Origin of the sequence: Bradyrhizobium sp. JYMT SZCCT0428, assembly GCF_018131075.1 — a bacterium.
Classification (GTDB): domain Bacteria; phylum Pseudomonadota; class Alphaproteobacteria; order Rhizobiales; family Xanthobacteraceae; genus Bradyrhizobium.
In genome coordinates this window covers 1-56,286 of the sequence record NZ_JAFCLS010000022.1, presented here as the reverse complement: position 1 = coordinate 56,286, position 56,286 = coordinate 1, and the positions used below count along the sequence as shown (strand labels likewise).

Annotated in this window: 50 protein-coding genes; 24 read left to right on the top strand and 26 right to left on the bottom strand. The window is 62.9% G+C overall.

What is annotated here, in order from left to right:
* Positions 1-669: 669 nt before the first annotated feature.
* Positions 670-1,659 carry a hydroxymethylbilane synthase gene (hemC, locus tag JQ575_RS22725; protein ID WP_312015994.1) on the top strand — a complete coding sequence of 330 codons (990 nt, stop codon included), beginning with the start codon at positions 670-672 and terminating at the stop codon, positions 1,657-1,659.
* Here the strand turns inward: hemC and JQ575_RS22720 are convergent.
* The 5 genes from JQ575_RS22720 to JQ575_RS22700 all read right to left on the bottom strand — a co-directional run bounded on the left by JQ575_RS22720 (position 1,656) and on the right by JQ575_RS22700 (position 8,551).
* Complete coding sequence (locus JQ575_RS22720; protein ID WP_212035388.1) at positions 1,656-2,633, bottom strand: sugar ABC transporter substrate-binding protein; 978 nt, start codon at positions 2,631-2,633, stop codon at positions 1,656-1,658. The genes hemC and JQ575_RS22720 overlap by 4 nt on opposite strands.
* A gap of 120 nt (positions 2,634-2,753) precedes the next feature.
* Positions 2,754-5,291, bottom strand: a complete 2,538-nt coding sequence (locus JQ575_RS22715; RefSeq protein ID WP_212035387.1) for a branched-chain amino acid ABC transporter ATP-binding protein/permease — start codon at positions 5,289-5,291, stop codon at positions 2,754-2,756.
* The gene (locus tag JQ575_RS22710) at positions 5,288-6,163 is read right to left on the bottom strand and encodes a branched-chain amino acid ABC transporter permease (RefSeq protein ID WP_212035386.1); all 876 of its coding nucleotides are present in this window, start codon (positions 6,161-6,163) and stop codon (positions 5,288-5,290) included. Before JQ575_RS22710 ends, JQ575_RS22715 begins: the two co-directional genes overlap by 4 nt.
* Before the next feature lie 84 nt (positions 6,164-6,247).
* The gene (locus JQ575_RS22705; protein ID WP_212035385.1) at positions 6,248-7,492 is read right to left on the bottom strand and encodes an ABC transporter substrate-binding protein; all 1,245 of its coding nucleotides are present in this window, start codon (positions 7,490-7,492) and stop codon (positions 6,248-6,250) included.
* A gap of 165 nt (positions 7,493-7,657) precedes the next feature.
* Positions 7,658-8,551 carry an IclR family transcriptional regulator gene (locus tag JQ575_RS22700; RefSeq protein ID WP_212035384.1) on the bottom strand — a complete coding sequence of 298 codons (894 nt, stop codon included), beginning with the start codon at positions 8,549-8,551 and terminating at the stop codon, positions 7,658-7,660.
* A gap of 203 nt (positions 8,552-8,754) precedes the next feature.
* On the opposite strand from JQ575_RS22700, the gene JQ575_RS22695 reads away from it, so the two are divergent.
* Genes JQ575_RS22695 through JQ575_RS22685 form a run of 3 tightly spaced genes read left to right on the top strand, consistent with a single transcriptional unit; the run spans position 8,755 to position 11,688 of the window.
* Positions 8,755-10,554 carry a thiamine pyrophosphate-binding protein gene (locus JQ575_RS22695; RefSeq protein WP_212035383.1) on the top strand — a complete coding sequence of 600 codons (1,800 nt, stop codon included), beginning with the start codon at positions 8,755-8,757 and terminating at the stop codon, positions 10,552-10,554.
* Positions 10,555-10,573: 19 nt separating this feature from the next.
* Positions 10,574-11,278: an SDR family oxidoreductase gene (locus tag JQ575_RS22690; RefSeq protein WP_212035382.1), complete on the top strand. Its 705-nt coding sequence runs from the start codon at positions 10,574-10,576 to the stop codon at positions 11,276-11,278.
* 26 nt (positions 11,279-11,304) lie between these two features.
* Positions 11,305-11,688, top strand: coding sequence for a cupin domain-containing protein (locus JQ575_RS22685; protein WP_212035381.1), 384 nt, complete (start codon positions 11,305-11,307; stop codon positions 11,686-11,688).
* A 13-nt stretch (positions 11,689-11,701) separates the two neighbouring features.
* Here JQ575_RS22685 and JQ575_RS22680 read toward each other — a convergent pair whose 3' ends face one another.
* The 4 genes from JQ575_RS22680 to JQ575_RS22665 form a co-directional block, all read right to left on the bottom strand.
* Complete coding sequence (locus JQ575_RS22680; RefSeq protein WP_212035380.1) at positions 11,702-11,926, bottom strand: hypothetical protein; 225 nt, start codon at positions 11,924-11,926, stop codon at positions 11,702-11,704.
* Between the two features lie 180 nt (positions 11,927-12,106).
* A complete protein-coding gene (locus tag JQ575_RS22675) occupies positions 12,107-12,907 on the bottom strand; it encodes an SDR family NAD(P)-dependent oxidoreductase (RefSeq protein WP_212035379.1) in 801 nt (266 codons plus the stop codon).
* A gap of 1 nt (position 12,908) precedes the next feature.
* Entirely contained in the window at positions 12,909-13,463 is a 555-nt protein-coding gene (locus JQ575_RS22670; protein ID WP_212035378.1) for a carboxymuconolactone decarboxylase family protein, read from the bottom strand.
* 62 nt (positions 13,464-13,525) lie between these two features.
* Complete coding sequence (locus JQ575_RS22665; RefSeq protein WP_212035377.1) at positions 13,526-14,470, bottom strand: hypothetical protein; 945 nt, start codon at positions 14,468-14,470, stop codon at positions 13,526-13,528.
* Between the two features lie 225 nt (positions 14,471-14,695).
* Between JQ575_RS22665 and JQ575_RS22660 the strand changes: the two genes are divergently transcribed.
* Together JQ575_RS22660 and JQ575_RS22655 are read left to right on the top strand one after the other, a co-directional pair.
* On the top strand, positions 14,696-18,187 hold the full coding sequence (locus JQ575_RS22660) for an indolepyruvate ferredoxin oxidoreductase family protein (RefSeq protein ID WP_212035376.1): 3,492 nt from the start codon (positions 14,696-14,698) through the stop codon (positions 18,185-18,187).
* A 144-nt stretch (positions 18,188-18,331) separates the two neighbouring features.
* Positions 18,332-18,745: a hypothetical protein gene (locus tag JQ575_RS22655; protein ID WP_212035375.1), complete on the top strand. Its 414-nt coding sequence runs from the start codon at positions 18,332-18,334 to the stop codon at positions 18,743-18,745.
* Between the two features lies 1 nt (position 18,746).
* Here the strand turns inward: JQ575_RS22655 and JQ575_RS45765 are convergent, their stop codons facing one another.
* Positions 18,747-18,875 carry a hypothetical protein gene (locus tag JQ575_RS45765; RefSeq protein WP_283813476.1) on the bottom strand — a complete coding sequence of 43 codons (129 nt, stop codon included), beginning with the start codon at positions 18,873-18,875 and terminating at the stop codon, positions 18,747-18,749.
* Between the two features lie 136 nt (positions 18,876-19,011).
* On the opposite strand from JQ575_RS45765, the gene JQ575_RS22650 reads away from it, so the two are divergent.
* Both JQ575_RS22650 and JQ575_RS22645 read left to right on the top strand, forming a co-directional pair.
* Entirely contained in the window at positions 19,012-19,830 is an 819-nt protein-coding gene (locus JQ575_RS22650; RefSeq protein WP_212035374.1) for an aldo/keto reductase, read from the top strand.
* 101 nt (positions 19,831-19,931) lie between these two features.
* Positions 19,932-21,104 (top strand): acetyl-CoA C-acyltransferase, encoded by a 1,173-nt coding sequence (locus JQ575_RS22645; RefSeq protein ID WP_212035373.1) that lies wholly within the window; start codon positions 19,932-19,934, stop codon positions 21,102-21,104.
* 108 nt (positions 21,105-21,212) lie between these two features.
* Here JQ575_RS22645 and JQ575_RS22640 read toward each other — a convergent pair whose 3' ends face one another.
* A complete protein-coding gene (locus JQ575_RS22640) occupies positions 21,213-21,443 on the bottom strand; it encodes a hypothetical protein (RefSeq protein WP_212035372.1) in 231 nt (76 codons plus the stop codon).
* A 335-nt stretch (positions 21,444-21,778) separates the two neighbouring features.
* Here JQ575_RS22640 and JQ575_RS22635 point away from each other — a divergent pair, with 335 nt between their 5' ends.
* A complete protein-coding gene (locus tag JQ575_RS22635) occupies positions 21,779-23,059 on the top strand; it encodes an amidohydrolase family protein (protein ID WP_212035371.1) in 1,281 nt (426 codons plus the stop codon).
* A gap of 162 nt (positions 23,060-23,221) precedes the next feature.
* On the opposite strand, the gene JQ575_RS22630 is transcribed toward JQ575_RS22635, so the two are convergent.
* Positions 23,222-24,466 carry a PLP-dependent aminotransferase family protein gene (locus tag JQ575_RS22630; protein ID WP_212035370.1) on the bottom strand — a complete coding sequence of 415 codons (1,245 nt, stop codon included), beginning with the start codon at positions 24,464-24,466 and terminating at the stop codon, positions 23,222-23,224.
* A gap of 352 nt (positions 24,467-24,818) precedes the next feature.
* Here JQ575_RS22630 and JQ575_RS22625 point away from each other — a divergent pair, with 352 nt between their 5' ends.
* Complete coding sequence (locus JQ575_RS22625; RefSeq protein ID WP_212035369.1) at positions 24,819-26,540, top strand: cation:proton antiporter; 1,722 nt, start codon at positions 24,819-24,821, stop codon at positions 26,538-26,540.
* A 153-nt stretch (positions 26,541-26,693) separates the two neighbouring features.
* Positions 26,694-27,518, top strand: a complete 825-nt coding sequence (locus JQ575_RS22620) for a hypothetical protein (RefSeq protein WP_212035368.1) — start codon at positions 26,694-26,696, stop codon at positions 27,516-27,518.
* 1 nt (position 27,519) lies between these two features.
* On the opposite strand, the gene JQ575_RS22615 is transcribed toward JQ575_RS22620, so the two are convergent.
* Genes JQ575_RS22615 through JQ575_RS22605 form a run of 3 tightly spaced genes read right to left on the bottom strand, consistent with a single transcriptional unit; the run spans position 27,520 to position 30,546 of the window.
* Positions 27,520-29,037, bottom strand: coding sequence for a tripartite tricarboxylate transporter permease (locus JQ575_RS22615; protein WP_212035367.1), 1,518 nt, complete (start codon positions 29,035-29,037; stop codon positions 27,520-27,522).
* A 13-nt stretch (positions 29,038-29,050) separates the two neighbouring features.
* The gene (locus tag JQ575_RS22610) at positions 29,051-29,557 is read right to left on the bottom strand and encodes a tripartite tricarboxylate transporter TctB family protein (protein WP_212035366.1); all 507 of its coding nucleotides are present in this window, start codon (positions 29,555-29,557) and stop codon (positions 29,051-29,053) included.
* On the bottom strand, positions 29,554-30,546 hold the full coding sequence (locus JQ575_RS22605) for a tripartite tricarboxylate transporter substrate binding protein (RefSeq protein ID WP_212035365.1): 993 nt from the start codon (positions 30,544-30,546) through the stop codon (positions 29,554-29,556). Before JQ575_RS22605 ends, JQ575_RS22610 begins: the two co-directional genes overlap by 4 nt.
* Positions 30,547-30,745: 199 nt before the next feature.
* Between JQ575_RS22605 and ribB the strand changes: the two genes are divergently transcribed.
* The 3 genes from ribB (at position 30,746) to JQ575_RS22590 (ending at position 34,322) form a co-directional block, all read left to right on the top strand.
* A complete protein-coding gene (gene ribB / locus JQ575_RS22600; RefSeq protein WP_212035364.1) occupies positions 30,746-31,822 on the top strand; it encodes a 3,4-dihydroxy-2-butanone-4-phosphate synthase in 1,077 nt (358 codons plus the stop codon).
* Positions 31,823-32,017: 195 nt separating this feature from the next.
* Positions 32,018-33,232 carry an acyl-CoA dehydrogenase gene (locus tag JQ575_RS22595; protein WP_212035363.1) on the top strand — a complete coding sequence of 405 codons (1,215 nt, stop codon included), beginning with the start codon at positions 32,018-32,020 and terminating at the stop codon, positions 33,230-33,232.
* A gap of 166 nt (positions 33,233-33,398) precedes the next feature.
* Positions 33,399-34,322, top strand: a complete 924-nt coding sequence (locus JQ575_RS22590; protein ID WP_212035362.1) for an MBL fold metallo-hydrolase — start codon at positions 33,399-33,401, stop codon at positions 34,320-34,322.
* Between the two features lie 236 nt (positions 34,323-34,558).
* On the opposite strand, the gene JQ575_RS22585 is transcribed toward JQ575_RS22590, so the two are convergent.
* Positions 34,559-35,716 carry an acyl-CoA dehydrogenase family protein gene (locus JQ575_RS22585; RefSeq protein WP_212035361.1) on the bottom strand — a complete coding sequence of 386 codons (1,158 nt, stop codon included), beginning with the start codon at positions 35,714-35,716 and terminating at the stop codon, positions 34,559-34,561.
* Positions 35,717-36,005: 289 nt separating this feature from the next.
* On the opposite strand from JQ575_RS22585, the gene JQ575_RS22580 reads away from it, so the two are divergent.
* The gene (locus JQ575_RS22580) at positions 36,006-36,659 is read left to right on the top strand and encodes a helix-turn-helix domain-containing protein (protein ID WP_212035451.1); all 654 of its coding nucleotides are present in this window, start codon (positions 36,006-36,008) and stop codon (positions 36,657-36,659) included.
* 125 nt (positions 36,660-36,784) lie between these two features.
* On the opposite strand, the gene JQ575_RS22575 is transcribed toward JQ575_RS22580, so the two are convergent.
* The 3 genes from JQ575_RS22575 to JQ575_RS22565 form a co-directional block, all read right to left on the bottom strand.
* Positions 36,785-37,630, bottom strand: a complete 846-nt coding sequence (locus tag JQ575_RS22575) for a DUF1499 domain-containing protein (protein WP_212035360.1) — start codon at positions 37,628-37,630, stop codon at positions 36,785-36,787.
* Between the two features lie 140 nt (positions 37,631-37,770).
* Positions 37,771-38,631 (bottom strand): LysR substrate-binding domain-containing protein, encoded by an 861-nt coding sequence (locus JQ575_RS22570; protein ID WP_312015993.1) that lies wholly within the window; start codon positions 38,629-38,631, stop codon positions 37,771-37,773.
* 499 nt (positions 38,632-39,130) lie between these two features.
* Positions 39,131-40,759 (bottom strand): fatty-acid--CoA ligase, encoded by a 1,629-nt coding sequence (locus tag JQ575_RS22565; protein ID WP_212035359.1) that lies wholly within the window; start codon positions 40,757-40,759, stop codon positions 39,131-39,133.
* 82 nt (positions 40,760-40,841) lie between these two features.
* Between JQ575_RS22565 and JQ575_RS22560 the strand changes: the two genes are divergently transcribed.
* On the top strand, positions 40,842-42,023 hold the full coding sequence (locus tag JQ575_RS22560; protein ID WP_212035358.1) for an extensin family protein: 1,182 nt from the start codon (positions 40,842-40,844) through the stop codon (positions 42,021-42,023).
* Positions 42,024-42,292: 269 nt separating this feature from the next.
* On the opposite strand, the gene JQ575_RS22555 is transcribed toward JQ575_RS22560, so the two are convergent.
* A complete protein-coding gene (locus JQ575_RS22555) occupies positions 42,293-42,976 on the bottom strand; it encodes a L,D-transpeptidase (protein WP_212035357.1) in 684 nt (227 codons plus the stop codon).
* 399 nt (positions 42,977-43,375) lie between these two features.
* Between JQ575_RS22555 and JQ575_RS22550 the strand changes: the two genes are divergently transcribed.
* Both JQ575_RS22550 and JQ575_RS22545 read left to right on the top strand, forming a co-directional pair.
* Entirely contained in the window at positions 43,376-44,353 is a 978-nt protein-coding gene (locus tag JQ575_RS22550) for a magnesium transporter CorA family protein (RefSeq protein WP_212035356.1), read from the top strand.
* Positions 44,354-44,564: 211 nt separating this feature from the next.
* Positions 44,565-44,795, top strand: a complete 231-nt coding sequence (locus JQ575_RS22545) for a hypothetical protein (RefSeq protein ID WP_212035355.1) — start codon at positions 44,565-44,567, stop codon at positions 44,793-44,795.
* A 130-nt stretch (positions 44,796-44,925) separates the two neighbouring features.
* On the opposite strand, the gene JQ575_RS22540 is transcribed toward JQ575_RS22545, so the two are convergent.
* A complete protein-coding gene (locus tag JQ575_RS22540) occupies positions 44,926-45,678 on the bottom strand; it encodes an SDR family NAD(P)-dependent oxidoreductase (protein WP_212035354.1) in 753 nt (250 codons plus the stop codon).
* Positions 45,679-45,694: 16 nt separating this feature from the next.
* Entirely contained in the window at positions 45,695-46,336 is a 642-nt protein-coding gene (gene pdxH, locus JQ575_RS22535; RefSeq protein ID WP_212035353.1) for a pyridoxamine 5'-phosphate oxidase, read from the bottom strand.
* Between the two features lie 122 nt (positions 46,337-46,458).
* Here pdxH and JQ575_RS22530 point away from each other — a divergent pair, with 122 nt between their 5' ends.
* On the top strand, positions 46,459-46,863 hold the full coding sequence (locus JQ575_RS22530) for an RT0821/Lpp0805 family surface protein (RefSeq protein ID WP_212035352.1): 405 nt from the start codon (positions 46,459-46,461) through the stop codon (positions 46,861-46,863).
* Positions 46,864-47,001: 138 nt separating this feature from the next.
* Positions 47,002-47,958 (top strand): DnaJ C-terminal domain-containing protein, encoded by a 957-nt coding sequence (locus tag JQ575_RS22525; RefSeq protein WP_212035351.1) that lies wholly within the window; start codon positions 47,002-47,004, stop codon positions 47,956-47,958.
* 371 nt (positions 47,959-48,329) lie between these two features.
* On the opposite strand, the gene JQ575_RS22520 is transcribed toward JQ575_RS22525, so the two are convergent.
* Together JQ575_RS22520 and JQ575_RS22515 are read right to left on the bottom strand one after the other, a co-directional pair.
* Entirely contained in the window at positions 48,330-49,103 is a 774-nt protein-coding gene (locus JQ575_RS22520; protein WP_212035350.1) for an anti-sigma factor, read from the bottom strand.
* Positions 49,104-49,185: 82 nt separating this feature from the next.
* Complete coding sequence (locus JQ575_RS22515; protein ID WP_209846728.1) at positions 49,186-49,674, bottom strand: RNA polymerase sigma factor; 489 nt, start codon at positions 49,672-49,674, stop codon at positions 49,186-49,188.
* 255 nt (positions 49,675-49,929) lie between these two features.
* On the opposite strand from JQ575_RS22515, the gene JQ575_RS22510 reads away from it, so the two are divergent.
* The gene (locus JQ575_RS22510) at positions 49,930-50,529 is read left to right on the top strand and encodes a histidine phosphatase family protein (RefSeq protein ID WP_212035449.1); all 600 of its coding nucleotides are present in this window, start codon (positions 49,930-49,932) and stop codon (positions 50,527-50,529) included.
* A 169-nt stretch (positions 50,530-50,698) separates the two neighbouring features.
* Entirely contained in the window at positions 50,699-51,784 is a 1,086-nt protein-coding gene (gene aroC / locus JQ575_RS22505; protein ID WP_212035349.1) for a chorismate synthase, read from the top strand.
* 103 nt (positions 51,785-51,887) lie between these two features.
* Here aroC and JQ575_RS22500 read toward each other — a convergent pair whose 3' ends face one another.
* Both JQ575_RS22500 and JQ575_RS22495 read right to left on the bottom strand, forming a co-directional pair.
* Complete coding sequence (locus tag JQ575_RS22500; protein WP_212035348.1) at positions 51,888-52,088, bottom strand: hypothetical protein; 201 nt, start codon at positions 52,086-52,088, stop codon at positions 51,888-51,890.
* Between the two features lie 539 nt (positions 52,089-52,627).
* Positions 52,628-53,185 carry an NYN domain-containing protein gene (locus JQ575_RS22495; RefSeq protein WP_212035347.1) on the bottom strand — a complete coding sequence of 186 codons (558 nt, stop codon included), beginning with the start codon at positions 53,183-53,185 and terminating at the stop codon, positions 52,628-52,630.
* 411 nt (positions 53,186-53,596) lie between these two features.
* On the opposite strand from JQ575_RS22495, the gene JQ575_RS22490 reads away from it, so the two are divergent.
* A complete protein-coding gene (locus JQ575_RS22490; protein WP_212035346.1) occupies positions 53,597-54,076 on the top strand; it encodes a GNAT family N-acetyltransferase in 480 nt (159 codons plus the stop codon).
* A 246-nt stretch (positions 54,077-54,322) separates the two neighbouring features.
* Positions 54,323-56,080 carry an adenylate/guanylate cyclase domain-containing protein gene (locus JQ575_RS22485; protein WP_249166823.1) on the top strand — a complete coding sequence of 586 codons (1,758 nt, stop codon included), beginning with the start codon at positions 54,323-54,325 and terminating at the stop codon, positions 56,078-56,080.
* The last annotated feature ends 206 nt before the right edge of the window (positions 56,081-56,286 follow it).

Below are 56,286 nucleotides of genomic sequence, written 5' to 3'. Positions count from 1 at the left end.
TGCATATCTTTGGCCATCCCGTCCCACTCAGAGGGCGTCGGCCGTCGTCACGGACGTTGGACGGGTTGCGATGGACGCTGATGTCGCGGAGACGTAACGCGACAGAGGCGTACGGCGAAGACGCGTGGTCCTGGCGCCCGTTGCCGGCGTCAAGTTCCTGAGAGGCCAAAAGCTGATCAGGGGCGACGGAGTCAATCAAGAACTCGTCTCCGGGGAGAGCGCGATATAAGCCGTAAAGCCATTGCGCAGGGAATGTCGGATGTTCTCCGCTGCCCTGTATGCTCGTGTGCACTTTGTTTTGTGCAAACCGCACGCGAGACCGCGGGTGCAGCGCGCATCCGGCATTCCCTGCGCCCTCTCTATTTGGGGGCGGAACGAATTTGCAAACCTCGGGCGCATTGCGCCGCGGGAAGGCGAAGGCGTGTTTACGATGACCTATCCACGTCGTCCCGGCCTTGAGCCGGGACCCATACGCCGCGGCCCATCGATTAGAGCGCCGGCGTTAGAGACTTTCTGCAAACAACAGCCGCCGCGGCGTATGGGTCCCGGCGTTCGCCGGGACGACGAAAGCGGACCCGTCCCGCCGTAGCCCAAGGGCGAAGGCGGATTGTTTTACCCGTCCCTTTGCTTTAATCCCCCACCCATCGACCGCCCCGAAACGGAGACCCCGTGCCAGACCAACCCCTACGTATCGGCACGCGCAAGAGCGTGATGGCACTGGAGCAGACCGATGAGGTCGCGCGGCGGCTGCGTGCGGCCAATCCGGGGCTGAACGTCGAGATCGTAAAATTCGAAACCCGCGGCGATCAGGACCAGACCAGCAAGCTGCTGCGTCATGGCGGCAAGGGCGGCGCGTTCGTTGCCGAAATCCGCCAGGCCATGCGCGCCGGCGAATTGCAGGCCGCGATGCATTCGCTGAAGGACGTGCCCGGCAATGAGGAGACGCCCGGCCTCGTCATCGCGGCGACGCTGCCCCGCGATGCCGCCAACGATTCACTGGTGCTGCGTCCGGGCCTGTCGCTGGAAACCTTCAGGGCCTCGCGCGGCAAGGGCTTCAAGATCGGCACCAACGCGGTGCGCCGCGCGGCCTATCTGCGCCGGCTGTTTCCGGAAGTCACCGTGATCCATTACCGCGGCGCCGCCGACACGCGGATCGCAAAACTCGACCGCGGCGACATGCAGCGCCTTCCCGACGGCGGCGAGGTCGGGCCGGCGGATGCGCTTGTCATGGCACGCTCCGGCCTCGAGCGCATCGGCATGACGTCGCGCATTGCCTATGATTTCTCCGTCACCGAGATGCTGCCGTCGGTGGGCCAGGGCATCGTCGCGGTCGAATGCGTCGAGAAAGACTGGGTCACGCGCGGGTATCTGGCCGGCATCGAGAACGCCTCGTCGCGGCTCTGCGCCGAGGCCGAGCGTGAGGTGCTGTGGGTGCTGAACGGCCATTGCAATTCGCCGATCGCGGGTCACGCGACCATTTCCGGCAACGACATGACGCTCACGGCTGCTGTGCTGGATGAGACCGGTCAGCGCTTCATCGAAGCGTCGCGAACGGCGGCGGCGGACCGACCCCGCGAACTCGGCCGCGCGGTTGGTCTGGAATTGCTCGACAAGGGTGCCGCCGAAATCATCGCGCGCAACCGGCCGGACGAGCATTAGAAACGATCCGCTATTAACGCGCGACCTCGCTCCATTCCGGGCAGGCGCGCTGATCGACCGGCACCAGCCAGGCCTTGTAGTTGGTCTTGTCGATCACCTCGGCCGGCAGCATCACCTTCTCCGGCAGCGGTTCGCGCTTGAGATGACGCACCGCCGCCCGCGTCGCGGTGCAGCCGATCTTGAACATGTTGAAGTCGACGCTCGCGAGCATCCCGCCGGCTTCGATCTGCTTCACCGCCGGGAGGATGCCGTTGATGCCGATCACAACAGCCGTCCGGTTGGCGGTCTTGACGCGCGTCGAGCACGCCGAGCGCCATGCTGTCATTGGCTGAAAGCACCGCGTCGATCTGCTTGTGCTCGGCCAGCAGCTTCTCCATTCCGCGCCTGGCGTCGGGGGTCTGGTAATTGCCGACCGCCGAGCCCAGCACCTCGATGCCCGGGAATTCGCCGAAGGCGCGCTGGTAACCGCGCAGCCGCTCGCGGTTGGTGGGTGCGGCCGGCGTGCCCTCGATGACGACGATCTTGCCCTTAGCCCCGAGGTGCTCGAACAGATAGCGCGCCTCGCGATAGCCGATCTCGAAATCGTCGGCGCCGACATAGGTCACAAAACTGCCCGGCAGCGGGTTGGAGACCAGTATCACCGGAATCTTGGCCTCGTTGAGCAGCTTCACCGAAGGGACCATCGCGACATCGTCGACTGGAATGAAGATGATCGCATCCGGCCGGTTCTTGATGACCTGTTCCACCATCGCCTTCTGCTCGTCGACATTGTCGGGCTGCTTCGGCACGAAGTGCACGACCATTGCGCCGGTGGTCCGCGCGATCTGGTCGGCGGCAATGCGGAAGGCCTCATAGGCCGGGTTGGTCGAATTTTTGGTGAATACGGCGATCGTCATCTTGTCGTCAGCGGCGGTGGCATGGTGCGCGAGCAGGGCCGCTACAACGGCTATCGCGGTCGTCATCAAACGTTGCATCGTCGCCTCCCTCAATGTGATCCGAGATATCAACCGCGTCATTGCGAGCGCAGCGAAGCAATCCATAGCCAAGGCAAAAGTAGGAGTGGATTGCTTCGCTTCGCTCGCAATGACGAACACTCACAGCCAAAGAATCTTCTTCCGGTACTCAAGATCGGTCAGCAGCGGCGCGGCCGGTCCCTGATGGAACACCGCGCCGCGCTCCAGCGCGAAGACGCGGTCGGCCAGCGCCAGCACCAGATCGAGATTGTGCTCGACGATCACAATGGACGTGTGCCGGCGCAACTGGTCGAACACCCTGAACAATTCGAGGATCACGGTCGGCGCCAGTCCCTCAAAGGGCTCGTCGAGCAGCAGCAGCTTGACATTGCCCGACATCGCGCGCGCGACCGCGACCATTTGCTGCTCGCCGCCGGAGAGGTAGTCGGCCGCGACGTCCATGCGCTCGGCCAGCCGGGGAAAATATTGCAGGATCTGCGCTTCATCCCACACCACGCCGTTGCTGCCGTCGGTCTTGCGGGCCAGGCGTCCGAGCGAGAGATTTTCCCGCACCGTCATGCCGGCGAACAGGCCGCGGCCCTGCGGCACATAACCGATGCCCATGCGCGCGATATCGGGCGCCGGCAGGCGGGCGATGTCCGTGCCGGCGTATTCGATTTTGCCGGACGACAGCGGCGTCAGTCCGGCGAGCGTCTTCAACAGCGTCGATTTGCCGGCGCCGTTGCGGCCGAGCAGTGCGACGATCTCGCCTTCGCGCACGTCGAGCGAGGCGTCGTGCAGGATATGGCTCTTGCCGTAGAAGGTGTTGACGCCTTCGAAACGCAGAACCTGCGCCGCGCTCTCCCTGGCTTCGTCGGTGCGGCTGTGCTCCACCTCGGGGACGCCGGTGCCGGTATAGATTTCCTGCACCCGGCGGTCGGCACGCACCGCACTGGGCGGGCCGGTCATCAGCACTTCGCCCTGGTTCATCACGGTGACGGAGTGCGAGAAGCCGAGCACGCGGTCGATATCGTGTTCCACGATCAGCACGGGGATATTGGCGGCGACGTTCTTGACGAGGTTCGAGACGCGCTCGCGTTCGGCGGCCGCGAGGCCGGCCAGCGGCTCGTCGAGCAACAGCACCTGCGGCTTGGAGCCGAGCGCGATGCCGAGATCGACCAACCGCTGCCCGCCGTAAGAGAGTTCGCCGCCTTCGATCGTCTCGATGCCTTCGAGGCCGAGGAACTTGATCAGCTCCGCGGTCTCGGCATGAATGCTCTCGTAGCTGTCGATGTCGCGCCAGAAATTGAAGCGCATGTCGCTCTGCGCCTGCAGCGACAGCCGCAAATTCTCGTAGATCGACAGGCCCTTGAACAGGTTGGTGATCTGGAACGAGCGCGCCAGCCCCTGATGGCAGATCAGGTCGGACGGCACGCCCTGAATCTCGCGGCCGTTGAGCTTGATGGTGCCCTTGTCGGTCGGAAACAGACCCGAGACCAGATTGAACAGCGTGGTCTTGCCGGCGCCGTTCGGGCCGATCAGCGCGTGGATTTCACCGGCGCCGACCGCAAGACTCGCATTGTGGACGGCGCGGATCCCGCCAAAGCTCCTGGAGACGCCGTTCACTTCCAGCACGGTGCCGGTGAGCCCCTTCGGCATCAGGAAGGCCGGCAGCGGCAGGCCCTCGTAGATCTTGCGCCGGCTCATGGCCGCGGATTCCTCCGGCGCCGGCCACCAGCGTTTGCTGAGCCGGGCCCAGATGCCGACCAGCCCGTCCGGCGAGAACAGCACGAAGGCCACAAAGATCAGTCCGAACCACAGCAGCCAGTCCGAGGTCCAGATCGAAAACAATTCGCGGAACAGGATGAAGAACAGCGCGCCGAGCGCCGGCCCCAGCATGCTGCGCATGCCGCCGATCACGACGATCGCCAGCAGTTCGCCGGAGAACGGCACCGAGACCGCCTCGGCCGAGACGAGGTAATTCTGGAATCCGATCAGCCCGCCGGCAAAGCCCGTGACCACTGCCGAGATCACGAAGACGCCGAGCTTGTAGCGCTCGACCGGATAGCCCTGGAAGGTGGCGCGCAACTGGTTCTCGCGGATCGCCACCAGCACGTGGCCGAACGGCGAACGCACCAGCCGCAGCAACAGATAGAGCACGCCGAGGCTGAGCACGGCGACGACGATGTAATAGTTGAGCGCGTTGTCGAGATCGAAGGCACCGATGCTGCCGCGCTTCAGGCCACCGAGGCCGTCTTCGCCGCCGGTGACCTTGGTCCAGCGGAAGGCGGTGGTGTAGGCCAGCGCCGCCAGCGCCAGCGTCAGCAGCGAGAAGTAGACGCCGCGGCGCCGCAGGATGACGATACCGACGGCCGCGGAGGCGACCGCCACCACGACCAGCGACAGCAGCAGCGGCAGCCAGATCGAGCCGGGGAACCAGTTGAGCTGGATCAGGCCCGCCGCATAGGCGCCGATGCCGAACCAGGTGCCGTGGCCGAACGAGACCAGGCCAGTGTAGCCGACACACAGGTTGAGCCCCATGGTCGCGATCGCCAGCGCCACCACCATGGTCCCGGTGTTGTGCGACAGGCCAAGCGCCTGCATGCCGAACGGCAGCGCGATCAGTGCGAGGCCCGCCAGCAGCAGCGGCCGGTATTTCGAGGCGGACGACAGCTTCATTCGAATTTCTCGATACGCTCGCCCAACAGCCCGCGCGGCCGCACCAGCAGCACCACGAACATCAGGACATACATTGATGCCTCGCCGGCGGCGGGCTCGAAATGGATGGTGATGCCGCGCACCACGCCGACCAGCAGGGCTGCGATCACCACGCCCCAGAAACTGCCGAGGCCGCCGATCACGACGACGACGAAGGCGACCGTGATGATGTCGGCGCCCATCGCCGGCTGCACGATGGTGATCGGCGCGAAGAAAGCACCGGCGAGTGCGGCCATGCCGACGCCGAGCATCACGATCGCGGTCATATATGGCTGCAGCCGGATGCCCAGCGCCGCGACCATGTCGGGCCGCTGGATGCCGGCGCGCACCACGCGGCCGAACGAGGTCTTGTGCAGCAGCAGCCAAACCCCGACCAGCACGGCGATCACCACAGCGAGAATGAGGAGGCGGTAACGGGAAAACAGGAAGTCGCCGAGGAACACCGAGCCGCGCAGCGCGGGCGGAATCGCCGCCGAAATAGGCGGCGCGCCCCAGATGATGCGGATCGCCTGTTCAGCAACCATCGCGAGCCCGAACGTCACCAGCAGGCTCAGGATCGGGTCGGCGGTGTAAAAACGGCGGAGGATGTAGCGCTCGAACAGGATGCCCAGCATGGCCACCGCAATCGGCGACAGTACGACGGCGGAGCCGAAGCCGAGATATTTGGTGATCTCGACCGAGACGTACGCCCCCAGCGCGAAGAATGCGCCATGCGCCAGATTGACGACGCCGCCGACGCTGAAGATCAGGGACAGCCCGAGCGCGATCAAAAGGTAATAGCCCCCGAGCACGAGGCCATTGACCACCTGTTCCAGCAAGAACGCGAATTGCATGTGCCTACCTTGAACAAGAGCGGCGCCGGCTGGTCGATGCCGGCGCCACTCACACCAAACGGGGCTAGCGCGCCAAGTGGCGCGTCAGGCCTTCATCTCGCAGGGGTTCTGCGTCTTGGTCGGATAGATCTTCTCCAGCGGCTCTGCCGCCACCGGCACGGCGTCACCAAGCACCAGCATGTCCCACTTGTCCTTCATCTCGCCCTTCGGCTTCACCGTGAACGGATAGGCCTCCTGCACCAGCTGATGGTCCCAGGAGCGGAAATAGCCCTTGCGCGCCTTCATGATGTCGAACTCGGTCTGCTTTTCGAAATGCGCGATCAGCGCGTCGCTCTCGGTCGATTTGATCTCGTTGATCGCCTGCGCCAGCAGCTTCAGCGTGACGTATTCGATCCAGGCGTGGTTCTCCGGCGGCTTGCCGTATTTTTGGGTAAAGGCGGCGACAAAGGCCTTGGAGGCCGGGTTGTCGAGCGTGTGATACCAGACGGTCGGCCAGGTGCCGCTGAGATTGCCTTCGCCGGCGGCCCAGGCGTCGCCGGTGTTGAGGTTGAAACCGACCAGCGGGTAGGGGAAGCCGAACTCGGCATATTGCTTCACGAGGTTGGTGACCTGGTTGCCCGCGAGGTTGCAGCAGACAACGTCCGGCTTGGCTTGCCGCACCTTCAGCAGATAGGGGCTGAAATCGGTGACGTCGGTCGCGATCAGTTCGTCGCCGGCCAGCGTGGCGCCGTTGGCGTCGAAGAAGGTTTTTGCGGCTTTCAGCAGATCGTGGCCGAAAATGTAGTCCGCGGTCAGCGTGAAGAACTTCTTGCCCTTCACCATGCCCTTTTGATTGAGCGCTGTGCCGACGGCATTGACCATCACGGTGTTCGGAATGTCGCAGTGGAAGGAGTATCGGTTGCAGTTCTTGCCGCGCAGCGCGTCGGAGCGCGCGCCGGTCGAGAAGAACACCTTCTTGTTGCGCTCGGCGACCTGCATGATGGTCAGCGAGGAGGCCGAGGAGATTTCGCCGAGCAGCACCACGGCGCCATCCTGCTCGATCATGCGCTGGGCCTTGGTCGAGGCGGTCGCGGGATTGACCGAGTCTTCCGAAATCAGGTCGATCTGCTTGCCCATGATGCCGCCGGACTGATTGATCTCTTCCGCGGCGAGCTTGACGCCGAGCTGGGCGTAGCTGCCGATGGCGCCGAGAAAACCGGTCAGCGGCACGAGATGTCCGATCTTGATCCGGGTTGCCTGGGCGCGGACGATCGCCGGAAATCCCAGAGCGGAAGCGCCGGCAAACGCGGCGCCTGTCTTCAACAAAGTACGTCGGCTGTAGCTGAACATGGCGGGTCTCCTCCCTGGGGGCGCGTCACGACGTCCTGCCTCCGATTCTCGCTATGCGAGGATGTGAGAGACGTTCTTTTATTATTGGAGGATAATTCCGGACACGGCCGCGCCTGTCAACGCCAAATGCGTCGCAGATTCGCTTCAGGCGATTGGGGAGAGGCGTTAGGAGGACTTCGCTGTATCGCGGGCGCCGAACTCGGCGGACAACCGGGCGGCGGCGGTTTGCACCAGTTTGGCGCGGCTTTTCAGCACCTGGTCGGACATCCGCCAGATCGGACCAGAAATGCCGAGCGCCCCAATCACGTCGCCGGTAAAATTGTAGACCGGCACCGCGATGCAGCGCACTTCCGCGTTGTACTCGCCGTCGTCGATCGCGATTGCGCTGCGCCGGATTTCGGCAATCTCGCGCAGCAGCACGGCAGGATCGGTGATCGACTTTCCGGTCGAAGGCTTAAGTTCGACGCGTTCGAGGAACCGCTTCAGCTGGTCGGGGCGCAGCGAGGCCAGGATGATCTTGCCGAGCGCGGTGCAGTGCGCCGGCCGCACCACGCCGACCCGGTCGGTGAGCTGGAACGCGCCGGAGCCGCTGGTACGGGCGATGACAACAACGGAATCGCCCATACGCACGGCAAAATGCCCGCTCTCGCCGGTTTCCCGCGAGAGATCTTCCAGCACCGGCGTTGCGAGATTGACCATCTCGATTTCATCGAGCGCGCTGGCGGCGAGCGCGAACAACGGCCGGCCAACGCGGTAGCGCTTGGAATCCCGCTCCTGCCGCATGTAACCCAGCGTGACCAGCGTCTTGGCAAGATGGAACGTGGTGGAATTATGCAGGCCGACAAGCTTGCTGAGTTCGGCGAGGCTGATGCCCTCGCGGTGGCGCGCGACTTCCTCCAGGATCGAAAACGCGCGCCCGAGCGACTGCACGCCGCCGCGCTGACGCTCCTCGGCGTCGTCGTCGATGTTGGGCGCGTTCGATTGCACCAGCCGGGCGACCGCCGTCTTGCGTGGCGTGGCGGGCTTGTCGCTTGTCTTCGGCTTGGTTCGCGATTTCACGGATGGGTCTCCAGGAAGGCAGGGCCGAATTCTATCAGGCTGCCCTCGTCAATGAATAGCATGATGCTCCGCTGCGGGCCCGTCCATCTCTATACCACAATAGCAATTGACGTACAGTATTATGAGAAATAGGGTCCGCCCCTGTCGGCCGCGCTAATCAAGACGCGGCGTCCAGGTTTGTTGAGCAGGGAGAGAGTGATCCGATGGCGCGCAATATGCTCAACGGGGCCCAAATCATCGTCGACTATTTGATTCAGGAGAAAGTGCCGCAGGTGTTCGGCCTGTGCGGCCACGGCAATATCCAGTTCATCGATGCGCTGTACGAGCGTTCCGACGACATCAAGACCATCTCGGTCCACCACGAGAGCGTCGCCGGCTTCATGGCGGACGTTTATTACCGCGTGTCAGGGCGGCCGACCGCGACCTTCACCTCCTGCGGGCCGGGCTCGGCCAATCTGCCGATCTCGCTCGGCAACGCGTTCCTGGATTCGGTGCCGTTCATGGCGGTGACCGGCAATGTGCCGACCAGCCAGTTCAATCGCGGGGCGTTCCAGGAATTGTACCGCCACTATCAGGCCGACTTTCCCTCCACGGTGCGTTCTTATTGCAAGAAGGTGTTCCAGCCGACGCGGGGCGAAATGGTGCCGCTCGCGGTTCGGCAAGCCTGGAAGACGATGATGTCGGGACGTCCGGGTCCTGTTGTGCTGGATGTTCCCTTTGACGTGTTCATGGAGTCGGCCGCCGAGGAGGCGCCAAACGCGCAGGCCTGGAACGCCAACATCTCCAGCCGCTGCGGCGCCGATCCTGAGGGCGTGGTGAAGGCGGTCGATATGCTGCTCGGCGCCGAGCGGCCGGTGATGATCGTGGGGCAGGGCGTCCGCTATGGCGGCGCTGCCGAGGAATTGCTCAAGCTCGCCGAGCGGCTTCAGATTCCGGTGGCGGCATCGGCCAGCGGCCTTGGCGCGATCGATTGCAACCATCCGCTGGCGCTGGGGCTGGTCGCACGCGCCGGTCATTACCAGGCCAACCACGCGACGCGTCAGGCTGACGTGCTGCTGGCGATGGGAATGCGGTTCGACGATCGCACCTCGAGCTCGTGGATTCCCGGTTACTCCTTCACCATTCCGCCGACGCGGCTGATCCATGTCGACATCGACCCCGAGGAGATCGGCCGCAACTATCCGGTCGCGCTCGGGCTGATGGCCGACGTGCGGACGTTCCTGCGGCAGGTCCATGCCGAACTCGATCGCCGCGCCGATCTGACCAAGAAGGCCGACAGCCGCAAAAAATGGCTGGCGCAGATCGATACCTATCGCAAGGAATGGGACAAGTTCGTCGCACCCGGATTTTCCGACGACACCATGCCGATCAACCCGCAGCGCGCTGCGCTCGAGATCGACAAGGCGCTGCCGGAGAATGCGATCCTGGTTAGCGACATCGGCGTGCACCACAATTGGCTGTTGAGCTTTTGCAAGCCGAAGCGGCCGGACTCGCTGATCGGTTCGATGGGATTCGGCCCGATGGGGTTTGGTGTCGCCGGCGTGATGGGCGCGAAATTCGCGGCGCCCGACCGGCCCTGCGTATCCGTGTGCGGCGACGGCGCCTTCTTCATGCACGCCAACGTGCTGGGAACGGCGGTCGAATACAATCTGCCCGTGGTCTGGGTGGTCTGGAACAATTACGCCTATGCCTCGATCCGCGGGCTGCAGCGCGGTTATCTCGGTGGCCGCGAACTGGCGACCGACTTCCACGATCCCGTGACAGGCCAGCGCTACAATCCGGATTTCGCCGCGATGGCGCGCTCCTGCGGCGTCGAGGGCGTGCGGGTCGATCGCGCCGGCGATATCGGCGAGGCCATCCGCAAGGGCATCGCCGCCAACAAGCCCTATCTGATCGACGTCGATATCGCCGCCGATATCAATCCCACGGGCGCCGGCGTCTGGGAATTGCCCGGCCTTGGCCAAAGCAAGGCGGGCATCGGCACCCGCTATCAGCCCGTCTGATTTGAACCGAGGAGAGCGCATGTTGCTTGCAGGCAAGAAAATCGTCGTCGTCGGTGGTTCCTCCGGCATCGGTCTTTCGACCGCGGAAATGGCCAAGCGCGAAGGCGCCGATGTCATTGTTTCATCCCGGAATGTCGAGCGCCTCGACAAGGTGGCGGAAACGCTGAACGCGATCGCGATCCCGGCCGATGTCACCAGCGACGAAAGCATCGCAAAGCTGTTTCGCGCCTGCGGTCCGGTCGATCATGTCGTGGTCACGGCAGCCCAGCTTCGCACCGGTCCGTTCAGGACGGTCGCGATGGAGGACGTGCGGTCCACGATGGAAAGCAAGTTCTGGGGCGCATGGCGCGTGGCGCGATCGGCGGAGATCCGCCCCGGCGGATCGCTGACGCTGGTCTCAGGCTTTCTCAGCGTTCGCCCGCGGCCGAATTCGGCGATCGTCAGCGCCGCCAATGGCGCGCTCGAATCGCTGGCAAAAGCGCTGGCGCTCGAACTGGCGCCGGTGCGCGTCAATGCCGTCTCGCCCGGCGTGATCGATACGCCGATTCGCGCCGCGATGCCCGAGGAGGCGCGCCGTGATATGCTCGCCAAGACCGCGGCGGCATTGCCGGTCGGCCGGGTCGGGATCGGCGACGATGTCGCGCGGCAGATATTGTCGTTCATGGCGAACGGTTTTGCGACGGGGTCGATCGTCTATATCGACGGCGGCGCGCTGGTGATCTGATCGTCGCGGTAACTGAGGAGCACCAAATGGCTTCAGAGGATCACGGCGCTTTCATCCGCAACATCGCCGAAGTGCCCTGGCGCGAATTCCCCAATCATTTTGGCGGCGCGCTGTCGAAACCGCTGGTCATGCCGGAGACGGCGGGCTCGCGTCACATCGACTACCGGATTTCGATGTACCAACCGATGGCCCATGTCGCGCGCCACAAGCACAAGATCCAGGAGCAGATCTATCACGTGCTCGAGGGTGAGGGGCTGATGGAAATCGCCGGCAAGAACCACGTCGTGCGCAAGCACGATTTTATTTTCCTGCCGCCGGGCGTCGAACACGCCATCTCGAATTCCGGCCTGGTCGATCTGGTGTTCCTCGTCATTACTTCACCGGTGACGGATGACGAGAAGCCGGTCTGACACGACGGCGACATTACGCCGCAAGATCAAGCAGCAGGCACGATGAGCCTCTAATCAGCACCTTGCGTCCGTTTGACGTGAGGACCGGCACATCGTCGTTGATCGTAACGAGGCCAAGCGCAATCAGGCCTTGAATTGTGAATCGATGCATCCGCTGTGGCCGGGATGTGGAGTTGCGCAAGTTCTTCAACACTTCCCACTGATCGGGCGTCAGATCGTAGTCGATTTCATCGTTCATGGCGTCCAAAGACTCCTCACGTTCTCAAGGCGCGTGATAGCCGCCGCTCATGAAATTCATGCGACCACAACGAGTCAGGATTTGGACGTGCGGTGTTGCGCCGTCACATCATCGTGTCATTGGAAACTTTCAACTGTCGCGAATCGTGACATGCTGCATTGCGTCAATGCGCCTTAATCCTTAACCGCGGCGCACGCTGGCGCCGCCATCCACCGGCAACGTCACGCCGGTGATGAAACTCGCTTCGTCGGAGGCGAGAAACAGCGCGGCATTGGCGACATCCCAGCCGGTTCCCATCTTCTGACGCAGCGGAACCTTGCTGTCGCGCTCGGCCTCGACCTCGGCGCGGGTCTTCTTGAATTCGCGCGCGCGGGTATCGACCGCCATCGGCGTATTCATCAGGCCGGGCAAGATCACGTTGGCGCGGATGCCATATTGCGCGTTCTGGTAGGCGAGCTGTTCGGTGAAGGCGATCATCGCCGATTTGGTCGCCTTGTAGGCGACATATGGATAGGTCGTGATCGCCGCCATCGAGGAGATGTTGATGATGCTGCCGCTCTGTTGCTGGCGCATGATCGGGATCACATGCTTGGCGGCGAGGATGCAGCTCTTCAGATTGATCGCGACGCAACGGTCGAACGCCTCCTCGGTGATATCGAGCAGTTCGGCGTCGCCGCCGGACAGGCTGACGCCGACATTGTTGTGCAGGATATCGACACGGCCCCACCGTCCATGCGCATCCGCCACCATCGCCTTGATGTCGGCATTTTTGGTGACGTCGGCCTTGAAGGCGATCGCCGTACCCTGTTTGGCCGCGATCAGATCGACGGTCTCCTGCGCCGATTCGAGATGATGATCGACGCACAGCACCCTGGCGCCCTCGCGCGCGAAGGTGAGCGCGGTGGCGCGGCCGTTGCCGATGCCCTCGCCGGGGCTCTGGCCGGCGCCGACGACGATGGCGACACGATCTTTCAGGCGCATTTCATTCCACTCCCGGGATCGGGTACTGTTGCAGTACCTCTTTGTAGTAGGGCTCGTTGTCCATCTTCATCGTCGCCAGCACGCGGACCACGGCGCAGTAGAACGCGATGGTGACCACGAGGTCGGTCATGTGCTCGTCGGAGAGGTCTTGCTTGATCTCGGCGAAGGTTGCATCCGACATCGCCAGCTCGCGCACCATCTCGCGGGCGCCGCGCAGGATTGCTTTCGCGAGCGGTTCGAGGTTCGAGGATTTGCCCTCGGTCTCGGCCATCATCGCCTTGATGTCGTCGTCGGTGACGCCGAACTCCTTGCCGATCTTCACATGATGGGTGAATTCGTATTCCGACTTCTCCATCCAGCCGACCTGCAGGATCGCAAGCTCACGCAACCGCGGATCGAGCGTGCTCTTGTGGCGGATGTACCCGCCGAGGCCAGAGAAGGCGCGCGCCATGTCGGGCGAATTGACCAAGAGCTTGTGCAAATTGGTGTTGCGCTTGAGCATGTCGCGATATTCGGGGGCGACCTGGTCGGCTTCGAGATAGGGCAGGCGGGCCATTTTATTGTTTTCCTTATTGGCAAGTTCGTCCGGCCGCGCCGGACGCGACCGCGTCAGGTCGCTCAGCCATAGAGGGCTTTATGCTCGCTCGCGTAATTGGCGTAGGAATCCTTGATGCTCGCGAGATTGAGCAGCATGGTGGCGACGGGCTTGTCGTCGGTGGCGAACACCGTGGTGCGCACCCACATGCTCTCGGTCCGGCGGCTGCCGCTCAGCGCCACGACCTCGCGTTCGGTGATGTAGTTCTCGCCGGCGAATAGCGGCCCGCGCAGCAGGCGGATTTCCTGATCCGCGAACAGTCCGACCGCGGGGCCTCGCACCGGCAATCGATCCTCGCGCGCGCGATATTGAAACAGCACGCTCAGCATCTCCATGGGGATAATGGCCCGGCCCCAGGGATTGAGCTCTTGTGAATAATACGCCGAAGGTTCGGTGATGACCTTCAGCTTCTCGGCCAGCGAAAATGGATAGAGATCGCCCATGTTCTGGTCGAAATCCATTTTCACCGTTTGCCGGCCGGTCTTCATGCCGACCTTGAGGTCGGCGAGAATCACGGGATCGGCGAGCGGCTTGAGTTCGCCGAGCCGCCGGTGCAGCGCTGTTTCCGTCCCATCGCCGCCGACCGAGGCGGTGCCGCGCAAAATCTCAGTGCCGTCGCGTTTGGTCATGCCGATGGTGCAAACGGTCTGGCCCGGCTTTGGCTTCTCGATATTGGCCTGGACTTCCTCGCCTTCGAAAGCGGGATTGCGATAATGCGCCGAGAGGCATCCCGTCTCGAACCAGGCTCGGCCCCAGATCCGTTCGCACAAGGGCGCGAACTGGCTGAAATGGGTCGGGCCTTCGATCGTGCCACCCTGAAAGCCCAGCTTTTGCGCTGTCGCATCGTCGTGGATCGAAGCGTGGGAGTCGTAGACTTGGGCATGCAGCATCTGCGCCGGGCGCCGCCACGGCCCGACGAGCACGTCGCCGCTCTCCAAAATTTCGGTCGTGAATGCCGCTTCTGTCATCTCTAGGTTTTCCTTGAAGTCTTCCTTGGGCTCTCCCGTTTGCCGTCCAGCGTTTCAAAGAAGCGAGGGTTCGGCAAGGGTGCGGGCGAAATCCAATCGCAGCCGAGATATGTCTTGCCGCCATGCATTCAGGCTGGGCACGCATAGCAAAACCGGTGCATTCTGACCCGAATTAGACCGGTTCAAAATAGCCGGCAGAGCGATAGACGCGATGGGGAGCGAAAAATGGCGTTGATGGACGTTGGGCTGGACGACAAGTACCGGCTGGATGCGAAACGCATCTTTCTTTCCGGTACGCAGGCGCTGGTCCGGTTGCCGATGTTGCAGCGCGAACGCGACCGCGCACAGGGGCTCAACACCGCAGGTTTCATCTCGGGTTATCGCGGTTCCCCGCTCGGCATGTACGATCACGCGCTGTGGCGTGCGAAATCCTTCCTTAGGGAACACAACATCGAGTTCGCGCCCGGCCTCAACGAGGATCTGGCGGCGACGGCGGTGTGGGGCAGCCAGCAGGTCGGAATGTTCCCGGGCGCCAAGGTCGATGGCGTGTTCGGCATCTGGTACGGCAAGGGTCCCGGTGTCGATCGCTCGATGGACGCGCTCAAGCATGCCAACTCGGCCGGCACTTCGCCCAATGGCGGCGTGATCGCGCTGGCCGGTGACGATCATGGTTGCCAGTCCTCGACGCTGGCCCATCAGAGCGAACAGGTGTTTGCCGCAGCGCTGATGCCGGTGGTCAATCCTGCGACGCTGCAGGACTATCTCGACCTCGGGATTCTCGGCTTTGCGCTTTCGCGCTACTCGAGCTGCTGGGTCGGCTTCAAGGCGATCTCCGAGACGGTCGAAAGCTCGGCCTCGATCGTCAGCGATCCCGATCGCATCAAGATCATTATGCCAGACGATTTCGAAATGCCGCCGGGCGGGCTTGGCATCCGCTGGCCGGACGCGCCGCTGGAACAGGAGCGCAGGCTTCACGGCCCGAAGATGCAGGCGGTCGCCGCCTTCACGCGGGTCAATCGCTTCGACCGCATCGTGCTGGATTCCAAGCCGGCACGGCTCGGCATCATGGCGACCGGCAAGGCCTATCTCGACCTGCGCCAGGCGCTGGCCGATCTTGGTATCACCGACGCCGAAGCGCAGGCACTGGGACTGCGCATCTACAAGGTCGCGCTGACCTGGCCGCTGGAGGAGCACGGCGCGCGCGCCTTCGCCGAAGGCCTGCAGGACGTGCTTGTGGTCGAGGAGAAGCGCGGCTTCATCGAGGATCAGCTGCTGCGCATCCTCTATAACGTCGATGCTATGAGGCGCCCCTCGGTGGTCGGCAAGCGCGACGAGAGCGGCGCAATGCTGCTGCCAAGCGAAGGCGAACTCACGCCGACCATGGTCGCCGCCGCCGTGGTGGCGCGGCTCCGCCGGCTAGGCCATCGCAGCCCCGCGCTGGAACAGCGCTTGGCAAAACTCGAAGCGTTCGACCGGCCCGCGGAGGGCATCGGTGCTGCAAAGCTGCAGCGGACGCCGTATTTCTGCTCGGGCTGCCCGCACAACACCTCCACCAAAGTGCCTGAGGGCAGCCGCGCGATGGCCGGCATCGGCTGTCACGGCATGGCGCTCTCGGTGCCGAACCGCCGGACAGCTACGATCTCGCATATGGGCGCCGAAGGCGTCACCTGGATCGGGCAGGCGCCGTTCACCAGCGAACAGCACGTGTTCCAGAATCTCGGCGACGGCACCTACACGCATTCGGGCTTGCTGGCGCTGCGCGCGGCTTCCGCCGCCGGCGTCAACATCACCTACAAGATCCTCTACAACGACGCTGTCGCGATGACTGGCGGCCAGCCCGCCGAGGGCGGCCTGACCGTGTCGCAGATCGCGCATCAGGTTTCCGCCGAGGGCGCCAAGCGGCTTGCGATCGTCTCGGACGAACCCGAGAAATACCCCAGCAAATATTTCCCCGCAGGCGCCACCGTTCATCACCGCCGCGAACTCGACGCCGTGCAGAAGGAGCTGCGCGACGTCAAAGGCCTCTCGGTTCTGATCTACGACCAGACCTGCGCCGCCGAAAAGCGCCGCCGCCGCAAGCGCGGGCTCTATCCGGATCCGCCGAAGCGTGTCTTCATCAACGAGCGCGTCTGCGAAGGCTGCGGCGATTGCTCGGTTGCCTCCAATTGCGTCTCGGTGCAGCCGCTGGAAACCGAACTCGGCCGCAAGCGCCGGATCGACCAGTCGAACTGCAACAAGGATTTCTCCTGCATCGAAGGCTTTTGCCCAAGCTTTGTTACCGTGCATGGCGGCAAGTTGCGGAAGGCCGATCGTGCCGCGGCTGATCCGTCGGCGTTGTTCGCCGATCTGCCGCAGCCGACGCTGCCGGCGTTGGATGGCGCGTTCAACATCCTCGTCACCGGCATCGGCGGCACCGGCGTCATTACGATCGGCGCGTTGCTCGGCATGGCCGCGCATGTCGAGGGCAGGGCCTGCTCGACGCTCGACTTTACGGGATTGTCGCAGAAGAACGGGGCGGTCATGAGCCACGTCCGCATCGCGCCGTCTGCTGACGATCTCGCCAATGTCCGGATCGGGCCCGGCACCGCCAACCTCATTCTCGGCTGCGACATCGTCGTCGCCACCAGCATCCCGGCGCTGAGCCGGGCCGAGCGCGGCCTGACGCGCGCGATCGTCAACGCCGATCTGCTGCCGACCGCAAGTTTTGTCATTGATCCCGATATCGATTTCCAGGCCGGTGCGATGCGCGACTCGCTCAATGAGGCGGTGAGCGCAACCGATCTCGACATCCTCGATGCCACCGGTCTTGCCTCATCGCTGATGGGCGACAGCATCGCGACCAATTCCTTCATGCTCGGCTTTGCGTTTCAGCGCGGCGCGATTCCGCTGTCGCTGGAGGCGATCATGAAGGCGATCGAGCTCAACGGCGCGGCGATCGAGATGAACAAGCTGGCGTTCTCGTGGGGCCGGCTTGCTGCGCACGACCTGCCACGCGTGGTCAGCGCCGCGCGCTTCAAGGCGCAGGGCGCAGCACCGGTCAAGCGGACGCTGGACGAAACCATCGCTCACCGGGCTGGCTTCCTGACCGACTACCAGGACGAGGCCTATTCGAAGCGCTACCTCGCCGAGGTCGCGCGGGTGCGTGCCGCCGAAGCCAAGGCTTTGCTTGCATTCAAGGCTTCGCCCGCGGCGCACGACCTCACCGAAGCCTTTGCCAAGGGCCTGTTCAAGCTGATGGCCTACAAGGACGAGTATGAAGTGGCCCGGCTTTATTCCGACGGCGAATTTGCCAGAGCGTTGAAGGAGCAGTTCGACGGCGACGCGAGCGTCAAGGTCAGCCTGGCGCCGCCCTTGCTGGCGCGCCGCGACAAGGTGACCGGGCATTTGCGCAAGCGCGAATTCGGCGGCTGGATCCTCAAGGCGTTCGATGTCCTGACGCGCTTCAAATTCCTGCGCGGCAGCGCGTTCGATCCGTTCGGCTATACCTCCGAGCGCCGGATGGAGCGGGCACTGCCGGGCGAATATTCCGACATGATCCTCCGCCACCTCGACACAGCCAAACCGCAGGACTGGCCGCGGCTGGTGGCGCTGGCAAAAACGGCCGACCTCGTGCGCGGCTACGGCCACATCAAGGAGGCCAATGTCGAGCGCTACCGCCAGGAGTGCATGCGGCTGCAGGGCACGATCGGGCAGCCGGTGGCGCAAGCCGCGGAATAGGAGTTCCGGGCCACCGGCCGCGGATTTTTCGCGGCCGGCGTAGTTAGCGGGTAACCTTGCCGAAAATTTCGGCTGGAAAAGGCCCTGCCGGCTTCCTACATGATCTCAGTTATCGTTATTTTTAATCATTTCAGGAGGTCCTTAATGGTCCTGAAAAGTGCTTTAGCTGCAGCGGTTTGCACGGGGTTTTTGGCGTTGGCCGGCTCCGCGACGGCGGCCGAATATCGTCCGGGTGAGTTGCTCGGCCTTGAGCTTCCGAGCGCCGTTTTGTCGCCCAAGCGGATCGGGCCGGAGGCGAAATTCGCGCCGGTTCGGATCGAGGCAAGGTCGGAGGAGTCAGAGGCGGATCTGGAGTCGACCATCTGGCCCAAGCTGCCGCCACGCAAGGCGCATGTCGCCAAATCTCAAGCCGAGAAGTCCAGCGCCGAGGCGCCGCGCGCCGCAGCGCGTGCGAAACTGGCGAAGCCGCGCCACAATCCGCTCGATGCGCAGGCGCGCGATGTCAGGATTCAAACCTGGCCGTGCAAGTCCGGCGGCATCTGCAGCTGGCAGCGATAGCTCAAGGTTTTCCGATCAGAAAGAAGACAGCCACGATCAGCACGGAGAGCGTCGTGATCACGCCGAGTACGGCGGCGGCGATAGCCGGCAATTGATGGGAATCCAGCCATCGTTGCAACGCGTTGCCCATCGCTCTCCCTGACCTGATCTTGATTTGCCCCGCACCTTGCGGGCAGTCTATTCATAGCGATCTATCCCACGCAATCCAATGCCGTCCATGCGGCTTTCGTCTTCCCCGCGACACTTTACGCCTTCGGGAGCATTCAATGGAAAATCTGCAAACGCAGGGCATTGCCCTGCCGAGACTTGGGCTGGGCACCTTCCGCCTGCAGGGCGATGCCTGCCGCGCCGCGGTTGAAAGCGCGATTGCGCTGGGCTACCGGCATCTCGACACCGCGGAAATGTACGGCAACGAGGAGCCGATTGGTGCAGCGATCGCGGCCTCGCGCATCGCCCGCAAGGACCTGCATGTCACCACCAAGGTCTGGAACGAAAACCTGGCGCCGGACGCAATCCGCCGAGCCTTCGATGCTTCCTTGAAGAAACTGCGGCTCGACCAGGTCGATCTCTATCTGGTGCACTGGCCGTCGCGGAACATGAACCTGCCGGCGATGTTCGAGACCTTGATGAAGCTGAAGCAGGAAGGCCGCACCCGCGCCATCGGCGTCGCCAATTTCAACATCGCGCTCTTGAAGACCGTGGTCGAGGAGATCGAGGCTCCGATTGCCTGCAACCAGGTCGAATACCACGCGATGCTGGATCAGACCAAGCTGCGCCAATATCTCAGCGCCAAATCGATTCCGCTGGTTGCCTATTGCCCGCTGGCGCAGGGCCGCGTGGCGTCCGACGAGACGCTGACCGCGATCGGGCGCAAGCATGATGCCAGCGCCGCACAGGTGGCGCTGAAATGGTTGCTCGACCAGGACGGCGTCGCCGCGATCCCGAAGGCCTCGCGCGCCGAAAGCCAAAAGGCCAATCTCGACGCGCTGCAGGTGCGGCTCGATGACGACGATCGAAAGGCAATCGCGGCCTTGCCGAAGGACAAGCGTTGTGTAAATCCCGCCTTCGGGCCGGCGTGGGATTGAAGGCGATTCCTCCTTTTCCGTCCGCCGGAATTCAAGGTTTTTCGCTACACACGGGCTGAGGTCCAGTCCATACTGGGTGGCATCAAAGGGAGGTCTAGAAAATGCGTGAAGCTGTTATCGTTTCCTATGCACGTACGGGGCTGGCGAAGTCCGGCCGCGGCGGGTTCAATATCACCCCTCCGATGTCCATGGCGGCCCACGCCATCAAGCACGCGGTCGAGCGCGCCGGCGTCGAGAAGGATTACGTCGAGGACTGCTATCTCGGCAATTGCGCGCACGGCGCGCCCAATATCGGCCGCCAGGCGGCGCTGCTCGCCGGCATGCCAAAGTCGACGGCCGGCGTTTCGGTCAACCGCTTCTGCTCCTCGGGGCTGCAGACCATCGCGATGGCCGCCAACAGCATTCGTTCGGACGGCGCCGATTGCATCGTGGCAGGCGGCGTTGAAAGCATCTCGATTCCCGGCGGCGGCTCGCCCAAGGAATCGATCGATCCGGATCTGCTCAAGGCCGCGCCCGACATCTTCATGGCGATGATCGACACCGCCGACATCGTCGCCGAGCGCTACAAGCTCAGCCGCGAATACCAGGACGAGTACTCGCTGGAATCGCAGCGCCGCATGGCCGCAGCACAGCAGGCCAACAAGTTCAAGGACGAAATCGTCCCGATGAAGACCAGGATGAAGGTGGTCGACAAGGCGACCAAGGCGGAAAGCATCGTCGACTACACGGTCGATCGCGACGAGTGCAACCGCCCCGAGACCACCATGGAAGGCCTCGCCAAGCTCGAGCCGGTCAAGGGCCCGGGCAAATACGTCACCGCCGGCAATGCCAGCCAGCTTTCGGACGGTGCGGCGGCTGTGGTGCTGATGGAAGCCAAGGATGCCGAAAAGCGCGGCCTGCAGCCGCTCGGCCGTTTCGTTGCCTGGGCGGCGGCGGGCTGCGAGCCGGATGAGATGGGCATCGGCCCGATCTTCGCCGTGCCGAAGCTGTTGAAGCGCCATGGCCTCAAGATCGACGACATCGACATCTGGGAACTGAATGAAGCCTTCGCCAGCCAGTGTCTGTATTCGCGCGACAAGCTCGGCATCGACCCCGAGAAGTACAATGTCAACGGCGGCTCGATCGCGATCGGCCATCCCTTCGGCATGACCGGCGCGCGGCTCACCGGCCACATCCTGCAGGAGGGCCGTCGCCGCAAGGCGAAGTGGGGCGTTGTCACCATGTGCATCGGTGGCGGCCAGGGCGGCGCAGGCCTGTTCGAAATCTACAGCTGATCGGCCGTTACAGGCCGCTTCGCTGAACAAGCTTGACGATCATACGAACAAAGAAAATGGCTCCGCGAGGAGCCATTTTCCGTTGAGGCGCAAGCCTCAATAACGATCTCAATAACGATAACGCTTCTTGATCACGACCGTGTTGTGATGATGACGATGTCCGCGATGGTAGCCACGGTCACGATGCCCGCGGTATTCGGCGCGTGCACCGTGAGAGTGGTGATGGCCTTGGTGATAACCGCCGCCACGCTTGATCACAACAGTCTGTGCGCTTGCAATCGACGGCACCCCGATGATGATCGCGCCAAGCGCTGCCAAAACTAATCCAAACTTCTTCATTACTTGTCCTCTCCTCAATTGAGCGAGGATAGAACAGCGCATCGACGGGAACGTTCCGACGAAACTTGAAGAGAATTCTGAATGTCTGTTCAGCAAGGATCGGCGTATGCAATGCGTGCGTTGGTTCCGTGCGCGAGCAAGTTTCTTTAGTCCAATAAACCACGCTCGAGACCTTGCGGTTGCACGTGACCGTCCGGGACAACCGCGTCCCACGGACCGTCCAGCCGCACGGTCATCGATACCCGTCTGGGTTGATTGTGGGCATGCGCCGGCTTGCGGAAAGCCCGGTCCCGGCGCATCATCGCGGCATAAAAATCATATGGGGGAGCGATGCCATGAGCGGGTTTTCACGCCGTGATTTTCTGAGCTTGACCGGGTCAGCCGCCGTTGCCGCGATGTCCGCACCGGCTAATGCCGCGATGGGTCCGAACGACAAGTTCGACCTCGTGATCAAGGGCGGCGATGTGCTCGATCCCAGCCAGTCGTTGCGGGGAAAACGTGACATCGGCATTCGCTGGGGCGTGATCGAGGCGGTTGAAGCCGATATTCCGGCCGCACGCGCCGCGAAGACCATCGACGCCGCGGGCAAGCTGGTGACGCCGGGATTGATCGACCTGCACTCCCACGTCTACCCCTACGGCTCGGCGATCGGCATTCCCGCCGACGAATTGGTGCAGGCCCAGGCAACGACGACCGTCGTGTCGGCGGGGGACGCCGGCGTCAACAATCTCGCCGCGCTGCGCCGCTACATCGTGGCGCAATCGCGCGCGCGGATTTACGCCTTCGTCCATATCGCCAATCACGGTCTGTCGGGCTTCCCGGTCGCCGAGCTCTACAATATCGACCACGCGCAGCTCGACGCCTGCGCGATGGCGCTGGCCGAGAATCCGGATTTCCTGCTCGGCGTCAAAGTCCGGATGTCGGAGAATGTCATCGCCAGGCACGGCCTCGAACCACTGAAGCGAGCGATAAAAGCCTGCGAGATGTGCGGCTGGCCAGCCAAGATGATGGTTCATATCGGCGGCGTCGAGACCCGGGAGCTGATGTCGCAGATTCTCGATCTGCTGCGGCCGGGCGATGTGCTGACCCATGCCTATTCCGGCGCGCCGAACATCGGCGGCGTCTTCACCAACATCGTTCAGGATGGCAAGCTGTTGCCGGCAGCGCTTGCCGCCAAGCAGCGCGGCGTGATGTTCGATGTCGGCCATGGCGGCGGCAGTTTCGATTTCACGGTGGCGGAGCCTGCGATCGCGGGCGGCTGCCCGCCCGACACGATCTCGTCCGACATCCACGTCTTCTCCGGCAACTCGCCCGGCATGCCGTATCTGCCGAACGTGATGAGCAAGTTCATCCCGCTCGGATTTACGGTGGAGCAGGTGGTGGCGATGGCAACCTCGGCGCCGGCCAAGATCATCAACCGCGCACCGAAAATCGGCACGCTGCAGGTAGGCGCGCCCGGCGACGTCGCCATCATGGAACTGGTGGAGGCGCAGGTCTCGTTCGTCGATACCCGCAACAACAAGCGCGAGGGCAAGCTGTTGCTGAAACCGGTGCAGACCGTGATCAACGGCGTGCCGTTCGGGAGGCCGTATCAGGCGCCGTTCGCGGTGAGGTGAGGGGATTGCTTCGTCGCGTACGCTCCCTGGCACAAACGCTTTGCGTTTGTCGCAGGCAATGACGCGGACCGGTCATTGCGAGCCAACGGGTCGCGCAAATGCGCGCCCGATGACAGGCTCCGCGAAGCAATCCATCTCTCCACTGGTAAGGTCTTGGCCCCCTCAAGTCCGTGCCCGCTTCTCCACATTGGCGATGCGTTCGGGCACGCCGAACTCCTTGCGGCAGACTTCCGCGAGCACGGCGACGCCTTCGCGGATCTGCTCATGGGAGGGGCTGGCAAAGCACAGGCGCAAGCGGCTGCCGGCATAGGACTTGTCGGTCGACCATTCCGGCCCCGGGTTGATGGCGACGCCGGCGGCCAACGCTGCCTGATACAGTTTCAGCGTATCGACATTGTCGGGGAGTTTGACCCACAGGAAGATGCCACCCTTGGGATCCTCGAACTCGGCTGATGTGCCGAACTGCTCGTTGAGCGCCTCCATCAGCGTGTCGAGCTTGGCGCGCAGGCCGCGTGTCAGCTTCGGCACATGGGTTGCGAAATGCGGTGCGCAGTATTCCGCCAGCACCATCTGCTCCAGCGCGCCACTTCCGGCATCGGTCTTGAGCGCCAGCATCCGCGACATCATCTCCCAGGGCGCGACGATGAAGCCGACCCGCAGCGCGGGAGCGATCGATTTGGAGAAGGAGCCGATATGGATGACGCCGCCTTGCTTGCTCATCGCATAGATCGCGGGCGGGCGCTGGCCGTTCCAGATTAGGTCGGCGTAGCAATCGTCCTCGAAGATCGGCACGCCGTATTCCTGCGACAGTTTTATCATTTCGGCGCGCCGCGCCTCCGGCAGGATCGAGCCGGTCGGGTTCTGCACGGTCGGGATGGTGTAGATGTATTTCGGCATGATGCCGCGGCGCTTGTGGTCGGCCAGAGCAGCCGCCAGCGCATCCATCCGCATGCCCTCGTCGTCGAGAGGAATGCCGACCGTCTTGACGCCGAGCCGGGTCAGCCGGCTCAGCGAGCCCTGATAGGTCTCCTGTTCGATCAGCACGGTATCGCCGCGCGCCAACAGCGTCGCGTTGACGAGGTCGAGCGCCTGCAGCGAACCGGAGACGATCATGACATCGTCGGCGGCGCAGCCGATGCCGGCATCGCGCTTGAGCTTTTTGGTGAGGAATTCGCGCAAGGGGCGGTAGCCCTGCGGGCCGCTGGCGAGGCCGTAGGTCGCGAGCGTCTTGCCCTCGCGCTGGAGCACGGCGGTGAGTGCCTCGATCAGGCCATCGACCGGCACCTGGTCGGGATCATTGTTGCCGCCGACGAAACTGTATTTGGCCAGACCCGTCCACCGCGCCGCCGGCGCCGGCAATCCGGCCGGCAGCAATGGTGCGAAATCGAAAATTGATGCGGTAGACATTGGACATTCACTCCCGTTTTGTTTTTCATTGAGAAGGCCGCTGGCGCGGCCCTCCGGTATTCTGGTTTAGTTCTTGCCGATGATCTTAATCGCTCGCCGCTGGGGGATGAAAGCGGAATGTCTGCTATCGATGCTGCCCAATATGGCGGGGGTGCCTGCGGGGTTCGCCGTCAGGAACCCTTCCAAATTTTGCCGGGTGCTGCCGGCCGCCTGCGCCCGAGCATCCGGCGTGTAAAGGATCGACAGGCAGGCAAGAATCGCTAGAAAGAGACCTGTTGGGCGGATGTGACACATTGCTCGTTTGACCGTTGCGCCCCTGCCTCTAGGTTGCAATGAGGAAAAGTCAGGAAATATGCACGAGCTTATCGGCGATATCACTTTATGCATCCTGTTTGCCTGGGTGCTAGGCTTGCTGGCGCATTTTACCCGGCAACCGCTGATCCTCGCCTACCTTATCGCCGGGTTTGTCATCGGTCCATTCGGCATGAAATGGGTCCACTCCAAGGACTCGATTCACGTCATCTCCGAACTCGGCCTGATCTTCATGCTGTTCATGATCGGGCTGGAAATCGACCTGAAAAAGATCGTGCGCGCCGGCAAGGTCATCCTGTTTGCCGCGGGCGGGCAATTGGTCGGCGGCTGCCTGCTCGGGATCCTGTTCTTCTGGGGGATCGGACTGTCGATGGGGGCCGGCCGTTTCGACGCGCTCTATCTGTGCGTCGCCTGCGCGCTCTCCAGTACCGTCATCATCGTCAAGGTGCTGTATGAGAAGCGTGAGCTCGATACGCTGCCCGGCCGCATCACGCTCGGCGTATTGGTGCTGCAGGATATCTTCGCGATCCTGTTCCTCGCCGTGCAGCCGAGCCTCGACAATCTCCAGGTCAGCGTGATCCTGATCTCGATCGGCCGGGTCGGCGTGCTGGTCGCGACCGCGTTGGTGCTCAGCCGGTATCTGCTGCCAAGACTTTTTCACCAGATAGCGCGGCGGCCGGAGTTGATCCTGCTCGGCGCCCTGGCCTGGTGTTTCCTGATCGGCGAGATCGCCGAGCGGTTGCATCTGTCGCGCGAAATGGGTTCGCTGGTCGCCGGTGTCTCGCTCTCGACATTCCCCTATGCGCTCGACGTCACCGCCAAGGTGACGACGCTGCGGGACTTCTTCATCACGCTGTTCTTCGTGGCCTTGGGCATGACCATTCCCATTCCGGGCGCGTCGGTGATTTGGCTGGCGCTGTTGATTGCCGCCTTCACCGTCGTGAGCCGCCTGGTGACGACATTTGTGCCGCTCTATCTGATGAAGCAGGGTCTGCGCGCCAGCCTGTTGCCGGCGATCAATCTGGCGCAGATCTCGGAGTTTTCGCTGGTCGTGATTCAGACCGGTGTCGTCGCGAACCATATCAGCACCGAAACGTCGAGTGCGGCGTCGTTCGCGTTCGTCATTTTGGCCGTGATCAGCACCTTCGTGATGGGCAAGAGCGATGAGATCACGCGAGCTCTGATCGGTCCCATGAAGAAGATCGGCCTGCGCGATCTCGATCACGGCCAGGGCGAGGCCGCACATGAGGGCGGCCACGAGGCACGCCGCATCGTCATTCTCGGCTTCTTCCGCGCCGCGAGCGCGCTGCTCGCCGAAATCGAGCGGCAGAATCCGCTCGTGCTCGAACAGATCACCGTGATCGATTTCAATCCCAATGTGTTCCGGACGCTGGCCGATCGCGGCCTGCACGTGATCTATGGCGATATCAGCAATGTCGATACGCTGCTCCATGCCGGTATCGGCAAGTCGGAGCTGATCATCCTGAGCGTGCCGGATTCGCTTCTGAAGGGCGCCAACAACGAGAAACTGGTCCGGCACGTCCGTACCCTCAACCCGTCAGCCAAGATCGTCGCGACCGCGGATATGCTGCGCGACGTCAATGATCTCTACGCAGCCGGCGCCGATTACGTGACCGTAACGCGGGTCAGCGACGCCCACGAACTCTACACCGTGATCGAGGCGGCGCAGGCGGGATTGCTGGAAGAAAAGCGCGCCGAAATGGACACGCTGCTCGCCGAGCGCAAGGAAGTGCTGCCGTAAGGCCTTCTCGCAAGTCGGAAAGGGCGATGTGGACGTGTGACGTCACGCACGCATTGGCTTGAACCGGATTTGATGCAGCCGACACTGAAGACCGTACGGCGACGCCATTTCCCTGGCGGCCAAATCTTTGGCAGCAAAGCAATTTCAATCGGTATGCGGTTATCAGTATCGTCATCAAATAACGCTCGTGCATCGAGCCCGGCGTCCTCGTCGTCCACGCTGTTCGGTTGCCTGCTGGCGGGAACGTCTGCGATACTGTTTCAGCTGACGCTCGGCACGCTTGTCGTTGCGTACACGCCGGTAGTGCCGTGGATTGTCGGGGTGTTCCTGCTCGGTCTGCCGCTGGCCATTGGCGTCACGCGATCCCGGCCCGGCCTGTTCATGCCTGCGGTCGCGATCATGACGTTGACGGGCGTGTCGCCGGTCTTTGTCGTGGATGCTCCCTTGTGGGGCCGTACCGTCAATCTGCGTCTGGTCGACGATATTCCTGAAGGTGTCGGCGTTGCCGGCTACACCGCGCCGCGCTGGCGCGTTGCAGGCGAGTTCGCAAGCGAGGCGCGCTTGAGCGGCGGCCGCGGCAGCAAGAGTTACGGCACCCGCCGTCTTGCGCCGCTGGTCGGCGACGGCTGGAGACCGGAGCTTCCCGTCGAAGTCTGGGTCGCAGGCGAAATAAGGGATTCCGGACGCATTCTCGCCTCGCATCCGCAATTCTGGAACGAACCCGGCGGCGAATATGTCCGGTTCGTCGGCGTTGCCGTATCCGGCACGCAGATCATCGCGCGCGATGCGGCCAACAAATTCGGCCTCAAGACCCTGGATGAGCCGCTCATCGTGACGCGCGCCCCCTCGGTTGCAGGCGCCCTTGCAGAGCAATACCGGGCCATCGCGCGGATCGCAGCCGTGCCCTTGCTGGGCTGGGCCTTCTGTATCCTCGTTGCTGGAGGCTTCTCCAAATGGCGCGAGCAGCGACGGCGGTGAGCTACAGGCTGCTTTCCTGCGCCATCGCGCCCGCAAACGCCGCACGGCGGCGGGCGATGAATCCCGCAATCAGGATCAAAGCCACCAGCAGCCACACCGTGAGCGCGATCGGGCTCTCGACATAGATCCAGGGATCGCCCTGGCTGAGGAACAGCGCCTCGCGAAAGTGTTTTTCGATGTTGGGGCCGAGGATCAGGCCGACCACCAACGGCGCGAGCTGGAATTTCATCTTGTTGAAGGCATAGCCGACGACACCGGCCGCGAGCAGCACCCAGACGTCGAAGATGCTGTTACGGACGCTGTAGGTGCCGATCACCGACACCACCAGCAGCAGCGGAATGAACAGGTAATGCGGAATCCGCAGCAGGCTGACCCAGACGCCGACCATCGGGATGTTCAGCGCCAGCAGCATGACGTTGCCGATATAGGCCGACGCGATCAGGCCCCAGAAGATTTCCGGATGCTGGGTGATCAGCAGCGGCCCGGGCTGGATGCCCTGCACCAGCATCGCCGAGATCATCAGGGCGGCAATCGGCGTGAAGGGGATGCCGAGCGCCAGCAGCGGCACCAGCGAGGCTGTTGCGGCGGAGTTGTTGGCGGCCTCGGGCCCGGCGACGCCTTCAATGGCGCCGCTGCCGATCTCGCTGCCATGTTTCGAGGTTGCCTTCTCCAGCCGGTAGGAGGCAAACGAGGCCAGCGTCGCCGCCGGTCCCGGCACCAGGCCGAACAAAAACCCCAAAAACGTCCCGCGCAACCAGGAGGGCACCGCGCGCTTCCATTCGGTGCGAGTCGGCAACAGGTCGCGCATGGCAACGGATTCCGGCCGGTTCGCGGCGTGGATCCGGTCCTCGACCAGCAGCATCAGCTCGGCAAAGCCGTAGAGCCCGACCACGACCGGAACCAGCGAGACGCCTTCGGCGAGCTCGGGAAGGCCGAAGGTGAACCGGGTTTCGCCGGTGACGGCCTCCTGACCGATGGTGCCCAGCATCAGCCCGAGCGTCATCGGCAGCAGCGCCGAGGCCAGCGTGCCGCCTGATATCCGCGACATCACGATCAGCCCGCCGGCGGTGAGGGCGAAGAATTCCGCAGGGCCAAACAGGATCGCGACCTTGGCGAGCAGCGAGGAGAACATCATGACGCCGATGACGGCCAGCGTGCCGCCGACAAACGAGCCGACCGCGACGATGGTCAGCGTTGCGCCGGCGCGGCCCTTCTTGGCGAGCTGATAGCCGTCGATCGCGGTGACCACGGAAGCGGATTCGCCGGGGATGTTGAGCAGGATCGCGGTGGTCGAGCCGCCATACATCGAGCCATAGAAGATGCCGGCCATCATGATCAGGCCCGCGGTCGGGTCGAGCGAGAAGGTCAGCGGCAGGATCAGCGCGACGCCGGCGACGGGTCCAAGCCCCGGCAGCACGCCGATCGCAGTGCCCGCAAACGCACCGGCAAAGGCGGCGAGCAGATTGCCCGGCGTTGCGGCAATGGAGAGGCCGTACAGCAGGCCCTGGAGGGAGTTCATGTCATGCCCGCTCTCAGAACAGCCATTGCTTGAACACACCCGCCGGCATCTGCACTTTCAGAAGCCGCACGAAAAACACCTCGAAAACCACCGCGATCACGACGGCGTAGATCGCGAGACGCACGATCGACCTGTTGGGATCGTCCGAGAGCAGCCACATGCTCGCCAGCAAAAACAGCGCCGAGGCGATCATGTTGCCGAGAACGGGCATCACCACGAAATAGATTGCGAATGCCGCAAGCACCGAAAGCAGCCGGCGCAGGTCAGCGCCATCAGGCAGCGTAAAGGTGGCCGGCATCGGATCGTTGGCACCGCCGTGCCTTTCAAGCAGCACCGAGATCGCCGAGAGCGCCATCAGCGCGGCCACCGCGATCGGGAAGATCGCGGCTCCCGGCTTGTGCCATCGCCCGAACGACAGCGTCTGCCAGGCGTCAAACGCGTAAGTCCCGGCCAGCAGCAGCGCGAGCAGGCCGGCGAACCGCCGCGCCCGCGGCAGCCCGAAGCTTCGCGCCGGCGTCACTTGTCGTCGTCCAGAAACTTGACGACCTCGCGGAACTTCTGGTCGTAGCCGGCGAGCTCCTTCTTCATATCGTCGCCAATCTTGGGATCGGACGTGTAGCCGTTGGCTTTCAGGAAGCTCTTGAATTCGTCGCTCTCGACGATGGTCTTCGATACCGCAAGCAGCTTGTCGAGGATCGGCTTCGGCAATCCATTCGGGGCGATCACGTAATAGCCGACCGGGAAGGTATCCTTCCACGGCGTTTCGCCGATCGGCTTGGCGTCCGGCAGCAAGTCGTATTTGCCGTCCTGGAACACCGCCAGCACGCGCAGCTTGCCGGCATCGATCTGTCCCTTCATGCCCGGCGCAAAGCCGGCGGTTCCGTCGACGCGGCCACCGAGCGCGGCCAGCGTCGCCTCGCCGCCACCGCCGGTAAACGGCACCGTGACGATGCGCAGGCCGGAAAGCTTGTTCAGTTGCTGGATCGCGATGTCGTTGACCGAGCGCAGGCCGGAGACCGAAACCTTCAGCTTGCGCGGGTTGGCCTTGGCGTCGGCCAGAAACTCATCGAGGTTCTTCCAGCGCGATTCCGCCGGTACCGCGAGGATAACAGGCAGATCGGACAGTTTGGCGATCGACTGGTAGTCATCGGCCGATTTCCAGGCCAACCCCTTCATTTCGAGGGGTTGGTAGGCCAGCGACGAACTGGAGCCGAGCCCGATCGTGTAGCCGTCCGGCTTGGCGCGGATGACCGCGCCCGTGCCGATGGTCGCGGAGGCGCCCGGCTTGTTCTCGACGATTACCTTGACCTTGAGTTGTTTCTCCAGGAGCTCGGAATATTTGCGGCTGATCGGGTCGGTCGAGCCGCCCGGCGCGTACGGCACATAGAAGGTGATTTCGCGGGTCGGCCATTCGTCGGCGGCGGGCGCGGGCTGCGATAGGCCCGCGACCCCGGCCATCAGGGCGAACCCCGCCCATGCCATCAGGTGGAAATTCAAGCGAAAACGCATATGTCTCTTCCCCGAATGGTGCTTCTTGTTTTTATGGGTGCGACCATGGCGATTGAAGCCGGACCCCGTCAATGGTTTCCTGCATGGCGATTTCGTACAGCGAAACGTCGCAGGCGACGTTCTGCCCTGCGTATTGATGCTGGCGCGGGCCCATGAGTCCGGCTAATGCACTCCCTGTCCAAAGCGAGAATTTGAGAAAATGGCCGACACGATCCAGGAAGTTCTGCAAGCCTTTGCCAACGGCGAACTCGTCGTCGTCACCGATGATGACGACCGGGAGGGTGAGGGCGATTTGATCGTCGCCGCCTCGCTCTGCACCGCGGAGAAAATGGCGTTCATCATCCGCCATACCTCGGGCATCGTCTGCGCGCCGATCACGCAGGAAGACGCGCGCCGGTTCCGGCTCGATCCGATGGTCGCGCATAATGATTCCAACCACACCACTGCCTTCACGGTCTCGATCGACTACAAGCCCGATGGCGGCACCGGAATTTCGGCGGACGAGCGCGCCTCCTGCTGCCGTGCGCTGGCCAACCCGAATGCCGGCGCCAGTGATTTTGCGCGGCCCGGTCATATCTTTCCGCTGATCGCCCGCGACGGCGGCGTGCTGCTGCGCTCCGGCCATACCGAGGCCGCGGTCGATCTCTGCAAGCTCTCGGGCCTGCCGCCGGTCGGCGTCATCTCCGAGTTGATGAACGATGACGGCACGGTGATGAAGGGCGTGCAGGTCGCAAAATTCGCCGCCACCCACAAGCTCAAGCACGTCACGATCGCTGACATGATCGCCTACCGCCAGGCGCGCGAGAAGCTGATCGAGCGGGTCGCGACCTTTACGACGGATAGCCCGATCGGGCCGCTGCAGGGCTATGCCTACCGTTCGCCGTTCGATGAGATCGCGCATGCCGCCTTCGTCTATAACGGCATCGGCGACGGCAAAAACGTGCTGACGCGGCTGCACAAGCCCAACATCGTCAAGGATCTGTTCACCGGCCAGGCGCGCATGCAGATCGTGCTGAACCATTTCAAGCAGGCCGGACGCGGTGTGCTGGTGTATTTGCGCGATGGCGCCGCCGGCGTTCCGGTCGAGCCGGTCGGCGAACAGAAATCCGCCGAGGCCGATCGTAACCGGCAATGGCGTGAAGTCGGCGTCGGTGCGCAAATATTGCGCGATCTCGGTATCACTTCGATCCGGCATCTGACGTCGTCGGTACACGACTACAAGGGATTGTCCGGTTTCGGGATCGAGATCGTCTCCAACGAACGGCTTGAGGGCTGAACGTTGTCATTCCGGGGCGATGCGTAGCATCGAGCCCGGAATCTCGAGATTCCGGGTTCGCGCTGCGCGCGCCCCCAGATGCGTAATTGCGCATCGGGGAATGACGTGAAAGGCCCAATTCAATTGCGCTTCGGACGATAGCGCACTAATTTGGCCGCCAATTCCAATCAGGACAGCGATGCGAAAGGGATTTTTATGAGCGTGCGCCCTCAGTCCAAGGACAAACCGACATCGGCGGGTTTCCAGTGGGACGATCCGTTCCTGCTCGACGAGCAGCTTACCGAAGACGAACGCATGATCCGCGACACCGCGCGTGCCTATGCGCAGGACAAGCTGCTGCCGCGCGTCACCAAGGCCTATCTCGAGGAAAAGACCGATCGCGAGATTTTCAACGAGATGGGCGAACTCGGCCTGATCGGCATCACGCTGCCGGAAGAATATGGCTGCGCCAGTGCAAGCTATGTCGCCTATGGCCTTGTGGCGCGTGAAATCGAGCGCGTCGATTCCGGCTATCGTTCGATGAACTCCGTGCAGTCCTCGCTGGTGATGCACCCGATCTTCGCCTATGGCGACGACAGCCAGCGCAAGAAATATCTGCCCAAGCTCGCGACCGGCGAATGGGTCGGCTGCTTCGGCCTGACCGAGCCGGATGCCGGCTCCGATCCCGGCGGCATGAAGACCCGCGCCGAGAAGGTCTCCGACGGCTACCGGCTGACCGGCAGCAAGATGTGGATTTCCAACGCGCCGATCGCCGACGTCTTTGTCGTCTGGGCAAAATCGGCCGCGCATGACAATCAGATCCGCGGCTTCATCCTGGAAAAGGGCATGAAAGGCCTGTCGGCGCCGAAAATCGGCGGCAAGCTTTCGCTGCGTGCCTCGATCACCGGCGAGATCGTGATGGACGGCGTGGTGGTGCCGGAGAGCGCGCTGCTACCCAACGTGTCCGGTCTGAAGGGGCCGTTCGGCTGCCTCAACCGCGCCCGCTACGGCATCTCCTGGGGCGTGATGGGCGCCGCTGAAGACTGCATGGCGCGCGCGCGGCAATACACGCTCGAGCGCAAGCAGTTTGGCCGGCCGCTGGCGGCAACCCAGCTGGTGCAGAAGAAGCTCGCCGACATGCAGACCGAGATATCGCTGGGCCTGCAGGCCTCCTTGCGCGTCGGCCGCCTGATGGACGAGGGCAAGGTGGCGCCGGAGATGATCTCGATCGTCAAGCGCAACAATTGCGGCAAGGCGCTCGACATCGCGCGCGTCGCCCGCGACATGCACGGCGGCAACGGCATCCAGATCGAATATCACGTGATGCGCCACTCTTCGAACCTGGAAACCGTCAACACCTATGAAGGCGCCCACGACGTCCACGCCCTGATCCTGGGCCGCGCGATCACGGGCATCCAGGCGTTTTCGTAAAGGCAAACTCTATCCAATCGTCATGGCCGGGCAGAAGCGCGAAGCGCGTCTTCGCGCCAGATGTCCCGGCCATCCACGTCTTGGACGCCGCGAGAAGAAAGACGTGGATGCCCGGGACAAGCCCGGGCATGACGGAGCAAGAACCCCACGCTGCGAGCATTCCTGCATGGCCGAAACCGAAGACGAAACCATCCCGTTCAACCGCGACTTCCCGCTTCAGCCGGGCGTCGTCGACGAAGCCCGCCCGGGCGTGCGGCGGGTGCTCTGCAACAATCCGAGCCCCTTCACCTTCACCGGCACGGTCAGTTACATCGTGGGCAAGGGCAAGGTCGCGATCATCGATCCCGGCCCGAACAATGAGGCGCATGCGAAGGCGCTGCTGGACGCCGTGCGCGGCGAAACCGTGACGCATATCCTGGTCACCCACACCCACAACGACCATTCGCCGAACACTGCGCGGATCAAGGCCGCGACCGGCGCGCCGGTCTACGCCGAGGGGCCGCACCGCGCCTCGCGGCCGCGCTTCGAGAGCGAGAAGCACAATCCGGAATCGGGCGCCGACCGCAACTTCCGGCCGGACATCGAGGTCAAGAACGGCGACACCATCGAAGGTTCCGGCTGGGCGCTGGAAGCGGTGGCAACCCCCGGCCACACCGCCAATCATCTGGCGTTCGCCTGGCCCGAGCGAAAGATCAGTTTCGTCGGCGACCATGTGATGGGCTGGTCGACCTCGATCGTGGCCCCGCCTGATGGCTCGATGATCGACTACATGGATTCGCTGGCGCGGCTGGAGAGCCGCCCGGAGGATCTGTATTTCTCGGGCCATGGGCCGGAAATTCCGGAAGGCCCGCGCTTTGTGCGTTTCCTGACCCGGCACCGCCGCGCGCGCGAGGCCTCGATCCTGCATCGCCTTGCCAAGGGCGAGACCGACATCGCGACCATGGTGCGTGCGATCTATATCGGCCTCGATCCGCGGCTGAGCGGTGCAGCCGGCTATTCGGTGCTGGCGCATCTGGAAGATCTGGTGTCGCGCGGCATCGTGGCGACCGACGGCGATCCCGTGATCGGCGGGACCTATCGGATGGCGTAGGGCGGTCCATTCGTCCGTCATTCCGGGGCGTGCAAAGCACGAATCTCGAGATTCCCCGACGTGCATTGCTGTCCGCCACGACCGAGAAGCATCCAGTCAATCAACACTCGGGCTACGTCAATGACTCTCGCTCTGCGCGCGGGAGAGAAGAATCGCGAACCGGTGAGGGGTCTGTCTCGCTCGGAGACAGACCCCTCAACCGCCTCTCTCGGGAAGCGAGAGGAGAGCCGTGCGTATTAGAACACCTTGTCCACCGGCAGGCCGAGCGCCATCGAGCCGGCGTATTGCGCCTGCGGGCCGGCCTGCAGCGGGTGGTAGCGCGCGGCCTGGATGTCGCGGAAGCGACGCTCCAGCCCAGTGGCGCGGTAGAAGCCGGCGCCGCCGGCGAGCTCCATCGCAAGCTCTACGGTGGCAATGGCGTGGCGCGCGACGAGCGTGCGGCCCGTCATCACCTGGTTGATGGTCTCGGCCGAAGGCGCATCGAGCCGCACCGCCGCCAGCATGTGCTCGCGGGCAAGGCGCGCGCCGGCCAGTTCGGTGTCCATGCGGCCGGCAAGCTGGATCATGTGGTTATCGACCTTCTTCTTTTTCGCGACACCAACCGCGATGTCGCGGGCGCTCTCGGCGACGCCGAGATAGACCGAATAGATCAGCGGAAACGCGATGGTTGCGATGATCTGGAACAGCGGATGCCATTCGCCGGCCTTGCGCTTCACCGCAACGGCTGCCTCCGGCACCACATGGCCGTCGATCAAGACGTCGTTGGAGCCGGTGCCGCGCATGCCGAGCGTGCGCCAGTTGTCCATCACCTTCACCTGCGGCGAGTTCATCGGCAGACCGAAGTGCAATACCTGCGCCGGTTCGCCTTCGCTCTCCAGCACGGCGGTGGTCATGAACAGGTTCGCGGCCGGCGAGCCGGAGGCAAACACCTTGCGTGCGGTGATGCGATAACCGCCGTCGACCTTCTCGGCCTTGCCGGAGCCGCCGATCCAGTCGCTGCCGCCGCTCGACAGCAAAAAGATGCGCTCGGCAGCGATGCGCTTGAGCAAGGGCTCGACGGGCGCCGCCTTCTGCACCTTCCAGCGCCAGGCGGGAATCGCGACCTGATGGGTGTGCATGGAAAACGCCAGCGCGGTGGAGCCGCAATGCTGGCCGAGGATGCGCAGCATTTCGGCGAGTTCATCGATGCTGGCGCCGCCGCCGCCAAGTTCAGCGGGCACGCCGGCCTCGACCAGGCCCGCTTCCTTCAGCGCGGCAAAATTCTCGGCGACGAACTGGTCCTCATCAGTAGCGGTGACGGCGCGCTCGGCGAAGATCGGGCCGAGCTGGCGGGCGATCTCGACGGGGCTGCGGTGCGTTGTCGCATCGATGGCGCGTGCTGCGTTGTTGCTCATGGTCATCCCTCCATTACTTGGGACATTCGCGAGTACGCGAGATGTCTAATGCCGCGGAAACTAGGCCCGGACGCAAAATCCCTCCAGTTCAGGAAGTGTACCGCCGCGGCGGCGAGGCGCCGCAAGCAAAACGACCCACTGTAAACACTAGACTATTCGGTTCAATGTGACAGCCGGCAGGCCAGAGCGGTATAGTATCTGTACTGCCGTCGTCCTCGCGCGTGCATAGGAGATCCCGTTGCCCGACAAAAGCGAACGCGGAAGCTATGGGCAGTTCTGCCCGGTGGCGATGGCGTCAGAGATCTTCTGCAACCGCTGGACTGCGCTGGTGCTGCGCGAATTGCTCTGCGGCACCACGCGCTTCAACGAACTGCGCCGCGGCGTGCCGCGGATGTCGCCGACACTGCTGTCGAAGCGGCTGAAGGAGCTGGAAGAGGCCGGCGTGATCGTCGCGGTGCCAACCGGTCAGCACGGCGTGGTGGACTACAAGCTGACCGAGGCGGGCGAAGATCTGCGCGGCATCGTCATGTCGCTCGGCTTCTGGGGGCAGCGCTGGGTCGAGTCGACGCTGTCGCTGAAGAATCTCGATCCCGGGCTGTTGATGTGGGACATGCGGCGCAACCTGCAGCCGACGCCATTGCCGCCGCGCCGCACCACCATCAACTTCATCTATCCGGAGATGCGGCCGGACCGGAAATCATGGTGGCTGGTGGTCGATCGCGAGAAGGTCGACCTCTGCCTCACCGATCCCGGCTACGACGTCGACCTCTATGTCAGCTGCCCCCTGCGCTCCATGACCGCGGTGTGGATGGGCGTCGCCAAGCTGAACAACGAAGTCGAGGCCGGCCGCATCAAGGTCACCGGCGACAGCTCGATCGCCAAATCGATGCAGCAATGGCTGGGTCTCAGCCCCTTCGCGCAGGGGCAAAGGGCGGTGGTGTAGCTGCAAACAGGCCGTTATGCGCGTCGGTCTTGGTATGTCCGAACATGTCCGGTTAGGGGATATTCTCGGAAACGCCGTTCTGCGCCCCTTGCACGCACGGGGGCGAAGGAGCCGCGCCCAGCGCGCTACTGCTTCTTCACCGTCTTGGCCGGCGCCTTCGCGGGCGCCGCCGGCTTCTTGGCGGCCGGCTTGCTGTCGGCCACGGTGTTGATGTCCGCGATCAGCTTGGTGATGCGCGAGGCGTTGCTGCCGAGATCGCTGTCGAAGTAGCGCGAGGCGGAGCGGATATCGACGCGCGAATCCTCGCCGTCGGCCTTGATGCGGATCGAGACGTCTTCGCGAAATCCCATGATCATCGTTTGCGCGATCGCCTCGATGCGTCCTTCGCGGCGTGCCTGCGGCGGGCGTTCGTCGACCACGCGCCATTTGCGCTTGTTGACGAGCGCGAGGGTGATCTCATAGGCGCGCTGCGGCGGGACCTCGAGCTCCACGGTCTCGATATCAGGGTAGGCGATCGCCTGCTGCTCGGCTGAATAGAGCCCGGCATAGACCGCGGGATTCGTGCCATCGCCGGCACGCAGCGGCGCCAGCGCCTGGAAGCGTGGCGGATCGATCGAATCGGTGGTGATGTCGTAGATCCGCGGCAGCTTGCGGTATTGCAAGGCCAGATAGGCGGGGTAGGCGAGGATGGCGGCGTCGAGCAACAGCGCCAGCAGGATGCGGCCCATGCCGCGCGAGCCGTTCTGCCAGATCGCGGCAAACGCGGCGAGGCCGACCAGGATGGAGAGGCCGGCCAGGGCCAGCGCGCCGAAGAAGGTCGCCAGCGCCGGCTTCATCTCGAGGAAGCCGAAGCGGACGATCAGGATCGACACCACCACCGCGATCAGTGAGAACAGTGCGAGGTTGCGCGCCCATGTGGCGAGGCTGGACACGGGCTCCGTCTGGTAGGGAGCGGAAAACCTGCGGGCCATCCTCAAACTTCCATCATGAATTCAGCTGCTGTTCCGGTCGTAATGCTGGTGACCCGGTGCGCCCTGAACTAGCGCATTTTCCGCACCTGTGGAAAGCAGCTTGCGCCGGAAAATCAGTCCAAATGGTGGTGCAAGGAGCGTCATGCCGGATGGCCGAACTGCGCGACCACAAAGTCGATAAAGGCCTTGATGCGCGGGGCGCGGTGGCGGCCGGGGACGGTCAGCGCATGGATCGGAAACGTCTCGGGGATGTGGCTATCCCCGAGCAGCGGGACGAGGGTGCCTTGCTGTATTGCCCGCGCGACCATGAAATCCGCCAAGCGGGCGATGCCGAGCCCGGCTACCGCCATATCGAGCAGCAGGTCGGCATTGTCGCTGGTAAATGTGCCTGACACGGCGAGGCGATTGATGCCTTCATGGGTGTGGAAGGGCCATTGCGACCACGCCGGCCCGGGCAGCGTCAGGCAATTATGCTGCAGCAGATCGGCCGGCACGCGCGGCGATCCGTGTTGCTTCAAATAGAGCGGACTGGCGCAGATAACCCGTGTGGCGTCGCCGAGCTTGCGCGCGATGAGGCTTGAGTCGCCGAGTGCACCGGAGCGGATGGCGACGTCGACCTGCTCGGCAACCAGGTCGACCTGGTGGTCCGAAACATGAAGCTCGACGCTGATGTCTGGATAATGGCTAAGGAAATCAGGAAGGGCGGGACCGAGTATCTGTTTGGCCAGGGCCGTCCCGACGCTGATCCGCAAATGACCGCGTGGCAGCCGGCTTGCCGCCGTTACCTCGGCTTCAGCGGCTTCGATCGATGCGAGGATGTCCCGGCTCCGGGCCAGAAACAGGTCGCCCTCGGCGGTCAAAGCGAGCCTGCGCGTGGTTCTGGTCAGGAGGCGCACACCCAGCCGGTCTTCGATGCGCGTGACCAGCTTGGACAAGGCAGAGGGGGTCACGCCGAGGTCGTCTGCCGCGGCGGCAAAGCTGCCCCGCTCGACCACCCGCACGAACCCATTCATCTCGGCCGAGGCTGCGTTGATATTCATGAATTTGGTTCACGAGTGAATGTAAATACTCGCCAATTATATCATATCGGAAACGTAATAATAGTGGTTGCAGACAATACAATGAAGGAGCGGCCGCTATGTCTTGGGAAAAGAGGTCTTGGGAAAAGAAGCTGCAAGGTCACGCTAGGGGTGTTGAGGGCGCGCTGCGCCATCCGGACGGCAGCCCCGATATCGCCGCCTACGGCAGGATCGCTCAGCGCGAGCGGGACGCGGCCGTCCTTGCCACCGTGCAGGACACAGCCCGCAGCCTGCGTGCGATGTGGTCGGCGATCTGGCGTGTCTTGGGTGGGTCCTCGGGCCGGCCGGGGCGCATCCGATCGAATGCGCCCCTCCGAGGCTAGAGCGTTTTCCAGCGAAGTGGACACCGGTTCGCGTCAAGAAAACGCGTCAAACCAAAGAATCTAGAGCCCCGTTCCGATTTTATCGGAACGGGAAAGGTCTAGGCCGCAGCGTTCGGGAAACGGTAGCTCTTGAACTGGTCGCGCAGCGCGGTCTTCAGGATCTTGCCGGTCGCAGTGTGCGGAATGCCCTCGACGAAAGCCACGTCGTCCGGCATCCACCATTTTGCGATCTTGCCATCCATGAATTTCAGGATGTCCTCGCGGCTTGCCTGCTGGCCGGCCTTCAGTTGCACGATCAGGAGCGGGCGCTCGTCCCATTTGGGATGATAGATGCCGATCACGGCGGCCTCCGCCACCGCGGGATGGCCGACCGCGAGGTTTTCCAGATCGATCGACGAAATCCATTCGCCGCCCGACTTGATGACGTCCTTGGAGCGGTCGGTGATGCGCATGTAGCCGTGCTGGTCGATGGTCGCGACGTCGCCGGTGTCGAAATAGCCGTGCTCGTCGAGAATCTCGTTGTCGACCTTGAAGTAGGCCTTCGCGACAGCAGGTCCTGCGACCTTGAGCCGGCCAAAGGTCTTGCCGTCCCACGGCAATTCCTTGCCGGCATCGTCGGTGATTTTCATCTGCACACCGAACGGCGGGTAGCCTTGCGTCTGCAGGATATCGAGCCGCTCCTCGCCGGTGAGTTCGGCGAACGGCGGCTTCTGCGCCGCCACGGTGCCGATCGGGCTCATCTCCGTCATGCCCCAGGCGTGGCGCACGCGAATGCCCATGTCGACGAAGGATTTGATCATCGAGCGCGGCATCGCCGAGCCGCCGCAGACCACGCTCTTCAGATGGGGCAGCTTCAGGTTTCCGGCGGCCATGTGGTTGAGCAGCATCAGCCACACCGTCGGCACGCCGGCGGTGTGCGTGACCTTCTCGGTGTCGAGCAACTCATACACCGATGCACCGTCGAGCTTGGCGCCCGGCATCACGAGCTTGGTGCCCATCGAGGGCGCGGAGAACGCAATCCCCCAGCTGTTGGCGTGGAACAACGGCACCACCGGCAGCATTGTCTCGGCGGCGCTGGTGCCGAGCGCGTCGACATTGTTGGCCATCAACCCGTGCAGCACGTTGGAGCGGTGCGAATACAACACGCCTTTTGGATCGCCCGTGGTACCCGAGGTGTAGCACATCGCGGCTGCGGTATTCTCGTCGAAGGTCTTCCACTCGAACTTGCCGTCGGCTTCCGCGATCCAGTCCTCATAGGCGACCGCGTTCTTCAGCGTGGTCTGCGGCATGTGGGCCTTGTCGGTGAACACGACATAGCGTTCGACGCTCGGCAGGCTGTCGGCGATCTTTTCCAGGATCGGAATGAAGGTGAGATCGGTCATCACCACGCGGTCTTGCGCATGGTTGATGATCCAGGCGATCTGGTCGGGGAACAGCCGCGGGTTGACGGTATGGCAGATCGCGCCGATGCCCATGATGCCGTACCAGGCTTCAAGGTGGCGCCAGGTGTTCCATGCGATGGTGGCGACGCGGTCACCGAGCTTGATGCCTTCGCGGTCGAGCCGCTGCGAGACTTTCAGCGCACGATCGCGAATTTCGGCGTAATTGGTGCGATGAATGGGCCCTTCGACCGACCGCGTGACGACCTCTTGCGTACCGTGATACTGCGCCGCGTGTTCGATAATCCGGTGGCAAAGCAAAGGCCAGTCTTGCATCAATCCGAGCATACGCACGTCCCTCCCAAAGGTTATTGTCTCGCGCATGATCCGCCAAAGTGCTGGTGTCTTGGCGTGCGATCATGGAATTGACATGAACTGTAGCGCGGAGAAAGCAAGCCGAAAATGGGCTTTTGGCGCCTTTGGTCGCACAGCGGCGGCAATGGTTACCGTTGCGGCGGGCCTGCTTTTGCTCGCTCTGCTCTCCGACCAGGCCCTGGCCGCGAAAACGTCCCGGGCATGGCAGTCGCCTTGGGGCGATTTGTTCGGGATCCATCCGCCGAGGCAGCGCGGAAAGGTCCACCGCGCGGCGGTGCCGCTGCCGCGGCCTCGCCCGGCCGATGCACCAACTGCTGAGCCCGCCAAGCCCACGGCTGACGAGCCCTCCAAGGAAGCTGCCAAGGAAACCGCCAAGGAAACCGCCAAGGAAACCGCCAAGGAAACTGCCAAGGAGACCACAAAGGAAGCCAAGCCCACCGAACAGGCCACGCCCCAGCCACCTCCGCCCTCGGCCTGCCGGCTGGCGCTGACGGAGGCCATCGCCATTGCTCCCAGTATTCCCGACATCCGTGGCGCCGGCGGCTGCGGGGGCGAGGACCTGGTGCGGCTCGAGGCGATCGTGCTGCCGGACAAGCGGCAGGTCTCGGTGAAGCCGGCGGCGATCCTGCGCTGCGCGATGGCCTCGGCATTGGCGGACTGGATCCGGACCGACATCGCGCCGCTGGCGGTGCGCCTCGGCAGCACGATCAGCGATCTCGACAATTTCGACTCGTTCGAATGCCGCGGCCGCAACCGCATCGTCGGTGCAAGACTCTCCGAGCACGGCCGCGCCAACGCGCTCGACGTCCGCGCCCTCAAGCTGGCCAATGGCCGCTCGATCTCGCTCACCGATCGCACCGTGCCGCGTGAGGTGCGCGAAGCCGTGCTGCATAGTGCGTGCGCGCGGTTCTCGACGGTGCTGGGTCCGGGGTCGGACTGGTACCACGAGGACCACATCCATCTCGACATCATGGAACGGCGGAACAACTACCGGATCTGCCAATGGAACGTGTGGGATCCGCTGCCGCAGAGGGCGCCGCTGATGCCGGCCGAGCGGCCGGAAGAGGCGCCGCCGCGCGAGGTTGCCGCCAAACCCGAAGCGGCCAAATCGGACGCTGCCAAACCCGCTGCGGGGAAATCCAGCGCCGCCCCGGCGGATGAGAAATCCGGTGCGGCAACGCCCGAACCCGAACCCAAGCCCACAACAAAAAAGCGCCGGCAAAACCGGCGCTCGTGATTGTCCTCTTTGCGGTCACCAGTCGCGCCCAATACGTGACGATTCATTGGCGTAACTCCAGCGTTTACGTGCCGGTTTGGGCTCGCTGCGGAAGAGGCTGTGTCCTTCTGGCCGCATTGCCGCGGCCCCCGTGGAATTCCGGTCGATATTTCGGTCACACCCTTGTTTCAATGCTGCTGATTGCGCGGGTTGGCCGCGATAGCGCACGGCCAAATAAAAAACGCCGGCAAAGCCGGCGTTTTGATCTCGTTGCGGTGTGATGCAATCCGCTATTGCGTTATCGAGCTGCCGCCGCCCTGGAGCGCCATCTTCGAATTGTAGGGCGAGTCACCCTGCTTCGGGTCGAGCACCACGACGATCGTGCCTTGCTTGACCTTGCTGTAGAGGTCGATGACGTCCTCATTGGTCATGCGAATGCAGCCCGAGGAAATCGATGCGCCGATATATTCCGGCTGGTTGGTGCCGTGAATCCGGAACAGCGTGTCACGGCCGCCCTGGTAAAGATAGAGCGCGCGGGCGCCGAGCGGATTGTCGACGCCGCCGGGCACCGACGCAGGCAGGCCTTCAATGCGCTTGTGGATGTCAGCGGTCGGTGTCCATTTCGGCCATTCCGCCATGTTGCCGACCTTGGCAATGCCGGAGAAGGCCAAGGCTTCTTCGCCGACCGTGATGCCGTAACGGATCGCCTTGCCGCCGTCCTGCACCAGGTAAAGATAATGGTTGTCGGAATCGACCACGATCGTGCCGGGCAGTTCACGGCGATGATAGTCGACGATGGCGCGGCGGAACGGTTCGGCCACCGGAACCTTGGCGTAACGCGCCTTTGCGAGCTGGGCCTTGTCATTCGGCTTGAGCGTGGCCTCGGGCGCGGCCTGATAGCTCGTGGTCTGCATGCAGCCCGACAACATCAGCCCTGCAGCCAGAATTCCCAACTTTGCCTTCAGCGACGTCATTGCACTTCCAATCGAACAATATCGCGGTTACGCGCCAATTTGCGTCGCAAACGCCACGATTCCAATAATCCCATTATTGGCAAAAACCGGTAATTATTCCAGTGCTTAGACGCTTGTTCGGCGCTGCGGGAGCCTGGCTGTGGCTTTTATGCCGCAAGTTTTTCGATTTCCGGTTGATTTATAGGCAACGCTGGCGTCCTTGCCGAATCGTGGCCACGCTACCGCCACCCCACCGCCATAAATGTGGATGGAGGGTTAATACGCCAGTCATCAAGCGCTTGCCAGAATCGCCTTTAGTCCGCTGGGTGCCTGTGGCGCTGTCGCGCGAAACGGGTACTAGGTCCGCGCGACGAAGACATGTCAGGACCAAAAGACGACCGCCCTGTTCCGGAGTTTCCCATGTTGTCAGTGTACGTCCCCTCTGAATCCACTCTTAAGAAAGTCGAGGTGGCTGAACCGGCGACGTTGCCGGAGGCCGCGGTCTGGATCGACATGGTGAAACCGACGACCGAGGAAGACCGCGCCGTGGAGCGGCTGACCGGGATCGCGGTGCCGACCCGGGAGGACATGCAGGAGATCGAGATTTCCAGCCGGCTCTATATCGAGAACGGCGCGCGCTACATGACCGCGACGCTGATGTGCCATTCCGACACCGATATGCCGCGGACGACGGCCGTCACCTTCATCATGGCCGGTCACCGATTGGTAACCGTGCGCTACGACATGCCGAAGCCGTTTGCCCTGGTGGAGAACAAGCTGGGGCGGTCGTGCATGCCGGGCATAACGGGCGAAATGGTGCTGATGGAACTTGTCGACGCGGTGATCGACCGTTGCGCCGACATCCTGGAGAAGGTCGGCGCCGACGTCGACCAGGTTTCCCATGACATCTTCGAACCCGAAAGCGAGCGTCACGGCCAGGCCAAGCGATATTCGCAGATCCTGATCGCGATCGGGCGCAAGGGGGATTTGACCTCGAAGGTCCGCGAGAGCCTGGTCTCGGTCGGCCGCGTCGTCACTTTCCTCTCGGCGGTCATGGAAGGCGTCAAATGGTCCAAGGACATGCGCGAGCAGCTCAAGACCATGCAGCGCGACGTCGCCTCGCTGACCGACCACGCGTCCTACCTGTCCAACAAGATCACCTTCGTGCTCGACGCCATGCTGGGCGTCGTCAATCTCGAGCAGAACAACATCATCAAGCTGTTCTCGGTGATGGCCGTGGTCTTGATGCCGCCGACGCTGATCGCCTCGATCTACGGCATGAATTTCAAGGCGATGCCGGAGCTCGAATGGGCGCACGGCTATCCGATGGCGCTGGTGATGATGCTCATGGCAGCCGTGCTGCCGTACTTCTTGTTCAGATGGAAGAAGTGGCTGTAGGCGCAACGTGACTGTAGTCACCGAGTGACTGTAGTTGCCGAGCGGCCGTAGTAACCGAGATGTTAAGGCGTGCGCATGATCTCGGGGGCATTCATGCACCTTCAAAAAAACAGGAAGCTGCCCCAATTGTACGAGTAAAATTTGAGCGTCGCGATGAACCTTTGCGCGACAGCTTTCTGCGATAACGCTGTCACAAGCCGCGAGGACAGCAATGGTTGAAAAATTCATAACGTCACCCCGCAACGTCATCGATTTTGCGCGCTACCAACAGGGCCGCATCGTTGGCAAGGCGCAGGCGATCGCGGCGCGGCTCTGCCGGCATTGCGGGGCTGCGCTTGCCGATGGCGAGAACGAAGACGAATGCTCCAGCGCCTTCAACGTCGAGACGCGTGATCTGCGAACCGCGCCAAGAAAAACGCGGAGCAAGTTCTACGCGGAGTGAAGCGCGCCAGCGCTTTCGCGCGAAGCATGCCCTCGGACTTGATCCGGGGTGCATACCGGTTCGCGCAAAAAAACCGCGTCAAAAGAGAATCCAGAGCTTCGGTTCTGATTCAATCAGAACCAGTCGTGCTCTAGACGTGCTGGCCGCCGTTGATGTGGATCTCGGCGCCGTTCACGTAACTGCTGGTTTCGGTACACAGCACGTAGATGATCTTGGCGACCTCGTCCGGTGTGCCGAGGCGGTGCATTGGAATCTGCTGGTCGACGATCTTCTCGGTGCCCGGCGACAGGATCGAGGTGTCGATCTCGCCCGGCGCGATCGAATTGACGCGGACGCCGACGCGGCCGAAATCGGACGCCATTTCACGTGTGAGTGAAGCAAGCGCCGCCTTCGACGTCGCATAGGCCACGCCCGCGAACGGATGCACGCGCGAGCCCGCAATCGAGGTGACGTTGACCACCGAGCCCTTGGTGGCCTTCAATTCCTCGATCAGCCCGCGCGCCATCATGATGGGGGCGAAGAAATTCACCCGGAAAACATGGCTCCAGGTCTCGATGTCGGTATCCATCGTGCCCATCCGCGTGCCTTCAGCGGTCTTCGGCGAAATCGCGGCATTGTTGACCAGCGCGTGCAGCGCGCCGCCTTCGAGGCGTTCGCGGATTTCCGAAATCGCGCGCGTGGTATCGGCATGGTCGGCAAGATCGACCTGGATGTGATCTTCAGGCCCGGCGTCCCACGGACAGTTGTCGGGGAAGGGATGCCGCGAGCAGGTGATGACGCGCCAGCCGGCCGACGAAAAGCGGATCACCGTGGCATGGCCGATGCCGCGGCTGGCTCCGGTCAGGAGCAACGTGCGTCGCGGCGCATTGGTGGAAGTCGACATGCAATACTTTCAGGCTTCAGGGATAGAGCCGCACTTTGGTCCAGGGTTGAACCGGCGCGTCGCGGCGGAATTCGATGCGGTCGTGGAGGCGGAACGGACGGTCGTGCCAGAATTCGAAACGCACCGGCTCGATGCGCCAGCCGCTCCAGCCCGGCGGACGCGGCACTTCGCCGATGACGTGCTTGGCGGCGACCAGCGCGATCGCCTGCTCGAAGGCAAAGCGGCTTTCCAGCGGCTGCGATTGCTTAGAGGCCCAGGCGCCGATCTGCGCCTGCTTCGGGCGGGTGGCGAAATAGGCGTCGGCTTCTTCCGCCGTCACGGGCGACACGTCGCCGCGGATGCGCACCTGACGGCGCAGCGATTTCCAGTGAAATAGTAAAGCCGCTTTAGGATTTGCGGCGAGTTCGCGGCCCTTCTGGCTGGCGATGTGGCTGTAGAACACGAAACCATCCGCATCAAAGCCTTTCATCAGCACCATGCGCACGTCGGGAAGGCCGTCGGCGTCGACGGTTGCGAGCGCCATCGCGTTGGGATCGTTCGGCTCTGCCTTCACGGCTTCGGCGAACCACGCACCGAACAACGCAAACGGTTCCTCGGCGGCGGTAAAATCACCCGATGTTAACGGTGTCGGGTGTTTGATGGAGGTTGTGTCGGTCATGCCAGGAGTTCCAGTTGCGTCCGTTCGCGTCAGAGAGCGCGCTACAGCCCCAGTATAGGTTCGCCCTATATAGGACATGGGGACGCATTGGCCTATCGGCGATCCGGCCGGCGGGCGCGGTGATGACCATGATTTTGATCGGCCTCGGCGCAGGCGGTTGCAGCATGGTCCGCTCCGACGTCCTCGCCAAGCTGGAAGAAAAAGACGTGACCGGGTCGGTGACGCCACCGGCCGCCCCTCCGGTGCCGACCGAGAGCGATCTGGCCTTTGCCCGCACGGCCGCCTCCGATGTATTGACCAAGGGTGGCAAGGATTCCAGCCAGCCCTGGGAAAATCCCGAAACCGGCGCGCGGGGTTCGGTGACGCCGCTGTCCCAGGCCTATGCCTCGGACGACGGCCGTACCTGCCGCGATTTCCTGGCCAGCTACGTCAAGGATCGTGCGGAAAGCTGGCTGCAGGGCGCCGCCTGCCGGGGTGAGCAGGGCCGATGGGAAATTCGTACCCTCAAGCCCTGGAAACGGAGCTAAGCTACCCCCAAAGCGTTTAAGGGTCAGTTTTTCAGGGGAATCGGCAGTTGCAAAAATGCAACTGGCTCCCCAGATGAAGGCAAAGCGGGCGAGTAGCCCTTTAGTTAGAACCGATTTCCCGTGAAGGAGACGTGACGGATGCGCGACCCCTATGAGGTCTTGGGGGTGCCGCGGGGCGCCAGCGCTGCGGCGATCAAGAGTGCTTACCGCAAGCTCGCCAAGAAGCATCACCCCGACAACAACACCAACGATCCGAAATCCGCGGCGCGTTTTTCCGAGATCAACTCAGCCAACGAGATCATCGGCGACGAGGACAAGCGCAAGCAGTTCGATCGCGGTGAGATCGACGCCGAGGGCAAGCCGCGCTTTCAGGGCTTTCCCGGCGGCGGCCCGCGCGGCCGTGCCGGCCCGGGCGGCGGCTTTGAAAGCCACACGTTCCGCAGCGGCGGCGGCCCCGGCCCCGGCGGCGGCGGCTTCGAGGACATCCTCAACAGCATGTTCGGCGGCGCTGCCCGCGGGCAACGTCCCGGCGGTGGCAGAGGATTTGAATTCGACACCGGCGGGATCGGCCTCGATCTCGATCTCAGCGTCGCCATGACGGTGTCGCTGGAGGAGTCGGTCAAGGGTGCCGAGAAGCGCGTCCGGCTGCCGACCGGCAAGGAGCTCAACGTCAAGATTCCGGCAGGCGTCGCCGCCGGTCAGCAAATCCGGGTGAAGGGCCAGGGCGAGACCGCGCAAGGCCATCCGCCGGGCGACCTCCTGATCACCGTCAGCATTGCGCCGCATCCCTTCTTCAAGATCGACGGCAGCGATCTGCGGCTCGATCTGCCGATCACGCTCTATGAGGCGGTGCTCGGGGCCAAGATTCGGGTGCCGACCCTCGGCGGCGCGGTCGAATTTCCGATCCCGAAGAACACCTCCAGCGGTCGCACCTTCCGACTCAAGGGCAAGGGGCTGCCGAAGGCAGGCGGGACCGGCGACCTGTTCGTCACGACGAGGATTATTCTTCCCGACGGGAACGATGCCGAGCTTGAAGCATTGATGCAAAAGTGGCGCGACGGCCACCCTTACAATCCGCGCAGCGAGTTCGGCTGACCAAAAACACGTTTAATAAAACAGCGGAGTGCGGCAGGCCATTTCCCGATACAATTCAGGCGCTTCCCTTTAAAAGGGCGGCCTCGAAAGGGGGACCAGCGCGGTACCAAACCCCGATCGAGGCCGCTTGCGCCGATCGGCGGATCGAGCGCCACTCATTTTCGCGTGATCACCCAGTGCGATAATGAGACGCGCCGATGTCCTGATTCCAGATTTTCAATGTCAGAATTGGGACAAACGGCTTTACCTAAACCGTTTTCGAGCGAGGGCAGCCCGCACCTTGATGCGGAGTGGACACCCGCTCGCGTCAGCAAACCGCAACAAACAAGCGCTCATTCAACCAGGTGGTGGATTTGGTTCAACCCCTTGGTTCAACCCCCGGTCTTTTCCATCTGGTCATACACCGATTGGGCGATCTGCGTCAGCCGGCCACGGTCGCCGACGCTGCTCACCACCACATAGGCCACGCCGCGATCGGCCCAGAACAGGGCGCTCTCCTTGCCCTCCGACGAAAATCGCATCTGCGTCGCCTCGGCTTCCGACTTCGCCGTGTAGATCGTGAAGCGCTCGCCCGATGCGCTCTCATACATCATGAACGAGGCAGGCCCGGTCGCGCCGGGCAACAGCCGCCCGCCGACCAGCTTCAATCCCGCCGCGGTCAATTCCGGCGCGCGCACCAGCCAGCCGCAGCGCTTGGTCAGCCATGCCTGCAGATGCGCGCGTTCGCTGCCGGGCACTTCGACGGGATGGCGCACTTCGACCACATAGAGCCGGTGCGCATCGAGCGCATCCGTCGTGAAACTCTGCAGCGCCGAGGGTGCTGCTGCAGCCCCGCGCGCCATCCAGCCGACGCCGCCGCCGACAATGAATGCCGCCAGCGTTGCGGCAATCGCGCCGTAGAACCATTTGCGCGGCTGGCGCACCAGCCGCTCGATCTCGAGCCGCCTCGGCACCGCCTCGTCGACGATGCCGTCGTAGCGGACATGCAGCGCTTCCGCCATCGTGCGCCACGACTGCACGCGCGCCGCATCGTCGGGATGCGTCGCGAGCCACGCTTCGACATCGCCGCGGCGCTCCGCCGGCAGCTCGTTGTCGACGTAAGCATGCAGCTCGTCTTCGGTGACGGGAATATGGGGGTTGGTCATCGTCGTCGTCTCTGTCTATTCGTGATCTGAAACTGCCTATGCATATCGCCTGCCATCACGCGTCTTGTTTGCATCACCTGCATCACTTCACCCGTCTGAGCGCGGTGCGCTCGCCCTCGAGCGAGGCTTTGACGTGTGCGCGCGCCCGGGCAAGCCGGGACATCACAGTCCCGATCGGTACGCCCTGGATGTCGGCGACCTCGCGGTAACTCAGCCCCTCCAGCATCACCAGCAGCAGCACCGAGCGCTGCTCTTCCACCAGCGTCGACAACGCGCGGGCGATGTCGCGGCCTTCCGCTTCGGTGCCGCTGGCGTCCGGGTTGTTGTCGAGCAGCGGCATGAATTGCGGCCGCCGCGCCAGCGATCGCCGCCGGTTCTTGTTGAGGTTGGTCAGGATCGTATAGAGCCAGCTCCTGACGTCGCCGCCGAGAAACAGCCGTTCCGAACGCAACGCGCGCACCAGCGTGTCCTGCACCAGATCGTCGGCGATATCGGCGTCGCGCGCCAGCGCACGCGCGTAGCGGCGCAGCGCCGGAATCATGGCTTCGACACTTTGGCGAAACGCGGTCATTGTCACCAGATCTTCAGGTCGGTCCGGCGCGAACGCCTTAACCAATATAACACCCAAACGACGCGTCTATTCCGCCTGTTGAGGCTCGCGCAAGACCGCGTTAAACCCAAGGTTAATCCATAGATTACCCTCAAGCGGATTTGGGCTGTACCCCGCTGGAGTGCTGGTGTACCTCCAACCGTAATACCAAGCGCGACTGGAAGCCGCATGCCGCGCGCTCTCCCATTCGTCGCTCAGGGAATAGCCGCCAGTCCGATGCCTGCGCCTGTCATCTATTACATTCGCCATGGCGAGACATCGTGGAATGCTGAAGGCCGGCTGCAGGGTGTGCAGGACATTCCGCTGAACGATCTTGGCCGCAGGCAGGCGGCCCATGCCGGCAATGTCCTCGGCGATCTCTTCGCGCGCCATGGCCGCGACAAATCGGACCTGGCGTTTGTCGCGAGCCCGCTGATCCGCGCCCGCGCCACGATGGAGCTGGTGCGTAGCGAACTGAAGCTGCCGCGCGACGGCTACGCGCTCGACGACCGTTTGCGCGAGATCGGTTACGGCCAGTGGGAAGGCGCGACACTGCCCGAGTTGCAGCTGCGCGACCCCGATCTCTATGCCAAACGCCAGATCGAGAAATGGACGGTGTCGCCGCCGGGCGGCGAGAGCTATGTCGACGTGCAGGCGAGGATGCAGGATTGGTATGCGTCGGTGGCGGCGGACACGGTTGCGGTGGCGCATGGCGGCACGGCGCGGGCCCTGATGGTGGCGCTCGGCATCGAGACGCCGCTCAGCGCCGCCGACCTGACCATCGAGCAGGGCGCCGTTTACGTCTTCCGGGACGGGGCGCTGCAGAAGTATAGTTAAATCCGCATCCATCCCCCGTCATTCCGGGGCGATGCGTAGCATCGAACCCGGAATCTCGAGATTCCGGGTCTGGTGCTAACGCACCATCCCGGAATGACGGCCTAACGTTTGACCGCGGGGGGCGCGCGCGTTACCACACGGCGCAATCCGGCAATTTTCTAGGCAGACCATGTCCTTCAACACCTTCGGCCACATGTTCCGGGTCACGACCTTTGGCGAGAGCCACGGCATCGCGATCGGCTGCGTGGTCGACGGCTGCCCGCCGCTGATCCCGCTGACCAATGCGGACATCCAGATCGATCTCGATCGCCGCCGTCCCGGCCAGTCGCGCTTCACCACCCAGCGCCAGGAACCGGATGCGGTCAAAATCCTGTCCGGCGTCATGGCCCATCCCGAGACCGGGGTGCAGGTGACGACGGGAACGCCGATCGCGCTGCTGATCGAGAACACCGACCAGCGCTCAAAGGACTATTCCGAGATCAAGGACAAGTTTCGTCCCGGCCATGCCGACTTCACCTATGAGGCCAAATACGGCCTGCGCGATTATCGCGGCGGCGGACGCTCGTCGGCGCGCGAGACCGCAACGCGGGTTGCGGCCGGCGCCATCGCGCGAAAAATCCTGCCCGACGTCAAGGTGCGCGGCGCGCTGGTGCAGATGGGTCCGCACAAGATCGATCGCGAGAAGTGGGACTGGGACGAGATCGCGCGCAATCCGTTCTTCTGCCCGGACAAGGACAGGGCTGCGTTCTTCGAGCAATACCTGGACGGCATCCGCAAGAGCGGCTCCTCGATCGGCGCCGTGATCGAAGTCGTCGCCGAAGGCGTGCCGGCCGGCCTCGGCGCGCCGATCTACGCCAAGCTCGACGGCGAACTGGCGGCGGCGATGATGAGCATCAACGCAGTGAAGGGCGTCGAGATCGGCGCAGGTTTCGGCGCCGCCGAATTGTCGGGCGAGCAAAACGCCGACGAGATGCGCACCGGCAACAACGGCACGCGCTTTCTGTCCAACCATGCCGGCGGCGTGCTGGGCGGCATCTCCACCGGCCAGCCGGTGGTGGTGCGCTTTGCGGTCAAGCCGACGTCGTCGATCCTGTCGCCGCGCCAGACCGTGGATCGCTCCGGCGCCGACACCGACATCATGACCAAGGGCCGGCACGATCCCTGCGTCGGCATCCGCGCGGTGCCGGTCGGCGAAGCCATGATGGCCTGCGTGCTGGCGGATCATCTGCTGCGCCATCGCGGGCAGGTCGGCTGAGCAGGTTTTGCAGGGCGGATTGGCGAAGCGTAATCCGCCGTTTTTGGGTCAGCCAGGGGCGGCGGATTACGCTCCGCTCCAATCCGCTCTACGGTCTACGGGCTTAGTCCTTGCGGCCGTTATTGTCTGCGAACTGATCAGCAGATATGTCGGGGACGTTGAACAAAACAGCTGGCCTGGTTCGCGTGATCATTGCGTCGTAATTGCCCGCAAGGCGTAACAGGCGTTGCTTGATGAATGGATCGGCTTGAGTGGCGAGTTCACGCAATTGTCGTGCTCGCTCCTTGTAAAAATCATCGTCCATCTGGGATCCCCACTAAACACCTCGATGGCTTATAGAGACGATCTCGTCTTGCTCATGTGATTGAGGACACAGTTCAGGCATTTTCTGCGACTTACTGGTACCGTTCCGCGGGTCCTAACTGCTCGCGAATGCAGCGTTTACAGTTTTTTGCGCGGAAGGCGCGGACGGTCATTGCCAACCGCGGAATGCTTCCAAGGCGATAAGCTTCCAAGGCGATAACAAGAGATAAAGGTCGCAGGCATTCGCGCGCTGCGACCCGCCGGGCGCAAATAAATTGGTACTTAAAAATGCTCGATCCGCCAGCCCCGGTTGTCCCAGAGACTGCTCCCGGTATCGACGAGTGTGGAGTCAAAATTTAAGTTCCCGCTGCGAAACACATCGAGTGTTGCGAAACCGAGACACAAAGTCGCAACGGCAGGCAGTTCCTATGAAGACCTTTTGCTCGCGCAACTTTCAAGAACAATTCGTGCGCGCATCAGTCGGGTTCCAGGTGGGTTGATGCATCAAGCGGCCGGTAGAGGCATGTCGAGAATGCCTCCCTACGAAAACTCATCGTTCTGGTTGCGCATTCTGCTCTCCTCCTTTGTCCGTCCTATCGCAGCCTTGAGGTCATCCAATTCGAGGAACGTATCCGCCTGCCGACGTAATTCGTCAGCGACCATCGCAGGTTTCGTTCGCATGCTTGATACGACTGTGACGCGAGGACCGAGGCGCTGGATTGCTTCCACAAGGCGACGAAAATCGCCGTCCCCGGAAAACAACAATATGTGGTCTACATGCTTCGCAATCTCGACCGCATCGACTGCGAGTTCGACTCCGATATTGCGCTTGTATTTCCGCCGGCCCTGACCATCATCGAACTCTTTGACCGAGTTCGTACGCACTGTGAAGCCGTTATAGTCGAGCCAATCGATGAGGGGCCGGGTCGTTTGAAACTCTTCAGCGATGATCGTGTAGTAATAAGCACGTACAAGCACGCCGCGCGTCCTGAACTCGGCGAGAAGCCTCCTGAAATCAATGCTGAAGTCCAAGGCTTTCGCCGTGTAATGGAGGTTCAGGCCGTCGACAAAAAGCGCCAATTTTTCCGAAGGAGTCATCGCCCCAAGCTCCCTTCACTTCCCATAGGACAGCGGTGCATTACGGAGAAACTAAGATTGCCGGCGGGGTGACGTACTTTGTCCACTGCTGCCGCGTCGCGGCGTTTATGTCCGCTAAGGGGCATTCGCGTCGGTCTGGCCGGACCACGGCGACTTCCGGTCTACCCCGGTGAACGGACATCCTCAGGATAGGCAGGCGTGTCTCAAATGTGTCAGAACCTGACACGATGCGTCTCCCAAAGTGCATTGCATGATCATTGAGCCAGGAGGTACGCGGTTGGAGTTTGCTTTTTATCCGCGGCGAAGTAAGTGACCTGAAAAGGACTAACAGGTGGCGCTTCCGCTTGGGTCATGAACGACGAGACTCGACGTGAGCATAACAGGTCCGCTTTCAAGCTACGGGAGGCAAACATGTCGGTTACGGACATCGTCATTCGGACTTCTATCGCAGCGGATCTCGAGTCGCTAATGGCGCTCATGATCGAACTGCAGGAATTCGAGCAGCAGTTCACCGAGCGAGCCGTTGCGGATCGTGAGTTCGCGGTGTGGTACATCGAGCGCCTGCTGCGCGTTATTGACGAAAACGACGGATTACTCCTAGTCGCCACGTTGAATGGTGCGTCCTGCGGGTTCGCCGCGGGCTTTCCAGACCAGGAGCCCGAGCTGCGTGATCGATACTTCCTGATCGCGGAGCTTGTCGTCACCCGGGGTCAGCGCGGCCGTGGCATCGGGCGTCGCCTCATGCTGGCGATGGAGGATGCAGCGCGCGCTCGCGGGCTAAAACGGATGGGGATTGGCGTCCTGGCCGGAAGCGACCGGGTGCATCGTCTGTACACGGCGCTGGGTTATCGGGACTATGCCATCAGCCTGCGGAAAGAGCTGCCGTCATGAGCCCGCAGGGCGATGCGGTCGGAACGACGGCGCCTTGACCGCGAGAGCGTCTTTTCAACGGGTGCACCGCTTATCGGCTTTGGGTCAAACCGAGAAGTCCGGGTGGGTAACCGGAAAGTCGGATTTGCCCTCAATGCCGGCCTTCAAAACCATCGGCATGTCTCAAAAGTACCGGAAGCAGACGTTAGCCGAGTAGTCCGGTCACTCAATCCGTCGTACAGTATGTTGTCGGTCAGAGTGCGAACCATGGTGCAGGATCGGCCAATTCGGGTCGAGCGCAGGTTGTCGGCCATAATGGCCGCCGACGTGGCTGGCTATTCGCGGCTCATGCACAATGATGAAGAAGCTACGCATGCCAAAGTTGCGGCACTTTTGATTGACGCTGTCACCCCCGCAATTGCCGAACGCGGGGGCCGGATCGTGAAGAACACGGGTGACGGGTTCTTGGCAGAGTTTCCGAGCGCGGTCGAAGCGGTTCGCGCTGCTGTCCAGTTCCAGGCCCGCATCAGGGAGCTTACAGTCGATGACTCGGAAGATAGCCGCATCATGTTTCGTGTGGGCATCAACGTCGGAGACGTAATCATCGAACCTCACGACGTTTTTGGAGACGGCGTCAATATCGCGGCGCGACTCGAAAGCATCGCGGAGGCCGGTGGGATCTGGATCTCATCGTCCGCCTACGATCATGTCCAGGGCAAGATTCAGGCTGAGTTCATCGATATGGGTGAACAAAGCCTCAAGAACATCGAACGCCCGGTTCGTGCGTTTAGAGTTCTCGACGTTGCGATGCCGCGAAAACCCGCGCTTCCACGTCGGGACAAGTCCTCGATTGCGGTGCTGCCTTTCCAGAACCTTTGTGCGGACGCTGAGCAGGAGTACCTGGCTGACGGCATCGTGGAGGACATCACGATGGCGTTGTCGCTCTTTCGTTGGCTGTTTGTGATCGCGCGAAGCTCAAGCTTCACGTACAGAGGCCGGACAGTCGACGTAAGGCAAGTTGGTCGCGAGCTTGGCGTACGCTATGTCCTTGTCGGTAGTGTGCGCAAAGCTGGAAACCGCATACGTATCGCAGGACAACTTATAGACACCGAAACCAGAGCGCACCTGTGGGCCGGCCGTTTCGAGGGGCCGCCCGAAGATATGTTTGACCTTCAGGACCGCGTGACAGAAGGCGTTGTGGGCGCAATCGCCTCCAAATTGCAGATTGAGGAGATCAAGCGAGCCAACCGAAAGCCAACCGAGAATCTCCTGGCGTATGATTACTACCTGCGCGGAATGGCCAAGCATGATTTTGAGTCGATGGCCGCCAATCAGGAAGCGCTCCGGCTTTACCGCAAAGCGATCGATGTCGATCCCAAACTAGCCTGCGCCTACGGCATGGCAGCATGGTGCTACGTGCACCGAAAGGCGCGCGGATGGATGATCGAATCTGTCCGGGAAAGTGCCGAAGCCACGAGCTTGGCTCGGAAAGCAGTGCACCTGGGTAGCGACGATTCCGTGGCATTGTGTATGGGCGGTTATGCACTTGCCTTCATAGCGCACGAGTTCGACGCGGCCGCGACTTTCATGGACCGGGGGCTGGAAGCTAATCCGAACCATGCGTCCGCCTGGACGCTCGGTGCGTGGCTGAGGGTATGGAGAGGTGAGCCGGATGTGGCGCTCGAACATGTCGCACATGCCGTTCGCCTAAATCCTCGCGATCCCGCTGGTGTTCATGGTGCAGCGGCATATGCGCATTTTCTGTTAGGCGACTACGACAGCGCGTCAGCCTGGGCCGAAACGTCCATGCGTGACAGTCCGCCTTTTCTGCTGCCAATTTGTGCGTATGCGGCAAGCAATGGGCTGGCTGGACGTCTGGAACCGGCACAACACGGCGTGGAGTTGGTACTGAAACACAGACCCGGTTTGCGCATATCAAACTTGAAAGATCTCGCGTCATTCCGCCGGGACGAGGATTTCGCTTTGTTCAGCGCTGGCCTACGAAAGGCCGGCCTTCCAGAGTGATCGGAGACGAAACTCGAACCGGCCGCCCACGTCGGCATCGGGTCAAAAACGGAAGTCGGTCCTCGCATTCGTGATGTCCGCTCTGGCGCCGTGAAGCAAGCGTGGAGCGCGCCACGTCCGCACAGTGCCGATTTTGTTGCAAAAGTCGGCTGTTTGCGATGGATAGTTCGGCTACGTCGCCAGGGGCGGCCGGCTTTGATCCGCCG

Bases quoted from the DNA above. Each gene is read 5' to 3' on its own strand.
- JQ575_RS22720 (WP_212035388.1), bottom strand. From the start codon at position 2,633: ATGCAACGTTTGATGACGACCGCGATAGCCGTTGTAGCGGCCCTGCTC.
- JQ575_RS22715 (WP_212035387.1), bottom strand. From the start codon at position 5,291: ATGAAGCTGTCGTCCGCCTCGAAATACCGGCCGCTGCTGCTGGCGGGC.
- JQ575_RS22710 (WP_212035386.1), bottom strand. From the start codon at position 6,163: ATGCAATTCGCGTTCTTGCTGGAACAGGTGGTCAATGGCCTCGTGCTC.
- JQ575_RS22705 (WP_212035385.1), bottom strand. From the start codon at position 7,492: ATGTTCAGCTACAGCCGACGTACTTTGTTGAAGACAGGCGCCGCGTTT.
- JQ575_RS22695 (WP_212035383.1), top strand. From the start codon at position 8,755: ATGGCGCGCAATATGCTCAACGGGGCCCAAATCATCGTCGACTATTTG.
- JQ575_RS22690 (WP_212035382.1), top strand. From the start codon at position 10,574: ATGTTGCTTGCAGGCAAGAAAATCGTCGTCGTCGGTGGTTCCTCCGGC.
- JQ575_RS22685 (WP_212035381.1), top strand. From the start codon at position 11,305: ATGGCTTCAGAGGATCACGGCGCTTTCATCCGCAACATCGCCGAAGTG.
- JQ575_RS22680 (WP_212035380.1), bottom strand. From the start codon at position 11,926: ATGAACGATGAAATCGACTACGATCTGACGCCCGATCAGTGGGAAGTG.
- JQ575_RS22675 (WP_212035379.1), bottom strand. From the start codon at position 12,907: ATGCGCCTGAAAGATCGTGTCGCCATCGTCGTCGGCGCCGGCCAGAGC.
- JQ575_RS22670 (WP_212035378.1), bottom strand. From the start codon at position 13,463: ATGGCCCGCCTGCCCTATCTCGAAGCCGACCAGGTCGCCCCCGAATAT.
- JQ575_RS22665 (WP_212035377.1), bottom strand. From the start codon at position 14,470: ATGACAGAAGCGGCATTCACGACCGAAATTTTGGAGAGCGGCGACGTG.
- JQ575_RS22660 (WP_212035376.1), top strand. From the start codon at position 14,696: ATGGCGTTGATGGACGTTGGGCTGGACGACAAGTACCGGCTGGATGCG.
- JQ575_RS22655 (WP_212035375.1), top strand. From the start codon at position 18,332: ATGGTCCTGAAAAGTGCTTTAGCTGCAGCGGTTTGCACGGGGTTTTTG.
- JQ575_RS45765 (WP_283813476.1), bottom strand. From the start codon at position 18,875: ATGGGCAACGCGTTGCAACGATGGCTGGATTCCCATCAATTGCCGGCT.
- JQ575_RS22650 (WP_212035374.1), top strand. From the start codon at position 19,012: ATGGAAAATCTGCAAACGCAGGGCATTGCCCTGCCGAGACTTGGGCTG.
- JQ575_RS22645 (WP_212035373.1), top strand. From the start codon at position 19,932: ATGCGTGAAGCTGTTATCGTTTCCTATGCACGTACGGGGCTGGCGAAG.
- JQ575_RS22640 (WP_212035372.1), bottom strand. From the start codon at position 21,443: ATGAAGAAGTTTGGATTAGTTTTGGCAGCGCTTGGCGCGATCATCATC.
- JQ575_RS22635 (WP_212035371.1), top strand. From the start codon at position 21,779: ATGAGCGGGTTTTCACGCCGTGATTTTCTGAGCTTGACCGGGTCAGCC.
- JQ575_RS22630 (WP_212035370.1), bottom strand. From the start codon at position 24,466: ATGTCTACCGCATCAATTTTCGATTTCGCACCATTGCTGCCGGCCGGA.
- JQ575_RS22625 (WP_212035369.1), top strand. From the start codon at position 24,819: ATGCACGAGCTTATCGGCGATATCACTTTATGCATCCTGTTTGCCTGG.
- JQ575_RS22620 (WP_212035368.1), top strand. From the start codon at position 26,694: ATGCGGTTATCAGTATCGTCATCAAATAACGCTCGTGCATCGAGCCCG.
- JQ575_RS22615 (WP_212035367.1), bottom strand. From the start codon at position 29,037: ATGAACTCCCTCCAGGGCCTGCTGTACGGCCTCTCCATTGCCGCAACG.
- JQ575_RS22605 (WP_212035365.1), bottom strand. From the start codon at position 30,546: ATGCGTTTTCGCTTGAATTTCCACCTGATGGCATGGGCGGGGTTCGCC.
- ribB (WP_212035364.1), top strand. From the start codon at position 30,746: ATGGCCGACACGATCCAGGAAGTTCTGCAAGCCTTTGCCAACGGCGAA.
- JQ575_RS22595 (WP_212035363.1), top strand. From the start codon at position 32,018: ATGAGCGTGCGCCCTCAGTCCAAGGACAAACCGACATCGGCGGGTTTC.
- JQ575_RS22590 (WP_212035362.1), top strand. From the start codon at position 33,399: ATGGCCGAAACCGAAGACGAAACCATCCCGTTCAACCGCGACTTCCCG.
- JQ575_RS22585 (WP_212035361.1), bottom strand. From the start codon at position 35,716: ATGAGCAACAACGCAGCACGCGCCATCGATGCGACAACGCACCGCAGC.
- JQ575_RS22580 (WP_212035451.1), top strand. From the start codon at position 36,006: ATGGCGTCAGAGATCTTCTGCAACCGCTGGACTGCGCTGGTGCTGCGC.
- JQ575_RS22575 (WP_212035360.1), bottom strand. From the start codon at position 37,630: ATGGCCCGCAGGTTTTCCGCTCCCTACCAGACGGAGCCCGTGTCCAGC.
- JQ575_RS22565 (WP_212035359.1), bottom strand. From the start codon at position 40,759: ATGCTCGGATTGATGCAAGACTGGCCTTTGCTTTGCCACCGGATTATC.
- JQ575_RS22560 (WP_212035358.1), top strand. From the start codon at position 40,842: ATGAACTGTAGCGCGGAGAAAGCAAGCCGAAAATGGGCTTTTGGCGCC.
- JQ575_RS22555 (WP_212035357.1), bottom strand. From the start codon at position 42,976: ATGACGTCGCTGAAGGCAAAGTTGGGAATTCTGGCTGCAGGGCTGATG.
- JQ575_RS22550 (WP_212035356.1), top strand. From the start codon at position 43,376: ATGTTGTCAGTGTACGTCCCCTCTGAATCCACTCTTAAGAAAGTCGAG.
- JQ575_RS22545 (WP_212035355.1), top strand. From the start codon at position 44,565: ATGGTTGAAAAATTCATAACGTCACCCCGCAACGTCATCGATTTTGCG.
- JQ575_RS22540 (WP_212035354.1), bottom strand. From the start codon at position 45,678: ATGTCGACTTCCACCAATGCGCCGCGACGCACGTTGCTCCTGACCGGA.
- pdxH (WP_212035353.1), bottom strand. From the start codon at position 46,336: ATGACCGACACAACCTCCATCAAACACCCGACACCGTTAACATCGGGT.
- JQ575_RS22530 (WP_212035352.1), top strand. From the start codon at position 46,459: ATGACCATGATTTTGATCGGCCTCGGCGCAGGCGGTTGCAGCATGGTC.
- JQ575_RS22525 (WP_212035351.1), top strand. From the start codon at position 47,002: ATGCGCGACCCCTATGAGGTCTTGGGGGTGCCGCGGGGCGCCAGCGCT.
- JQ575_RS22520 (WP_212035350.1), bottom strand. From the start codon at position 49,103: ATGACCAACCCCCATATTCCCGTCACCGAAGACGAGCTGCATGCTTAC.
- JQ575_RS22515 (WP_209846728.1), bottom strand. From the start codon at position 49,674: ATGACCGCGTTTCGCCAAAGTGTCGAAGCCATGATTCCGGCGCTGCGC.
- JQ575_RS22510 (WP_212035449.1), top strand. From the start codon at position 49,930: ATGCCTGCGCCTGTCATCTATTACATTCGCCATGGCGAGACATCGTGG.
- aroC (WP_212035349.1), top strand. From the start codon at position 50,699: ATGTCCTTCAACACCTTCGGCCACATGTTCCGGGTCACGACCTTTGGC.
- JQ575_RS22500 (WP_212035348.1), bottom strand. From the start codon at position 52,088: ATGGACGATGATTTTTACAAGGAGCGAGCACGACAATTGCGTGAACTC.
- JQ575_RS22495 (WP_212035347.1), bottom strand. From the start codon at position 53,185: ATGACTCCTTCGGAAAAATTGGCGCTTTTTGTCGACGGCCTGAACCTC.
- JQ575_RS22490 (WP_212035346.1), top strand. From the start codon at position 53,597: ATGTCGGTTACGGACATCGTCATTCGGACTTCTATCGCAGCGGATCTC.
- JQ575_RS22485 (WP_249166823.1), top strand. From the start codon at position 54,323: ATGGTGCAGGATCGGCCAATTCGGGTCGAGCGCAGGTTGTCGGCCATA.